The organism is Agarivorans sp. JK6, from assembly GCF_045277145.1.
Taxonomy (GTDB): domain Bacteria; phylum Pseudomonadota; class Gammaproteobacteria; order Enterobacterales; family Celerinatantimonadaceae; genus Agarivorans; species Agarivorans albus.
The window spans coordinates 3690638-3748308 of sequence record NZ_CP113525.1 but is presented as its reverse complement, the minus strand read 5'-3'; the positions used below and the strand labels follow the sequence as shown (position 1 = coordinate 3748308).

52 protein-coding genes (2 of these 52 running past the window's edge) are annotated in these 57671 nt (G+C 44.3%); 26 read left to right on the top strand and 26 right to left on the bottom strand.

The window, feature by feature from the left end; translation table 11 throughout:
- Positions 1–557: the 3' portion of a helix-turn-helix transcriptional regulator gene (locus OV592_RS17285; protein ID WP_406609458.1), read on the top strand. The gene continues 349 nt to the left of window position 1, outside the view; 557 of the gene's 906 nt are visible here — the last part of the coding sequence; the start codon falls outside the window, past its left edge; its stop codon occupies positions 555–557.
- Between the two features lie 62 nt (positions 558–619).
- On the opposite strand, the gene OV592_RS17280 is transcribed toward OV592_RS17285, so the two are convergent.
- Both OV592_RS17280 and OV592_RS17275 read right to left on the bottom strand, forming a co-directional pair.
- Positions 620–1195 (bottom strand): nuclear transport factor 2 family protein, encoded by a 576-nt coding sequence (locus tag OV592_RS17280; RefSeq protein ID WP_406609457.1) that lies wholly within the window; start codon positions 1193–1195, stop codon positions 620–622.
- Positions 1196–1219: 24 nt separating this feature from the next.
- Entirely contained in the window at positions 1220–2164 is a 945-nt protein-coding gene (locus OV592_RS17275; RefSeq protein WP_406609456.1) for an NAD(P)H-dependent oxidoreductase, read from the bottom strand.
- 127 nt (positions 2165–2291) lie between these two features.
- On the opposite strand from OV592_RS17275, the gene OV592_RS17270 reads away from it, so the two are divergent.
- From OV592_RS17270 to arsB, 5 genes are all read left to right on the top strand, one after another.
- Complete coding sequence (locus tag OV592_RS17270) at positions 2292–3197, top strand: LysR substrate-binding domain-containing protein (RefSeq protein ID WP_406609455.1); 906 nt, start codon at positions 2292–2294, stop codon at positions 3195–3197.
- A 555-nt stretch (positions 3198–3752) separates the two neighbouring features.
- Positions 3753–5387: a dihydroxyacetone kinase subunit DhaK gene (locus tag OV592_RS17265; RefSeq protein WP_406609454.1), complete on the top strand. Its 1635-nt coding sequence runs from the start codon at positions 3753–3755 to the stop codon at positions 5385–5387.
- Positions 5388–5397: 10 nt separating this feature from the next.
- Positions 5398–6474 (top strand): glycerol dehydrogenase, encoded by a 1077-nt coding sequence (locus OV592_RS17260; protein WP_406609453.1) that lies wholly within the window; start codon positions 5398–5400, stop codon positions 6472–6474.
- Positions 6475–6601: 127 nt separating this feature from the next.
- A complete protein-coding gene (locus tag OV592_RS17255) occupies positions 6602–6928 on the top strand; it encodes a metalloregulator ArsR/SmtB family transcription factor (RefSeq protein ID WP_016400497.1) in 327 nt (108 codons plus the stop codon).
- 53 nt (positions 6929–6981) lie between these two features.
- A complete protein-coding gene (gene arsB, locus OV592_RS17250; protein ID WP_406609452.1) occupies positions 6982–7998 on the top strand; it encodes an ACR3 family arsenite efflux transporter in 1017 nt (338 codons plus the stop codon).
- A 24-nt stretch (positions 7999–8022) separates the two neighbouring features.
- Here arsB and OV592_RS17245 read toward each other — a convergent pair whose 3' ends face one another.
- Positions 8023–8934 (bottom strand): LysR substrate-binding domain-containing protein, encoded by a 912-nt coding sequence (locus OV592_RS17245; protein WP_406609451.1) that lies wholly within the window; start codon positions 8932–8934, stop codon positions 8023–8025.
- Between the two features lie 148 nt (positions 8935–9082).
- Between OV592_RS17245 and ygiD the strand changes: the two genes are divergently transcribed.
- The 3 genes from ygiD (at position 9083) to OV592_RS17230 (ending at position 11851) form a co-directional block, all read left to right on the top strand.
- Positions 9083–9904 carry a 4,5-DOPA dioxygenase extradiol gene (gene ygiD, locus OV592_RS17240; RefSeq protein WP_406609450.1) on the top strand — a complete coding sequence of 274 codons (822 nt, stop codon included), beginning with the start codon at positions 9083–9085 and terminating at the stop codon, positions 9902–9904.
- 13 nt (positions 9905–9917) lie between these two features.
- Complete coding sequence (locus tag OV592_RS17235) at positions 9918–10889, top strand: glutathione S-transferase family protein (RefSeq protein ID WP_406609449.1); 972 nt, start codon at positions 9918–9920, stop codon at positions 10887–10889.
- Positions 10890–11245: 356 nt separating this feature from the next.
- On the top strand, positions 11246–11851 hold the full coding sequence (locus OV592_RS17230) for a PEP-CTERM sorting domain-containing protein (protein ID WP_406609448.1): 606 nt from the start codon (positions 11246–11248) through the stop codon (positions 11849–11851).
- A 103-nt stretch (positions 11852–11954) separates the two neighbouring features.
- On the opposite strand, the gene yghU is transcribed toward OV592_RS17230, so the two are convergent.
- The gene (yghU, locus tag OV592_RS17225; RefSeq protein WP_406609447.1) at positions 11955–12812 is read right to left on the bottom strand and encodes a glutathione-dependent disulfide-bond oxidoreductase; all 858 of its coding nucleotides are present in this window, start codon (positions 12810–12812) and stop codon (positions 11955–11957) included.
- 205 nt (positions 12813–13017) lie between these two features.
- Positions 13018–14205 carry an MFS transporter gene (locus OV592_RS17220; protein ID WP_406609446.1) on the bottom strand — a complete coding sequence of 396 codons (1188 nt, stop codon included), beginning with the start codon at positions 14203–14205 and terminating at the stop codon, positions 13018–13020.
- A gap of 422 nt (positions 14206–14627) precedes the next feature.
- On the opposite strand from OV592_RS17220, the gene OV592_RS17215 reads away from it, so the two are divergent.
- Positions 14628–15728 (top strand): DUF3179 domain-containing (seleno)protein, encoded by a 1101-nt coding sequence (locus tag OV592_RS17215; protein WP_406609445.1) that lies wholly within the window; start codon positions 14628–14630, stop codon positions 15726–15728.
- A gap of 174 nt (positions 15729–15902) precedes the next feature.
- Here the strand turns inward: OV592_RS17215 and OV592_RS17210 are convergent, their stop codons facing one another.
- Positions 15903–16343: a winged helix-turn-helix transcriptional regulator gene (locus OV592_RS17210; protein ID WP_406609444.1), complete on the bottom strand. Its 441-nt coding sequence runs from the start codon at positions 16341–16343 to the stop codon at positions 15903–15905.
- 83 nt (positions 16344–16426) lie between these two features.
- Between OV592_RS17210 and OV592_RS17205 the strand changes: the two genes are divergently transcribed.
- Positions 16427–16825, top strand: coding sequence for a hypothetical protein (locus OV592_RS17205; RefSeq protein WP_406609443.1), 399 nt, complete (start codon positions 16427–16429; stop codon positions 16823–16825).
- Positions 16822–17847 carry an MBL fold metallo-hydrolase gene (locus OV592_RS17200; RefSeq protein ID WP_406609442.1) on the top strand — a complete coding sequence of 342 codons (1026 nt, stop codon included), beginning with the start codon at positions 16822–16824 and terminating at the stop codon, positions 17845–17847. The genes OV592_RS17205 and OV592_RS17200 overlap by 4 nt, the downstream gene beginning before the upstream one ends.
- 116 nt (positions 17848–17963) lie before the next feature.
- Here OV592_RS17200 and OV592_RS17195 read toward each other — a convergent pair whose 3' ends face one another.
- Positions 17964–18524, bottom strand: coding sequence for a disulfide bond formation protein B (locus tag OV592_RS17195; RefSeq protein WP_406609441.1), 561 nt, complete (start codon positions 18522–18524; stop codon positions 17964–17966).
- A 371-nt stretch (positions 18525–18895) separates the two neighbouring features.
- On the opposite strand from OV592_RS17195, the gene OV592_RS17190 reads away from it, so the two are divergent.
- On the top strand, positions 18896–20884 hold the full coding sequence (locus tag OV592_RS17190) for an alpha-amylase family glycosyl hydrolase (protein WP_406609440.1): 1989 nt from the start codon (positions 18896–18898) through the stop codon (positions 20882–20884).
- 84 nt (positions 20885–20968) lie between these two features.
- On the opposite strand, the gene nadN is transcribed toward OV592_RS17190, so the two are convergent.
- A complete protein-coding gene (gene nadN / locus OV592_RS17185) occupies positions 20969–22813 on the bottom strand; it encodes an NAD nucleotidase (protein WP_406609439.1) in 1845 nt (614 codons plus the stop codon).
- A 92-nt stretch (positions 22814–22905) separates the two neighbouring features.
- A complete protein-coding gene (locus OV592_RS17180) occupies positions 22906–24207 on the bottom strand; it encodes a DASH family cryptochrome (RefSeq protein ID WP_406609438.1) in 1302 nt (433 codons plus the stop codon).
- A gap of 113 nt (positions 24208–24320) precedes the next feature.
- On the opposite strand from OV592_RS17180, the gene OV592_RS17175 reads away from it, so the two are divergent.
- The 3 genes from OV592_RS17175 to OV592_RS17165 all read left to right on the top strand — a co-directional run bounded on the left by OV592_RS17175 (position 24321) and on the right by OV592_RS17165 (position 26634).
- A complete protein-coding gene (locus OV592_RS17175) occupies positions 24321–24782 on the top strand; it encodes an NUDIX pyrophosphatase (RefSeq protein ID WP_406609437.1) in 462 nt (153 codons plus the stop codon).
- A gap of 265 nt (positions 24783–25047) precedes the next feature.
- A complete protein-coding gene (locus OV592_RS17170; protein WP_406609436.1) occupies positions 25048–25659 on the top strand; it encodes a CAP domain-containing protein in 612 nt (203 codons plus the stop codon).
- A gap of 342 nt (positions 25660–26001) precedes the next feature.
- Positions 26002–26634 carry a CAP domain-containing protein gene (locus OV592_RS17165; RefSeq protein WP_406609435.1) on the top strand — a complete coding sequence of 211 codons (633 nt, stop codon included), beginning with the start codon at positions 26002–26004 and terminating at the stop codon, positions 26632–26634.
- A 77-nt stretch (positions 26635–26711) separates the two neighbouring features.
- Here the strand turns inward: OV592_RS17165 and OV592_RS17160 are convergent, their stop codons facing one another.
- Both OV592_RS17160 and OV592_RS17155 read right to left on the bottom strand, forming a co-directional pair.
- Positions 26712–29261: a metallophosphoesterase gene (locus OV592_RS17160; RefSeq protein WP_406609434.1), complete on the bottom strand. Its 2550-nt coding sequence runs from the start codon at positions 29259–29261 to the stop codon at positions 26712–26714.
- Positions 29262–29464: 203 nt separating this feature from the next.
- Positions 29465–29989 (bottom strand): MerR family transcriptional regulator, encoded by a 525-nt coding sequence (locus tag OV592_RS17155; protein WP_406609433.1) that lies wholly within the window; start codon positions 29987–29989, stop codon positions 29465–29467.
- 75 nt (positions 29990–30064) lie between these two features.
- On the opposite strand from OV592_RS17155, the gene OV592_RS17150 reads away from it, so the two are divergent.
- The 3 genes from OV592_RS17150 to OV592_RS17140 all read left to right on the top strand — a co-directional run bounded on the left by OV592_RS17150 (position 30065) and on the right by OV592_RS17140 (position 32431).
- A complete protein-coding gene (locus OV592_RS17150; protein ID WP_406609432.1) occupies positions 30065–30967 on the top strand; it encodes a DMT family transporter in 903 nt (300 codons plus the stop codon).
- An 88-nt stretch (positions 30968–31055) separates the two neighbouring features.
- On the top strand, positions 31056–31727 hold the full coding sequence (locus OV592_RS17145) for a haloacid dehalogenase type II (RefSeq protein ID WP_406609431.1): 672 nt from the start codon (positions 31056–31058) through the stop codon (positions 31725–31727).
- Between the two features lie 104 nt (positions 31728–31831).
- Complete coding sequence (locus OV592_RS17140) at positions 31832–32431, top strand: sugar O-acetyltransferase (protein WP_406609430.1); 600 nt, start codon at positions 31832–31834, stop codon at positions 32429–32431.
- A 197-nt stretch (positions 32432–32628) separates the two neighbouring features.
- Here the strand turns inward: OV592_RS17140 and OV592_RS17135 are convergent, their stop codons facing one another.
- From OV592_RS17135 to OV592_RS17125, 3 genes are all read right to left on the bottom strand, one after another.
- Positions 32629–34131 carry a lytic polysaccharide monooxygenase gene (locus OV592_RS17135; protein ID WP_406609429.1) on the bottom strand — a complete coding sequence of 501 codons (1503 nt, stop codon included), beginning with the start codon at positions 34129–34131 and terminating at the stop codon, positions 32629–32631.
- Between the two features lie 407 nt (positions 34132–34538).
- Positions 34539–35321, bottom strand: a complete 783-nt coding sequence (locus OV592_RS17130; RefSeq protein WP_406609428.1) for a substrate-binding periplasmic protein — start codon at positions 35319–35321, stop codon at positions 34539–34541.
- 42 nt (positions 35322–35363) lie between these two features.
- Positions 35364–36578, bottom strand: coding sequence for an MFS transporter (locus OV592_RS17125; protein WP_406609427.1), 1215 nt, complete (start codon positions 36576–36578; stop codon positions 35364–35366).
- 119 nt (positions 36579–36697) lie between these two features.
- Between OV592_RS17125 and OV592_RS17120 the strand changes: the two genes are divergently transcribed.
- Entirely contained in the window at positions 36698–37609 is a 912-nt protein-coding gene (locus OV592_RS17120) for a LysR family transcriptional regulator (protein WP_406609426.1), read from the top strand.
- Between the two features lie 15 nt (positions 37610–37624).
- On the opposite strand, the gene OV592_RS17115 is transcribed toward OV592_RS17120, so the two are convergent.
- Positions 37625–37930, bottom strand: a complete 306-nt coding sequence (locus tag OV592_RS17115) for an ArsR/SmtB family transcription factor (protein ID WP_406609425.1) — start codon at positions 37928–37930, stop codon at positions 37625–37627.
- 105 nt (positions 37931–38035) lie between these two features.
- Here OV592_RS17115 and OV592_RS17110 point away from each other — a divergent pair, with 105 nt between their 5' ends.
- Positions 38036–38956, top strand: a complete 921-nt coding sequence (locus tag OV592_RS17110; RefSeq protein ID WP_406609424.1) for a permease — start codon at positions 38036–38038, stop codon at positions 38954–38956.
- A gap of 15 nt (positions 38957–38971) precedes the next feature.
- On the opposite strand, the gene OV592_RS17105 is transcribed toward OV592_RS17110, so the two are convergent.
- From OV592_RS17105 to OV592_RS17075, 7 genes are all read right to left on the bottom strand, one after another.
- Positions 38972–39118 (bottom strand): hypothetical protein, encoded by a 147-nt coding sequence (locus OV592_RS17105; RefSeq protein ID WP_406609423.1) that lies wholly within the window; start codon positions 39116–39118, stop codon positions 38972–38974.
- A gap of 16 nt (positions 39119–39134) precedes the next feature.
- Positions 39135–40454 carry a ferric reductase-like transmembrane domain-containing protein gene (locus OV592_RS17100; protein ID WP_406609422.1) on the bottom strand — a complete coding sequence of 440 codons (1320 nt, stop codon included), beginning with the start codon at positions 40452–40454 and terminating at the stop codon, positions 39135–39137.
- 642 nt (positions 40455–41096) lie between these two features.
- Positions 41097–42095 (bottom strand): zinc-binding alcohol dehydrogenase family protein, encoded by a 999-nt coding sequence (locus OV592_RS17095; protein WP_406609421.1) that lies wholly within the window; start codon positions 42093–42095, stop codon positions 41097–41099.
- Positions 42096–42226: 131 nt separating this feature from the next.
- Positions 42227–43438: an outer membrane beta-barrel protein gene (locus tag OV592_RS17090; protein ID WP_406609420.1), complete on the bottom strand. Its 1212-nt coding sequence runs from the start codon at positions 43436–43438 to the stop codon at positions 42227–42229.
- 25 nt (positions 43439–43463) lie between these two features.
- Positions 43464–45782, bottom strand: a complete 2319-nt coding sequence (locus OV592_RS17085; RefSeq protein WP_406609419.1) for an EAL domain-containing protein — start codon at positions 45780–45782, stop codon at positions 43464–43466.
- 15 nt (positions 45783–45797) lie between these two features.
- On the bottom strand, positions 45798–46457 hold the full coding sequence (locus tag OV592_RS17080; RefSeq protein WP_406609418.1) for a hypothetical protein: 660 nt from the start codon (positions 46455–46457) through the stop codon (positions 45798–45800).
- A gap of 226 nt (positions 46458–46683) precedes the next feature.
- The gene (locus OV592_RS17075; RefSeq protein ID WP_406609417.1) at positions 46684–47091 is read right to left on the bottom strand and encodes a hypothetical protein; all 408 of its coding nucleotides are present in this window, start codon (positions 47089–47091) and stop codon (positions 46684–46686) included.
- 196 nt (positions 47092–47287) lie between these two features.
- Between OV592_RS17075 and OV592_RS17070 the strand changes: the two genes are divergently transcribed.
- The 3 genes from OV592_RS17070 to OV592_RS17060 all read left to right on the top strand — a co-directional run bounded on the left by OV592_RS17070 (position 47288) and on the right by OV592_RS17060 (position 51201).
- Positions 47288–49291, top strand: a complete 2004-nt coding sequence (locus tag OV592_RS17070) for a metallophosphoesterase family protein (protein ID WP_406609416.1) — start codon at positions 47288–47290, stop codon at positions 49289–49291.
- Between the two features lie 68 nt (positions 49292–49359).
- Positions 49360–50412, top strand: coding sequence for a ParB/Srx family N-terminal domain-containing protein (locus OV592_RS17065; protein ID WP_406609415.1), 1053 nt, complete (start codon positions 49360–49362; stop codon positions 50410–50412).
- 252 nt (positions 50413–50664) lie between these two features.
- Complete coding sequence (locus OV592_RS17060) at positions 50665–51201, top strand: hypothetical protein (RefSeq protein WP_406609414.1); 537 nt, start codon at positions 50665–50667, stop codon at positions 51199–51201.
- Positions 51202–51243: 42 nt separating this feature from the next.
- On the opposite strand, the gene OV592_RS17055 is transcribed toward OV592_RS17060, so the two are convergent.
- Positions 51244–51417 (bottom strand): hypothetical protein, encoded by a 174-nt coding sequence (locus tag OV592_RS17055; RefSeq protein ID WP_016400452.1) that lies wholly within the window; start codon positions 51415–51417, stop codon positions 51244–51246.
- A gap of 169 nt (positions 51418–51586) precedes the next feature.
- On the opposite strand from OV592_RS17055, the gene OV592_RS17050 reads away from it, so the two are divergent.
- Positions 51587–51805 carry a TIGR02450 family Trp-rich protein gene (locus OV592_RS17050; protein WP_406609413.1) on the top strand — a complete coding sequence of 73 codons (219 nt, stop codon included), beginning with the start codon at positions 51587–51589 and terminating at the stop codon, positions 51803–51805.
- A 39-nt stretch (positions 51806–51844) separates the two neighbouring features.
- On the opposite strand, the gene OV592_RS17045 is transcribed toward OV592_RS17050, so the two are convergent.
- From OV592_RS17045 to OV592_RS17035, 3 genes are all read right to left on the bottom strand, one after another.
- Positions 51845–52123 (bottom strand): peptidylprolyl isomerase, encoded by a 279-nt coding sequence (locus OV592_RS17045; RefSeq protein ID WP_016400450.1) that lies wholly within the window; start codon positions 52121–52123, stop codon positions 51845–51847.
- A gap of 447 nt (positions 52124–52570) precedes the next feature.
- Positions 52571–53230 (bottom strand): NAD(P)H-dependent oxidoreductase, encoded by a 660-nt coding sequence (locus OV592_RS17040; RefSeq protein WP_406609412.1) that lies wholly within the window; start codon positions 53228–53230, stop codon positions 52571–52573.
- Between the two features lie 260 nt (positions 53231–53490).
- The gene (locus tag OV592_RS17035) at positions 53491–56814 is read right to left on the bottom strand and encodes an alpha-amylase family glycosyl hydrolase (RefSeq protein ID WP_406609411.1); all 3324 of its coding nucleotides are present in this window, start codon (positions 56812–56814) and stop codon (positions 53491–53493) included.
- A 525-nt stretch (positions 56815–57339) separates the two neighbouring features.
- Here OV592_RS17035 and OV592_RS17030 point away from each other — a divergent pair.
- Positions 57340–57671: the 5' portion of a methyl-accepting chemotaxis protein gene (locus OV592_RS17030; RefSeq protein ID WP_406609410.1), read on the top strand. Its footprint extends 1201 nt past the window's final position; 332 of the gene's 1533 nt are visible here — the first part of the coding sequence; the start codon lies at positions 57340–57342; its stop codon lies beyond the right edge, outside the window.

Here is a 57671-nt window from a genome sequence, read left to right as displayed (position 1 = left end):
CTAATTGCCCACTTAATTTAAATGGCAAGCAACTACAGTTTTTGAACAATTACAATGTGCTAGATGAGTCGATTAAATTAATCATTGAGCTGTTCTTGTTGGAAGCTCAAGCAAAGGGGCGCAATGGTAGTGCATATATAAAACACCTTATTTCCCTGCTGGCGACAAGTTATGTGAAAAACTATTCTAATTATAACGACCTAATGAATAGTCAGTTGACGGCATCAAAGTTTGAACAATTACAGGTCGAGAAAATTGATCGTTATATAGTGGAAAATATTGGCACTAATATTACGGTAGATGAGCTGGCCGAGTTGTTGAACTGTAGCAAGTTCTATTTTCTTCGTGAATTTAAGAAGCTGGTGGGTATAACACCCTATCAATACTTGATGAGCAAACGTTTAGAACAAGCAAAGTTAATGCTGAGTAGTGGTCACGACAATATCGCGACAGTGGGGCTGGAGCTAGGCTTTAATGACCAATCCCATTTCACTAAAGCCTTTAAAAATCAGTTTTCTATGACGCCTGGCCAGTTTCTCAAGCAGCAACACAGTTAGCGTAAACTTGCTGGTGAAGAAAGCTTAAATGGAGCTGGTTCAAGATAGATAGCTTGAACCCGTCACTGTTTATTTGAGGCTGCAAACTTATTGAAGAAGCGATCTGATTGGTAGACATCGCCTGAGAAGTTTTGCACCCGTTTAATTTTACCGTTCTCAATTTGGTAAAGCAGGATCCAGTTTAGGTCTATATTGTCGTTGGCTGTTGAGCTCCAGCCTCGGTGAGCGTCAATCACATAGGTATCGTTGGCAGCTAAAATCATCACTTCTGCGGCGAACCCAGCTTTGCCAAGCTGTTGGAAGAATGACATAAATGCCTCAATGCCTCGTTTTGTTCCCGCCAATGCATGATGGCCAGGAATGTGCCATTCAACATCTTCGGCGACAAACTTTTTCAAGCCTTCTGTATCACCTTGTCCATAGGCTTTAAAGAAACCTTGCACCACTTTTAGTGCTTCACTATTTTCTGAGCTTTTTGCAACAGGATTGGCGGGCTTTGGCCATAAATTGGGATTGTTAATTGCCTCTGCATCTACTACTGTCTGCGGCTCTACGGTTGATATATTGGCAGCATGGACATTGCTAAAGGACCCAATAAAACTGGCTAATAACAATGCCTTAATTAAATGCTTATTCATGAGTGTTCTCCTTGATGTGTTGGCTTATACCGCAGCGACATGATAGCTGTGGATGGCAAAATTGCCCTTTGAGTTAAGTGAGACCGTCCAGCGTTCGTTGAACAATTGATTTATATGTTCACCGCTTACTAGCTCACCTTGAGCGCGAACTCTTATTTCTGCTTGATATTGCTGTTTAGTTGTAGCAATGAAATTAACTTGTTCAATTAAATGTAATACGCCCGGTTTAAAGGTTTTAAGGAGGGTGTTATACCAATCGTTAAAGCCCGCTATTCCTTGATAGCTGCCTATTGGGTCGCTTAGTTCAAAGTCATTTGCAAGATGTTGCAGGAAATAGCTGTTGTCTTGAGGGAGTTGATCAAATTGCGCAAACCATTGTTTAACAAACTGCTCGAACTTTACTTCTAATGAATTGCTTAATTGCTCAATTTTGCTGATCAGGCGTTCACCATGTTGATTAGCACGTTGTTCAACCTCTTCCTGAGTATTGTAAACCCCCGGAATGTATACCATGCGATGAGTATAGATTGGCGCGAGATAATTCATTCCCGCTAGATAGCAGGTTTGTTGCAAAGGGTAGGCTAGCTGCTCGATAGTGAAGTGGTTGTAGCCAAGTGGATCATATGACTCTTCAGGTCCGCCCACGGTAAAAGATAACAAAAAGTGTTTGTTCTTTAGTTTATCCCCTTCTGGGCCGTAGGCGAAATTGAACGAAAATACATCATCAATCCATTTCTTAAGTAGGGCAGGTACCGAGTACCAGTAGTAAGGGTATTGCAAGATGATAATATCTGCGTCCAGTAAGGCTGCTTGCTCTGCTGCTACATCAATATTGTAGTCGGGGTATAGGCTATCTAAGCGGCGTACATCAAGGTTTTCAATACTTGTGCTTAGTTTTTTTAAGATGGTTTTGTTGGTCCACGATTCTTCTAAATTGGGGTGACCAGAAATGACAACAACTTTGCTCATGTTCGCTCCAGATTGAGTACTTGATAGGCAGTGAATAGAGTTATTGTAAAATTCTTATTGCTAAGTAGTAGGTGAGCATTCGCTCTTAAACTGTTAGTGTTTACCTAACAATTGTTTGCTGGAATTAATGATGAAGGGAGCAAGCTACAATCAGCTGGTTATTTTTCATAGCATCGCCAACGAAGGCAGTATTCGTGGTGCTGCCAGAAAGTTAGAGATGGCTGCGCCGTCGGTGAGTCAGTCTTTAAAGCTTTTAGAGAGCAAGCTGGGGGTGCCTTTGTTTAGCCGTTCTACTCGGCAAGTTAGTTTGACCGAAGCTGGCAAATTTTTACTAGAGAATACAGCAGACGCCATAGCTAGTTTGGATTATGCCCTTGAGGGCGTTCATGATCTGTCTCATGCACCCTCAGGTAAGGTGAGCATTACCGTTCCACGCTTTGTTTATCAATGTATTTTACGGCCCAATTTAGCAGCATTTTGCCAACGTTATCCAGACATAGAGCTGGAAATATCTGTGTCGGATACTTCGATTAATATCATTAAAGAAGGCATCGATGTAGGGATACGTTTTGGTAGCTTAATTGAGGAGGGGGTAGTGGCTCGCCAATTAACTGCAGCAGTACCAGAAGCGCTATTTGCCTCGCCTGCCTACTTAAGCAAATATGGCTTGCCTTCTAGCCCTCAAGATCTTGATAAACATAAATTAATCAAGTATCGCTTTGGAGCATCTAATCGCTTGGCCACACTTAAGCTAAAGCAGGATGGCGCGAGTATTGAGGTTGAAATGCCAACCGCCTTAATTGTGAATGATACCGATATATGTGTAGATGCCGCGATAGCCGGCTTAGGCATTGGTCGCTTCTTAGCCCCATTAGTTGCGAAACATTTTAGCAGTGGTGATTTGGTTCCTATACTTAAACCCTATTGGCATGATGTGCCTGCACTGTATATCTATTTTTCGCAGAATAGCCAAAAGGCCAAGAGGATCCGGGTATTGGTAGACTTCCTGTTAGAAAACGCCTCGCTGGATTAGCTTGTATTCGCCTCATACGATAAGCTCAAACTTTCCAATAGCCAGCTAAGATGGCCGTTAAAGCTGTACTTGCTTCAGCTGCTTGTTCACTTTGAAAGTTCAGGCCTTTAATACCAAGTTTGGAATGTAATTTTTGTTCGATCTCTCATTTTTGTAAACGTTTACACTTGTTCTCTTGATTTATTTTTTATAGAGGAACACATTAACAGCAGAAATGTTGCACTGCCAATTGGTTGGTTTTTAAACCCCAAATGTAGCTGTTATAGAGTTGTCACTGTTATTAACGCACTGCTTAGCAGTTGTGGCGTTTTAGCTGCGGCTTCTTTATTACTTGCTCCACTATGCCTTAAAAGCTAAATACAGTGTTTTCTTGTTTTTATATGTAAACGTTTCCATTTTGTGTTCATGGCTATACAAAGTCAACGAGGTGGGTTTTGCTACGCATGCTTTGTTGCACAGTGTAAGCACAATAGGAAACGCGAATTAAACAACAAGGCACTAGCAAATGCATTAAAGAAGTTAGTAACTAGCAGTAAATAACGGAGGTTTTTTTACATGGCCGATTTAGTGATTAATGACAGAGAATCGTGGGTAAATGACTCGATTGATGGAACCTTATATACCCAACAACACAATAACCTTAGCCGTTTAGATTTTGGCAATGACATTAAAGTTATTGCCCGATCAGATTGGCGTAAAGACAAAGTGGCAATTATATGTGGCGGTGGCTCGGGCCACGAACCTGCTCATGCCGGTTTTGTTGGCAAGGGCATGTTAACCGCAGCGGTGTGTGGTGATTTGTTTGCCGCCCCAAGTGTAGACGCAGTGCTTAACGCAATATTGCATGTTACCGGCGACGCTGGCTGCTTGGTGATTATTAAGAATTATACTGGCGATCGACTTAACTTTGGGCTTGCTTGCGAGAAAGCCAAAGAAATGGGCCGCAATGTAGAGATGGTAATTGTAAGTGATGACATCTCCATTCCGGATAACCCTAAACCTCGTGGTATTGCTGGCACTTTATTTGTGCATAAAGTTGCCGGTTATGTCGCCGAGCAAGGCGAAGATCTAGCCGCCGTAACCAAAGCCGCACAACACACCATTGATGCAACGGCAAGCATTGGCATTGCCTTACAAAGTTGCACCTTACCCAGTGACAACAGCGAAGAGCGTATTGCAAAAGGTAAAGCTGAGTTAGGTTTGGGGATTCATGGTGAAGCAGGCATAGAAACCATTGACCTAAGCCAGTGTAAAGAACTGGTGCGCATTATGTCGGATAAGCTATTAACCGCTTGCCCTAGCGATAGCCACGCTGTGCTTATTAACAACTTAGGCGGCCTATCACCTATTGAGATGAACGTAGTAGCAAAAGATGTTGTTGAGTCTGCGCTGGGTGAAAATGCCGAATATTTTATTGGCCCCGCACCGCTGATGACCGCCATCGATATGAAAGGCTTCTCTATCTCAATGTTAAAGCTCGACGAGCTTAAACGTGCCGCCTTGTTTGCTGATAGCCAAACAAGTGCATGGCCTGGCGTTAGCGCTAAGCAGCCTTTAGCGTTCACTCCCTGTGAGTCACTGTCTTCGACCGTTAAATTTGACGCTTCGCAAAATGAAGAAGTGGCCAGCGCTTTACGCACCGTGTGTAACACCATTATCGATAGCGAAAGTGCACTAAACCATCTCGATGCCATTGTGGGCGATGGAGATACCGGTTCAACCTTTGCCTCTGGCGCACGTAAGGTGCTTGCCGAATTAGACGCTAATCAATTGCCTTTAAACGAGCCTGCGCTGCTGATGACCGTGATTGGCCAACAGTTAACTACGGTAATGGGCGGCTCATCGGGTGTATTGCTGTCTATTTTCTTTACCGCTGCTGGTCGAGAGTTAGCTGTCAGTGATGATTTAGTAGCTGCCCTGCAAGCTGGCTTAGCCAGAATGATGCATTACGGCGGCGCTGCAGTAGGCGATAGAACCATGATCGATGCTTTATTCCCGGCTTTTGAAGCTTGGAAGAAAGATGGTTTTGCTGCTGGAGTACTGGCGGCAAAAGCAGGGGCAGAGAGCACGCTAACGATGACTAAAGCAAACGCTGGGCGCTCGTCTTATTTAAACAGCGACACCTTAAATGGGGTAAAAGACCCTGGTGCATTCGCTGTTGAAAAAGTATTTGAATCATTATCGAAGTAGGGAGATGAACATGGACAAGATTATTATTTCACCCAGCAAATACATTCAGGGCGAAGGAGCATTAGCTAACATTGGTGAGTATGTTGCTACTTATGGTATGCAGCCATTAGTGATTGCCGATGATTTTGTAATGGGCTTAACCAAAGGCACTGTTGAAGCGAGTTTTAACGAACAGCTTGTTGAATTTGATACTTTTAATGGCGAGTGTTCACGAGAAGAAATTAACCGTTTAATCGACAAAACTGATTCGGTAAAAGCGGATGTGATAATTGGTATTGGTGGCGGCAAAACGCTAGATACCGCCAAGGCTGTTGCTTATTATTGCAAGTTGCCAGTGGTGATAGTGCCAACCATTGCTTCTACCGACGCACCTACCAGTGCTTTAGCGGTTATTTACACCCCAGAAGGTGAGTTTAGCGAGTACTTACTATTTCCTTCTAATCCCAATATGGTGATTATGGACACCGCTATTATTGCCGCTGCACCAGTGCGCTTAATTGTTGCCGGCATGGGTGATGCCTTGTCTACTTGGTTTGAAGCGCGCGCCAATATGACCTCGGGTAAAACAACCATGGCAGGCGGCGCGCCAACTCGCGCTGCACAGGCTTTGGCTAAGTTATGTTTTGAGACTTTAATGGCCGATGGCCTGAAAGCCAAAGTGGCCGTAGAGAACAAAGTAAGCACTAAAGCCGTCGAAAACATTATTGAAGCTAATACCTATTTAAGTGGCATTGGCTTTGAAAGCTCAGGCTTAGCTGCAGCGCACGCTATTCATAATGGATTAACCAAGCTTGAAGAGTGTCACCATTTACTACACGGCGAAAAGGTTGCTTTTGGTACGCTCACTCAATTGGTGTTGGAGAATGCACCTTTAGAGGAAATTAATCAGGTGATCGCGTTCTGTAAATCAATTGGTTTGCCTACTAACCTGCACGATATGGGAGTTAAAGAGATTGATCGCGACAAGTTGCTTTGCGTAGCCGAAGCATCGTGCGCAGAGGGCGAAACCATTCACAACATGCCGTTCCCTGTTACCGCTCAATCGGTACTGTCGGCAATATTAACTGCCCATCAACTAGGTAGTTAACTTTAACTACTTAAGCACAACTTTAGTTGTTTTCACCGAGCTACTAGGCTCGGTTTTTTTGTTTTAACGTTGACAAAAAAATAAACATATGCAAAATTATACATATGTAAATAAATGCATGTGAATGATGAATCCTCAATTATTTTATAAATGCCTCGCTGATGATGTTCGCCTAAAAGCCTTGATGATTATTGCCGAGGCTGGTGAGGCCTGTGTATGCGATTTGATGCAAGCCTTGCAGCTCGACCAACCAAAGACTTCTCGACATTTAGCGCAGTTACGCAAATGCCAAGTATTGCTCGATCAGCGGCGCGGCAAATGGGTGTATTACCAATTACACCCTGAATTACCAAGCTGGGCCGAACGGGTGTTACGCGAGACTCAAGCCAATAACAAAGACTACTACCAAGCAGAGTTAGCGCGCTTTGAAGCGAATAAACAACAGCTTTGTTAGTGAATTAATCACAGAACCCACCCACACAGCTAGCTGGGGAAGAAGGTAACAAAATGGGATTATTTGAACGATATTTAACAGTATGGGTAGGTTTAGCCATTGTTGTTGGCATTGCTGCGGGCAGCCTTGTGCCTGAGGTATTTGCGGTAGTAGCTGGCCTTGAGTTTGCACATGTTAATTTGGTGATTGCCTTACTTATTTGGCTAATGATTTACCCAATGATGGTGCAAATTGATTTCTCATCGATTAAAGATGTGGGTAAAAAACCAAAAGGTTTGCTACTTACCATTGTGATTAATTGGCTGATTAAACCCTTTAGCATGGCGCTGCTAGGCTGGTTGTTTTTTAAAGGTATATTTGCCGATTGGGTAGACCCAAGCACCGCGACAGAATATATCGCTGGCATGATCTTGCTTGGCGTAGCACCGTGTACCGCGATGGTATTTGTATGGAGCCAGCTGACCAAAGGCGACGCTAATTATACCTTAGTGCAGGTTTCGATTAACGACGTAATTATGATCTTTGCCTTTGCGCCAATAGCCGGCTTTTTGCTTGGGGTGAGTGATATCACGGTGCCTTGGAATACCTTGTTAATATCGGTGGTATTGTACGTATTAGTGCCACTTATAGCAGGGGCAATTACCCGTAAAAAGCTAGATAAAAAGAATGACCATTCAAGGCTAAATCAGTTTTTAGCTACCATGAAGCCTTGGTCGATTATTGGTTTGCTGGCTACCGTAGTGCTGTTGTTTGGCTTTCAATCGGAAACAATATTAGCCAAGCCTGAAGCCATTGTTCTTATCGCTATTCCTTTGCTTATTCAAACCTATGGCATTTTTGCTCTGGCTTATTGGTTAGCCAAACGCATGCGTTTGCCACATAACATTGCTGCTCCAGCTTGCATGATTGGTACCTCTAACTTTTTTGAGTTAGCAGTAGCGGTTGCCATATCACTATTTGGTTTGCACTCTGGAGCTGCGCTAGCCACCGTAGTTGGTGTATTGGTTGAAGTGCCGGTAATGCTCTCTTTGGTATGGTTTGCCAATCGCACTCGTCATTGGTTTAGTTAATCTAAAATCGTTACTCTCTCTGCGCTAAGCCGCGGGGAGGGTGACAATATCGTTGTTCTGCACATCTTCAAGTGCAAAATCTATCAGTGCTCTTACCTTACGAGGCAGCACATTACCTTCTAAGTAAACGGCATACAGAGGATGCATTGGCAGTTGATAGTCTTCCAGCAGCCGCACCAGTTTTCCTTCACTCAACTGTTTATGTAAAACGAAGTTTGGACACAGTGCCACACCGCAGCCCTCTGCTGCCCAATCTCGAGCAATATTGGCACTATTTACCATCAGGTTTCTAGAAGGGTGAAAGGCATATTCTTGGCCATTTTGCTGAAAGACCCAACGATTGGCGTTGCGCCTATTGGTGTCGATGATGCAAGTGTGAGTATCTAAATCATCGGGGCTAAGCGGAGTGCCTTTAAGTGTTAAGTAGCCGGGTGAGGCCACCAAATGGCTGGTAAATTCAAATAGCTTGCGTGCTTTTAAAGTAGAAACGTCGGGAGTGCCAACGCGAAAAGCGAGGTCGAAACCATCGCTTGCTAGATCGGCATGCTGATCGCTTAAGCGCAAGTCGATGCTTAGCTCAGGATGGATAGCGGCGAAACGACTCACTAAACCTTGTATGTAGATTTCGCCCAGAGTCACTGGCGCAGCGATGCGCAACGTACCATGTAAGCTTGTTGCTTCCTCATTAATGCTCGCCAGCAAATCATCAAGTTCGTCCAACAGGGCTGGGGCCCGATTGAGTAACTGCTGACCAGAAGGTGTAAGCCCCACTTTTCTTGTAGTGCGTTGCAACAGGCGAGCGCCAAGCTTGGTTTCTAATTCCGCGACGTATTTTGAGGTGAGCCGGTTGGATACGCCTAAGCGTTTTGCCGCTTCGGTAAATGAACCGGTTTGCGCCGTAGCAACAAATGCCTTTAAGCCGTCAATCAAGTCCATGCTAATTACCTATTAAGAACAAATTGGAGATAGTTATTCTATATCTTCTCCATTGTGAGGTGAATCTCTTAGGCTGATAATTGCTGCATTACCGTTTAATGCTTCGCTCAAGCCAAATGGCACTGGGCCGAAGGAAGAAAGAGGCGAGATGGCGATTCAGCAAGGCTTAAATATTCTTGGCGATAAAGCGACAACGCCACCCATGCCGGTGGTGTTTATTGGCCATGGCAATCCGATGAATGCCCTAGAGGAGAATTGCTTTACTCAAAGTTGGTTGCAGCTTGGGCAAGCTTTAACTAGGCCGCAGGCAATATTGATGATTTCCGCTCACTGGATGACACCCGGAGTAAGCCTAGTAGATAGTTCCGCCAAGCCTAAAACCATTCACGATTTTTACGGCTTTCCAGAGGCTTTATTTGCCCAGCGCTATCCAGCCAGTGGTAACCCCTTGTTGGCGCAGCAGCTCACTGAGCTGTTAAGTGATCATCAACTTCAAACCGATAGCAGTTGGGGGCTTGATCATGGCGCTTGGTCGGTATTGAAATGGATGTATCCAGCAGCAGATGTTCCAGTATTTCAGCTCTCTATCGACGTGTCACAAAACTTGAGCTGGCACTTCGCCCTAGGTCGCAGCTTGTCAGAGTTGCGTCGTCAAGGCGTGATGATTATTGGCTCGGGCAATGTTGTACATAATCTAGCGGCGCTAAGGCACACCTCCCAACCTTATGACTGGGCAGAAGAGTTTGATGCGTTTTTTGCTAAACGCTTAGCGCAACGAAATTTTTCTGACTTAGTCAACCCAGCAGTCATGGGCGGTTTAATGCGCATGGCTAACCCAAGTTTAGAGCACTATATACCGGCTATTGTGGTTGCCGGCGCAGCTAACAATAACGATTACCTAAGCATGGTAAGCGAAGGTTTTGATCTTGGCGCATTATCCATGCGCTCATTTGTTTTTCATCAAGTTTAAACAGGAGTCACTTATGTTAGTAAATGGAGTATGGACGGAAGACTGGCAGCCTTTACAAAAAGTGGATGAACAAGGGCGTTTTGTAAGGCAAACTTCCGGATTCCGCCATTGGATCACCGCCGACGGCAGCCCTGGTCCAACTGGCGAGGGTGGCTTCAAAGCGGAAGCTGGACGTTACAGATTATACGTGGCCTTAATTTGCCCTTGGGCATCGCGCACGCTGATTGCACGTAAGCTAAAAGGCTTAGAAGCGCTAATCCCTGTTACGGTGCTTAACCCTAGTTTAACCCCGCAAGGTTGGCGTTTTGGAGGCTACCAAGGTGCAGATCAAGACCCGTTGTTCTCTGCGAATTACCTACACCAAATTTATACTCAGGCTGATCCTAACTTTACCGGAAGAGCTACCGTGCCAGTGCTCTGGGATATGCAGAAAAATGTAATAGTGAATAACGAAAGCGCCGACATTCTGCGCATGTTCGATAGCGCCTTTGAAGAGTTAGTACCCTCTAAAATTCGGCTTTATCCAGAGCAACATAGTGAAGAGATTGATGCCCTAAATACGCGAATTTATCACCAGTTTAATAACGGCGTTTATAAAGCTGGCTTTACTCAGTCGCAAGCTGCTTACGAAGAGGCGGTAAACGGGGTATTTGAAGTATTAGAGGAACTGGAGCGGAGGCTAGTAAAGCAACAATATTTAATCGGGGACACGCTTACCGAAACCGACATTCGCACCTTTGTAACGTTAATACGTTTCGATGTCGCCTATTACGGCCTCTTTAAAACTAATCGCAAACAAATAGCTGATTACCCTTTGTTGTCAGCTTACATGCCACGAATATTAGCCATTCCTGGTGTGGCTGAGACGGTGAGTATCGACCATATTACTCGCGGATATTATTCGATTAAGGCTTTAAATCCTTCTGGTGTGCGGCCAATAGGGCCTGCGCATATTGATGCCCTAAAGGCTGAAGTGCTTAGTTGAATATGACAAGCTAGATTTTGTTGTTAAATAGGCTATTTTGCAGCAAGTTTACCTGAGTGCACTGGGCTTTAATACTTTAGGTAAATAGCGAAAACTTGTAGTTAGTAAGCTGTTGCAAACAAATAGCCTGCTTTAGGGGCTTAGGCCTAAATACTTTAGTTAAGCTTATGAACTTAAAGTGATTTTATTTGATGGAACTGTCAGTTTATTTTACATCTTAGAACTGAATACAATTTTCGCAATAAAATATTTTTATAAATATCAATTGGTTACTAGACTGGTCTAATTTGTGCTTATGGAAGCCGGAGTGACAATTTAGTCAACTAACTTCCACTTTCAAAACTTAAGGACAGACTTTGAAAAAGTTAATTAGTTTAGTCAGCGTGCTTTTATTTAGCGCTGCAGCACAAGCCACCCCAATTTCAAGCGGATTGATCATTGAGGGGACCACCTTTTCTAGCAACAATGCTTTTCAGTTTTTTAACGATTCTACAGAGGGTGAGAAAATCACCTCTATTACTTGGGACTTAAGCCCAATTGGTGCTTTCTTTGACTCAACCGATACGAGCCCTGGTTTGAGCAGCAGTCCAATTACTTTAGGCGCCTCTTCTTCAGTAGGTCATATTTTCCCTACCAACAATGCCTTGAATGGCTCGAGCATTTTAACCATCTCGTTTACTGATTTTGACGCGGGTGAGTTTTTTACCTTTGGTGTAGATACTGATTTCTTGAATGCTCCTGATGCAGTTGGCTTGAATGGCGATCAGTTTTTTGGTGCGACTGCCTTGGCTATTTTCTCTGACGGTAGCCAGCGTTTTGGTACATATGCGCCAACCAATGTTGTTGGCTTCGGCTCAGAAGTATCAATTGTTGAACCTGCAACAGTTCCAGAGCCTGCTTCAATATTGATGCTAGGTTTGGCTTTATGCGGATTGGGTGTTTCTCGTAAGCGTAAAGCCTAATCGGCAATGCGAGTGCTCTTGCATGGGCGCTAGATTATTAAGCCAGTTTTATCTCGGTAACAGAAAAAGCACCCTTGGGTGCTTTTTTATTGGGTAGTTGGGCTTAAGGCTTTTTACTTAATACCGCATCAATATCTGCGGCGTTGTGGCGCTCGGCTAATTGCTCCCATTCTTCACCCCATACCCGATTAACAATACGGCCACGTTGCACAGCAGGGCGTTGCTCTACCTCTTTAGCCCAGCGCATTACGTTGGTGTAGCTTGCTGCGTCTAAAAACTCTGCCGCTTCATAAACCGTGTTAAGCACAACGTTGCCATACCAAGGCCATGTAGCAATATCAGCGATGCTATATTCGCTGCCACCTAAATACTGATTATTGGCGAGGCGTTTATCCAATACGTCGAGCTGGCGTTTGGTTTCCATGGTGAAGCGATTAATTGGGTATTCGTATTTTTCTGGCGCGTACGCATAAAAATGTCCAAAGCCGCCACCTAAATACGGAGCAGAACCTTGTAACCAAAATAGCCAGTTCATGGTTTCGGTACGAGTGGCTAGGTCTTTAGGCAGCAGGTGGCCAAACTTTTCGGCCAAGTAGAGCAAAATAGCGCCCGACTCAAATACCCGAATAGGCGTGTCACCAGAATGGTCGCTTAAAGCCGGAATTTTGGAATTAGGATTAATATCCACAAAGCCAGAGGAAAATTGGTCGCCTTCACCAATGTTAATTAAGTAGGCGTCGTACTCTGCCTCTTTAACGCCTAGTGCCAGTAATTCTTCCAGCATAATCGTTACTTTTTGTCCATTTGGCGTAGCTAGCGAATGCAACTGCAAAGGGTTGGCGCCCACAGCAAGGGCTTTCTCATGCCGTGCGCCTGAATCGGGCCGATTAATGCTTGCCCACTGACCACCACTTTCGCTGTCCATAGTCCAAACTTTTGGTGGTATGAATTCTGTAGTCATTACTGCTCCTTAACTGATTTTTTTGCTAACAGCATTAATATGCTGGCAAGTACTGGCGTTAAAAGATCTAGGTTAACTATAAGAACCGTTAACTGATAAAACAATTCTATTGGAAGCGGATATTGTTTAATCACATTACCTTGAGACGGGAAAACGAACAAGTTTATGCTATGTCACTTAGTTCATTAAGGACATAGCAAATGCTTTAATTTGAGCGCGGTTTTAGGCCTAAGGTAAGCACTGCAATGGCTAAAGTAATTAGCATGCTAATAGCGCAAAAATCTACAACCGCTACAAAGCCGTCGCTGTCGATGAGCTCGCCAGCTATAAGTGCTCCAGTACCAAAACCAAAAGACATGGCAAACAATAAAACACCTTGGGTTAGTGCCGGAGAAAATGGACTTAGCTGTTCAGCTATGGCGGGAATCACCATGTCAAACCATGAGATTGCTTGCATCAGCAATACAATCAACAGAACAGGTATTGCGCTAGGTATCTGTGTTCCCACAGCCAGCCATAAACCAATAGCAGTAATCGCATAGCAACAGAGTCCGGTTATCCACACTACGTAAGGCCCACTTTTTTCAGCCCAACGTCCAGCAGGTTCTAGTAAGGCGATGGTGAGAACTGCTGAGGCTGCTAAACCAAAAGCTGAGTGGCCTAAATCTACAGAAAATACCTGCTTAATAATCAGCGGGCCGGTTTCCATTAAATTGGTAGAGGTAAGCATCGAGAGAAAAATCGTGGCTAAAAAAGCGCAAAAGGCTGCCTTTTCTCGATGGGAAAAAGCGGGCTTACTGCTTAGTTCATCAGCTTGTTCGTGCTCTTGATTGTCTAAAATCACCTTAGGTGGTGGAGCTATAAATACAGTGACTATAGAAATGCTAACTAAAGCCATCATCAAGATGAGTTGTTGTTCGCTGGTCCAATTCAAGAGGCTCACTAAACCTAGTAATGTACCTGCGATAACAATGCCCAAAAACTGAAACTGAAATAAGCGGCTTAAGCCCCTGCTATGCTGATTGGCAGGCAGAGAATTGATCACAAAAGTGGGGTTTAACACCAGCTGAGACACGGTGCCTATGCCAATACTTAATCCAACCAGTAAATACATGTAGCTTTGGGTTGTCGCAAAGTAGAGCAGTATTAGCGACAGTAGATGAGAAAACAGCGCTACTTTTTGTAGCTGTCGATGAATAGAATATTTGTCGGCCAGCCAGCCAATAAGTGGCGCGCTAATGCCAAAAATGCCAATGAGCGACATGACCGAGCCCATTAACGTGCCGCTGCCTGTCCGCTCAATAATCAATGGTGTAACTAATAGCGCTAAGCCTACCCATTGCACAACCCCATTGGACATTTGTGCAATATACCAGGGTTTAAATTCTTTCATTTGTACCTCCTGAGTTATTCAAAAACTATCGCCTGTGCGTTCAACCCTTGAAGGTGCTCAAGAGTGAAAAAGTGGGGCGAATAGTTGGATTTAACTCAGAGTAAAAATTTTGACAGCGTTGGCACAGTGTCTTACTCGTTGTTACTCAGTAGCGGAGTAAGTTACTGGGTTTATTGTTCCATTCTTCGAAATAATGCTTCCCGCTGCTGCTACTTACTCTTGTTTAACTCTCTCGATAAGCTTTGTTGCATGAATTAGCAGGGTGCTAATTGCGCGGGCTCTCAGATTAGTAGGGAGTCCAGAATTTAGCCAATCTCAAGCAAGTTAAGCCTTCGGCGATAAGTAAACGTGGTGGGGCTGTAGCAAAGCAAATTAGTGGGCTTGTGATATTGGCATTTGATTCCTAACTAAAGGTAATACACATGAATAGAACAACCTTAAAAGCACTTTTTTATAGCTTGGCCTTGTTGATTGTTATTGTCAGTGTCGGCTCTGCAGTGGGGGTAACCGAACCGGGGCAAAAGTTTGGCACCGACAGGGCTGTAGTAATTTGGCTGTTAGAGCATCGAGTACTAGTGGCGGTAATCAATATACTCATGATGATTGGTTTAGTTGTGCTTAATCGTAGAGCCCAAATTTGGCCTCGTTCAATTATGGCGGTGTGTTCAGGCCTAGTTGCGCTGGGTATTTGGTGCAGTAACTACGCTACTCAAACGGTGTTTCCATCAAAGCAGCATAATGCTGAATATTACGACGTAAGTTACGCCGATACCGTGTTACCTGATGACCAAGTAATGTATGTGGTGCAAGTTGGTGATGATGTTCGCATGTTCCCACGTGAGCACTTACAAATTCCCCATATTGCAGGTTGGAACGTAGACGGCACCGACTACACTATGACCTTTTGTGGCTTGTCGAACTTGCCGGTAGTGATTGAAGCAGACTATGGTTTGGGCGAGTCTGACTTAAACGTATCGATTCAAACACATAACAATCTGATTTTTAAAGACACCAAAAACGATGTTTTTCTTCAACAAATTACTATGGAATCGGAGTTTACAGACCACAAACCAAAACAAGTTCCAAATACTTTAATGTCGTGGGCTGCAGCACGTGAGTTATACCCTAATGGCCAGGTGTTTATTTACCACTATGACCGTTTACTAGACAAAATGATCAATACCGCTTTTCAAGATGCTTTAGATGTTCAATTTGATAAAACGAGAGAAGATGAAGCGGCATTTCCTACACTGCGCCTAGACGATAAACGCTACAACCAAAAAGAGCTGATTTATGGTTACGATGGTGGAGACTTCCAGTTTGCTTTTAGCATTGATGACGCGCGTACTTTTGCTGGTGAAACCTTCGAAGTGAACGGCCAAACCCTAAGCATTAAATACAATAGCGAACATGACTTTGCCTACTTAGTTGATGGAAATGGAGAACAGTTACCTACTCATAACGGCTTATTCTGGATGGTGTGGTCGCACTGGTTCCCTGATACCGTTACTTTAAACGGTTAGCCGATGCCCTGAACTATAACCAAAAAAAGCCCGCTAATAGCGGGCTTTTTAATTAGCTTATAAGTTGTTATTTGTGTTTTAGACGTTGGGGGGGGGTGGAACTCGTTTATGCCCCAAAGTGAGTTTCACAAGAACAGAATTGCTCAAACATCTTGCTGGTTATTCACCGCATACTCACTTAGGTATTGGTAAAATTTCATTAACACCTAACACTCTATTATTTTGACTTTGCAGTTCAATCTTCTTAATCGGTTGCTTGCTTTCACTATCACATAAATTGAAAGAACTTCGGTATTCTTCTTCAATCCAATCTTCTGACCACTGATACATAGCCACCAACACAGGAAGTAGTGACGCTCCTTTTTCACTCAAGGCATACTCGTGTCGACTTCCCGTTTTGCCAGCTTCGATCTTCTCTAAAACACCATGCATGACTAAATCGTGAAGCCTATTTCTTAGGATGTTTTTTGCAATACCTAAGTTACTTTCAAATTCAGAGAATCGCTTTGCCCCTCTGAAACAATCACGAAGGATAAGAAACGACCAAGTATCACCTACTGTCGCAAGGCATTGCGCAATTGAGCAATTCAATTGGGTAAAGTTTTTTCTAGTCATGCTGATGATAATAAAAAATATGGTTGCTTAAAGCAACTTTGTGTTTTAGTCTCTTTAGGAAACCAAATTGAGGAGGGTTAAAAATGACTATGATTAGATTACTGAGCAAAACCTGGCTGTTGCTCCTTTCATTATTTATGTTTTACCTGTCTTATCGTTGGATTTTCGATATCAATGCTCATTTAGCGATGTTGGGGATCACCGTTGAAGGCGTACATGGTATCAACACCTTAAAATCGATAATGGGGTCGGGACTGTTGATGTTCGCGTTAACGCCACTTCTAGCGCTTTATCACGATGAACGATGGCTTGCACCTTTGGGTTTGTTTATGACGCTACTATTGCTTGTAAGACTAATCAGCCTTTTTGTTGATGGTTTTCATTTGAAAATGGGCTTCTATGCTCTACTCGAGGCACTTGTGGTGGCTTCTGTATTGGCTCTTTACAAGTTCAACACCGAACGTTCAAGTGGGTCAAAATGATGAAAATATTTACGAAACTATGCCAGTTACTATTTATTTCAACGTTTATGCTTTCATCAATGTACAGCAACGCAAATGAGTCAAAACTCTCGTTGGAGGTTTTTATCTCTGAGCCAAGTGAGATAAATGTCACCAGTGCACTCATTAAAGGCTCTAGTGAGATGATGGTTGTGAGTGCTCAAGGAACTAAATCAGCGGCTAATCGATTAGCAGATCAGATCGAGAAAACAGGTCTGACTTTGAAGTACATTTTTCTTACCCACCCACATCTGGATCACTCGCAAGGGGCTAGCGTTTTGACGAAAAGGTTTCCAGAAGCGCAATTTATCGCTACGCCAGAGGTTGCAGCACTTCAGAGACACCGTATTGAATTAGATGATGACTTAGCAAGCTCAAGACATGGTGACAATGCGGCCATCCCATCAGTGCCGGCTATTGATTACTCGGAAACGTTTCTTCTTATAGATGGTTTCGAAATCGAAATATGGAAAGACATTATAGGAGATGCAGGGATAGGTAATCCTTACGAACCTCATGTGGCTCTGTATATCCCATCTCTCAATGCTTTGTTACCCAGTGATGTCGTTTATTTCCAAGGACATGTAATGATGGGAGGGTCAACACCTGAAAGTCGCCATTTGTGGATGGCTCAACTTCGAGAGTGGCAAAGATTAAATCTAGATATTGTTGTTCCTGGGCATATGCCAAAGGATAAAAAAGAAGAGTGGAGTGCAGATGGAGCATTAACGCACACCTTGGAATATATCGAAAGATATGATGCTGCACTCAGTGAATCCAATTCACCCAAAGAAGTCATCAATACTATGATTTCTTATTACCCTGAAATGGGGCATCGGTCTGCACTTTATTTATCTGCTTACATCGATTTTGGTCAAATGCATATGCTGACGTTTAACCCAACAGTTGAACGAGTAGCTAACTGGATACCGGAAAGCCTTCTCCAATGGGTCAACCAAAAGATCTTTGAGTATAAAAAGAAGCAATACTCGTTAGATAACTAGTTAGTTGCGCTGGAACAAAATTGAACCGTTTGCGACATCAATTTAATTGAAAGCAATGGAGCAAATTCTACTTCGTTAGGGGGATGCTCCATTGGGCAGCTACATTCAAGAGTGTCCTACTGTTTAAATATCTGCCACATTGCATTCGTATACAGCAAAGTAGCGCCAATAAATACAATAGGTAGGCCAATCAGGCTTAACTCAGTGAATGTCAACCAGTCAAAAAGGTAAGCCGGGGTTCCACAAAGCGCATTCGCCTCAAAAAGAGCCGGTAACAAGGTATCGAGAGGTAACCAAGCTGGGAATGGTGAGCTTAAACTGCAAGTACTGAAGAGTAAACGTCCACTTTCTATTAAATAATTATCATATGAATGGTAAAACGCCAATCCCAATCCAGCCGTAGCTAAAAAATAAACTACACAAAGTCGAGTTAACTCCACAGGTCTAGATAGTTTTCCTTCATTGCTAGTCACGATTGCAACCACTGCCGAAAGTGCGACTAAAAGAAGATACGCTCTCACCATGACACAGTTGGCACATGGTTCATCTCCAAGGCCGTATTGTACGTATAAGCCAAATCCTTCCATAAACAAAAAGATTCCAAAGATAAAGTAACCAAAGCTCGGTTGATTTAACCAGTCTTTCAGTTTTGAATTCATGTTTTGTTTATTGTTCATACAACATTGTTCTCTAAAGAGTTTTTCAATTCTTTTTTAAGGAAAATAACCTTTTTCATTGCCTCAAGCAACCCGACACTTGAGTTTCTTTAGAGAACCAATTTTGGGAATGAATCCCATAATGTTGACGTTATAATTCGCCCGATGCGCCAAACTCACTTTTGTCCAAAAGTTTGTTAGGACTCAGTAAGGAGCCAAGCCGCAGAGCCTTTAGGTGCTTGGGCCTAAGCTGGGACTTCAATAAGAGCCTCATTTTATGGGTACTGGCAGGTTGAGTTTCTGCTTCACCATCCTGAACCTTGCCTAAGTATTGCTGCTGGCTTTGCTCAAAATAAAGCGTTTGCTCACCCAAACTATCCGAAGATGAAGCTATGCTAATTGTTTTTACGGTGGGGGAATGGCTGGTGTTACGTTTGTTTTTTATCTTGTTCGGTTTGCTGTGGAATCAGGGCTTATATTCTGCTGAAGTGCAAAACTGGTATCGCTCGGCCAGTTTTTATCATATCTGGCTTAAGTCTTTTTCCGCCTCTCATCAACAGCATGAGGTTGGTGACATTCAGGGCATTATTCAGCGCTTCGATTACTTAAATGATGGGCAGGCCAATGCGGGGAAGGATCTGGAAGTAGATGCCATTTTGCTTTCGCCTTTTTACCTTAGTGCACGTAGCTCCGAAGACCCCTTAGATAATATTCATGGTTATGACGTGGTGGACTATTACCAAGTTAATCCAGTGTTTGGTGATAAGGCTGATCTTAAGCAATTGATAGACTTGGCCCATAGCCGCGGGGTAAAAGTGCTGTTTGATTTTGTCCCGGCTTACACCTCGATAAAACATCCTTGGTTTATTAACTCTGCTAATGGCGGCGACAAGCGCGATTGGTATGTGTGGGACAAGCAGCCCTCTTCTCAGTGGCAAGCCGCATGGGGGGGAGGCAGTTGGCAAGATGTTTGGAAAGCCCATGGCAATAGCTATTTTTATAGTTATTTTCAAAGCAGCGAGATTGCCGATTTAAACTTGCATAACCCTCAAGTGCGCCAAGCTCTGGAGGAAGTATTAAAATACTGGTTCGATTTCGGTTTTGATGGTGCCAGAATAGACGGCGCTCCCTATTTAATTGAAGACGGCCCAGGCAAACAGGCTGACCGGCCTGAAACCTTCCAAATATTGCGCGAGTATCGAGCCATTGCCGACAGCTATGAGCAAGGTAAAGTGCTAATCGCCGAAACGTGGCGACCTTCTGAAATTGTGTCGAAGTACTTTGGTAATGGCCACAATCAAATTCATATGGGCTTTGATTTTGACTTTGCTTGGCAAATTCCAGGTGCGATTAAACGCGGCAATGCTCAAGGCTTGCGCAACTTGCATCAGCAGCAAATCCAAGATTATCCGTCTGGTTACCAAACGGCGGCATTTTTAAGTAACCACGACAGTTACCTTTCTAGACCAATGACAGTATATGTGGGCAATGCGAATCAAGCGTTGCAAGCTGCGACTTTACAGTTACTGAGTAGCGCTACGCCGTTCATTTTTTATGGTAATGAACTAGGTATGTTGGGAGAACATCAACCCGATGCTCAGCTGCGTGGTTTGTTTAACTGGCAAGATGTAGAGCGGCAGTTAGCCTTGCCAAACTCATTGTTAAATCAATATCGACACCTACTAAAGATACGCCGCGAGCACTCCTATATTAGTGAGGCTTCGTTGCACTTTGTAGATACCCATAGCGACAAGGTGTTTGCCTATGCCTTAGCAACCCAGCAGCAGGCGCTGGTGGTGCTTATTAATACCAATAAAGCCCCCAGTCGAGCGCAGCTTAATATGGCGCAAGTAAGCGCTTTAAGTACTCATCAAGATTATCGCTTATCGCCTGTTTTGGGAGAGCCAGTGCAAAAACGTCGAGAGGCTTTGGCTGGTGCGGCTAGCTATCAACTGGAACAACTACCAGCAGAGAGTGTAACGGTGCTGTATCTAGGAGAGCAGCAAGCAAGCTTAGTGGCAAGCTATCCAGATAAGGTTGTTGCGCCTACCAAGGCGCTAGTGCCAAGCGCCATTGCCTTAAACAGTTTGTATTTGCGTGGGGATATGAATGGCTGGGATGGCAGTTTACCAATGGCTTTAAGTGAAAACGGCCTGTGGCAAGTTAAGTTAAAGCTGCAAAAAGGCCGTTACCAATATAAGTTTGAAGTGAATGGCCAGCCTTTGTGGGGGCGCAACTGGGGAGATAATAGCCGTAACGGTATTGGCGATATTGACGGCGAAAATATCCGTTTAAGGGCGGCTAGTGGTGGCTGTTATTTATTTAGTTTTAACCCGCAAAATCGTCAACATCAGGTGCAAGCCACAAAAACCTGCGATTAGACTTTGACTTGTGGCGAAGTTAGGCAGCTAAAGTATCAAAAAGCCCGCTAAGTAGCGGGCTTATACATTTAGTTTGGCTAAGCCTTAGTTTTGCAGGTTGCCGTCGGTATCGTAGAACATTTGGGTGCTGTAGCTTTCTAGCGGCAGCTTGTCGATGGTTCCATTACGCTCTACGTAATCAACAAATGATTGCGCGTAGTCTAAGAAGCTATCTTCAAACTTACTCTCATCGGCAGAGATGTCGGCAAAGCTAAAGTATCCATCACGGCCGCCAGCAATGTAGTTGTTGGTTACCACTGTGAAGCTGTCATTATCGGCTAAGGCTATCCAATCGGTGGTGCCTTTGGCTTTTACTTCTACGTCGTATAAACGAGAGCCAGCAGCTTGTGACATATCCACCTTATAACGTAAACCAGCAGCGTAAGGGTAAGCGCCAGTAGAGCCTTCTGGATCTAGCGAGTAATCTACAGCTTCGTTAAGTACCGTTTTGATTTCTGCCCCTGTCATTTCCAAGTAAACCAAGGTATTTGCGAAAGGCAGTAAGGTGTAGGCATCGCCAATGGTGTAATCGCCTTGTGGTACGTCGTTACGCACGCCGCCGGCATTTTGAATGGCTACGTCGCCACGTATGGCTTGCTCCAAAAAGGCTTGAGCTACAAGGTTTGAAATATCTGAACCATTAGCGCTGGTGGCCGATACATCACACAAGGTGCTACGGCCTTGGCCCGGAATGCGCTCAAAGCATAGGTTTTGTGCCACGTCGCCTACTACTGATTGTTTTAGCACGTCCACTTCTTCGGCATAAACAGCTAGTAAATCTGTAGCATTAGCGTCGGCTGTAACAATCGATAAGTTAGGGTTGGCGGCTACCGCGTCGGTAACTGCAGTGCGAGTTGCACCGGTAAGCTCAACGCGGTCACCGTTAGTGTCTTTACGCTTAAAGCTGTCTGCTAGCAATAGGTGAGGAGTACCAGCACAGCTTTCTAGCTTGCCGTTACCATCGAAGGTAACAGCTAAATCACCCACTACCGCTGAGTATTGCCAAGCTTGGGCAACACACACTGGGTCGCCGTCTAAGTTGCTTACCATGGTTGGGTAATCACCTGCACTGTTTAGGCCTAGATCTTCAAAGTCGCCTAATAGGGTGTGTGAGTCGCCACCAATGATCACATCTACATCGGTAAGTTTTGCGGCTAGCTCTAGGTCGTTTTTGTACTGATAGTGAGTTAACAAAATGATGTTGTTAACACCTTTTTCTTTTAGCTCGTCGATGTACATTTGCGCTGAGCTGGTTTCATCATGAAACTGAGTGGTGGCATCAGGGCTTGAAGAGTTTTTAGTTTTAGTGGCAATGTCGATGCCGATTATACCCACCTTGGCATCGCCAAATGACTTAATCATGTATGGCTGGAAGTAATCCCAACGGGTAGTTGGTGCAAGTGGCGATACGCCAACTTCAGGCTCTACGTTGGCAGCCAATACTTGGGTTTGGCAAGTTGGGCTATATAAAAACTCTAAGAAGGTTTTTAAGCCAGCATCGCCGCCATCAAATTCGTGATTACCTAAAGCGAAAGCGTCAAAACACACTTCGTTCATTAAGGCTGCATCGGCTTCGCCTTTAAATAGGGTGTAGTAAAGATCACCGGTAATTGCGTCACCCGCGTGCAGTTTTAATACATTGTCTTTACTTGCAGCTAGTTCATTAATTTTCGCTACAACTTTTGGAAAACCGCCTACCGAAACTCGAGTTGCTTCGCCCACTAGGTTTAAGTCTATACCGCTATCAGCTTGTAAATGAGAGTGGTGATCGTTGATATGCAGTACGTTAATGCTAAGTGGCTGAGGGCTTGGAGTACTGTCGTCGTCATTACAGGCAACTAAAGCAACACTAAGGGGAAGAAGGGCTAACCATTCCTTGCGAAAATTCATCTTTACTAACTCCGTTTAGATAGAAAACTCTAAACACTAGAGAGTTTAGATGAACCATAGATGAACTATTTTTGTTAGTTTTATGTCGGTGGCTAAACTGGCCAGTCAATCATGTTGGTATGGTCGCTTGGTATGCTGCCCAGCTCACCCTGCCAACGTTTAATAAATTGCTTATTTGGGTCAAACATTTTGCTTTGTTTATCGATGTCGAAGTGGCGACCACCGCGTGGGTCTGCGCCTATTCCTGCAATGTATTGCCAGTTCCCCCAGTTACTAGCTACATCGTAATCAATCAAGCGTTGTTCAAAGTAGGCCGCGCCATAGCGCCAGTCTACTTGCAGTTCGTTTACTAGGCAGCTAGCGACAATTTGCCGGCCTCGGTTCGACATCCATCCACTGCTGTTTAGTTGATGTATTAGCGCATTCACCAAAGGGTAGGCCGTATTGCCCTCGCACCATTGTTTAAAGCGCTGGGCGTAAAAACTGGTATGTAAGGTTTTACCGTTAACCCCAGTAAAACTAAACAGCTTGCTGCCATGCGCGCGGGCATACCAATAAAAGTACTCGCGCCAAAGCAGTTCAAAGTAAATCCAATAGCTGGATTCATTAGCGCCGTGCTTTGCTTCGTAATTACCTAAAGCCTGTAAAACTTGCCTAGGGCTAACAGCGCCATGGGCGAGAAACGGCGAAAAGCCAGTTGAGAACAGCTCGCCGCTTAGGGAGTTACGGGTTTGTTTGTAGTGGCTTGCAGCAGTGGTTGAAAAGTAATGCTCAAGATGATTACAAGCTGCTTGCTCACCTGCTTGAAAATCGCTTGAATGATGTTCTTGCAGTTTAATTAGCGGTGCAGGGCTTAAGTTACTTGGCACTTTAGGTAGCAGATGTAAGGTGGCTAAGGGCTCTGCTATCGCAAGCTCTTCTACTTGCTTACGAAAGGGTGTGAAGCTTGTTGGTAAGTTGCTTAAATCAAAAGGTAATTGCTGTTGCTCAAATAAGCTGTTGCTGCTGGCGGAGTGAAAGCGGATTTGCGGATAGGCAAGCTGCAGGGCGAGCCATTGTTTGGCTTCGTCACTGCCTGGGTGCACACTTCTGCCAATATCGGTGATGCGATAGTGTTGAATGTAAAGGGCGACTTGCTGCTCGAAACGACCATGTTCGACAAACAGCTGTTGGCCAAGTCGATTTAAGCTAAAATTGAGTTCACTTAAGGTCTGGTTTAAGTAGGCCTGTTTGGCCAAGCTTACCTTGGTTTGGCTGAAGTGCTGCACAAAGGGGCTAGTGGCTTGGTTTATGTAAACGCAAATGAGTTGGTCAACTTGCCGCGCAAGTTGTTTAAGTGCAGGGTTGTCTTGCACTCTACAGTCGTTATCGAAAATAAACAGCCCTAGTCGCATTTTTGCTTCCCAAAATTAGTGGCGAATAAAATAGTTTACGTATCTGCTTGTTATTCAGTTTAATCTGGCGAGTGTTTGGCTGCTTAGTTTTTCTTTTACTACAGGAAATTACCATGATCCCTTTGAATACTTCGATAGTGGCTGGCGTGGCTTTGTCGCAATTCGACGGTGAAACCAAAATGTTGCTTATGAAGCGAACCAAGGGCAATTATTGGTGCCATGTAGCGGGGCATATTGAAGGGGACGAAACAGCCTGGCAGGCGATAATTCGAGAGTTTAATGAAGAAACCCAAATTGAGGTGAAACAGCTATATAACGGCCAAATTCTTGAGCAGTTTTTTGAAGCTAATGTCAACGTGATGCAAATTATTCCGGTATTTGTGGTGTTTTGCCTGGCTGAGCAGGCGGTTGTGTTGAACCATGAGCATAGTGAGTTTCGCTGGTGTAGCTTGCAAGAAGCCTGTGACTTAGTGCCTTTTCCTAATCAGCGAGAAGTGTATCAACAGGTTTGGCAGAATTTTGTTTTAAACAAACCCCACCCTTTGTTTGAGGTAGATATAAGCCCACTTAGTTAGCGAATAAACCTGGTGCGGCAAGTGCTGTTAATGATAATTTTTTGATTAATTATCTCTGCAGATGTTAGTCTAAGTGTATGTTATTTATGAATTTGTACTATCTATTTGGCATGCAATTAGCGCACTTGTAAGTTGTTATGAAGATACTACAAATTTAGTGGTTTTCCGTTCAAATGAGCGTAAAGCATGGTTTTAATTAAGCTTTAGCGAATTGAGCTGTTCAGTTTTTTGGCGATGTTCGCTTCCTCATCTTATAGGTTTGTAGATGTATTTCTCTAAAGTATTACCTTTGTCTTGGTTGTTGTTACTTGCACTTAGTGGCTGCGGAGGCTCAAGCGATTCGCCAGAACCTCAGTCGGATGATGAGGTGACTCCGGTCAACCCAGTTGAGCCAACAGAACCAACAGAACCGGAGCCCAATGAGCCGGTTGATCCAGACCCTAGTGAACCGGTAGATAATTCATTACAGGCCAGTATGCTGCGCTTAGTTAATGAAGCTCGCGGTGAAGGCCGTAATTGTGGCAGTACATTTTACCCAGCCGTTGCGCGCTTAAGCTCAAACCTGTCTTTGCAACTGGCTGCTGAAGAACACTCTAACAACATGGCTAACTATGACTTCTTTTCTCACACAGGCTTAGATGGCTCAAGCTCCGCTACTCGAGCTAGTGCTCAGGGTTACAGCTGGTCTTATGTGGGAGAAAACATTGCCGCTGGGCAACGCTCGGTAGAAGCCGCAATGAGCGGTTGGCTTCAAAGCAGTGGCCATTGTGCCAATATTATGAATGCTAACTACACTGAGTTAGGCGCTGCAAAGGCCGAAAATGCCAGCAGCAGTTATGGCATTTATTGGACTCAAGTTTTTGGCAAGTCTAGTTAAGGGAGCGTATTAAGCCACTATAGTCGCTGTTTAGATATAGCGCATTATGTTTGGATTTTCGTAATTGACTGTGAATATAATCTTTAAAATTAGGTACTTACGCCTTTATTGATTGTTTTGTTATAAACTTAATCGAGATCATGTTTTTTCATTTGTGGTTATGTAATATTTTTCCTCCTCGTGGCTTGCCTAGTAAGCAATTCCTCGATTAAAACCAATAAGTTAGTGAGCTTTTGTTGCTAAGTTAACTGATTGCTCTGTGCCAAGGGTTTCGCCATTGCATGGCCGTGAATTAGTGCCTTAGCTTTCAAATTCACTATCCACGACGATATAAGGAAATATATGTCATTCTTCAAATTTCTATTGTTATTACTTGGTCTTGGTGGACCTGCCGATCCTGTTGAGCCGACAGATCCAACTCCTGGTGAGCCAACCAATCCGGTTGACCCTAGCGATCCGGTAGACCCAGTCGACCCGGTTGATCCAGTAGACCCTGTGTTGCCAACCGACCCTACTGCTCCAGTAGATCCGGTAGACCCTGAGGATCCAGTAGAAGACACCCTACAAGCTAGGATGCTTAAAGCAGTGAATGAAGCTCGAAGTGTGGGGCGCAAGTGCGGTAGCACTTATTATCCTGCCGTAGAGCCCTTGAGCTCTAACTTAAGCTTACAATTGGCAGCTGAAGAGCATTCTAACAATATGGCAAACTACAACTTCTTCTCTCATAACGGATTAGATGGTTCTAGCCCTGCTAGTCGCGCTCAAGCGCAGGGTTACAGTTGGTCTTACGTAGGTGAGAACATTGCAGCCGGTAATCGTACCTTAGAAGATGCTATGGCTAGCTGGTTAAAAAGCAGTGGTCACTGTTCAAATATCATGAGCGCTAGTTACACAGAGCTGGGTGCTGCCATGAGTGAAAACAGCAGCAGTACTTATGGTCAATACTGGACACAAGTATTTGGCGCGCAATACTAAAACAAGAAAAGTGCTAAATGGTTAATGGCTAATTGTAATAAACCCAGAGCAGATGCTCTGGGTTTTTTATAACCGGTTTACAGCTTGTTGATTTGATACTTGCGGGTATTATCAGTTAGCGTGATTTGATAAAGCCCTGCGCCTTGAGTGAGCTTGATGCTGCTACTTTCGTTGCTGTGGGTTTCGCCATCGTTATTGCTGTCGCCATACCACTTATCATTTGCGAAGAACTTAAAGCGTGGATTACTTTCGCCTTCTTCAATGTTTACCAGTATTTGCCATGTATGGTCGGCCACTAAGCTCATAGCGCTGGTGCCCCAGTTATTGGCCGTACCGCGATAATCCACATTGTTAAAGTCTTTACTAAAACCAGGTTGGGGATCGCTAACGGTCACGATTAAAAGATCTGTTGATTGATTACCCTGTGTATCGGTAATGCTTAGGGTTACCGCAAAGCTACCGGGTTCATCGTAGGTTTTAGTAGCCTTTTTCCCTGATAACCCATTCGACCACTGGTAACTTACAATACTGCCTGCAAAGGCTTGTGAGTTGCTGGCATCAAAGGTGACAGTGTCGCCTACATTAACCTGCATATCTTCACCAGCTTTAGCTTGCAGAGCGGGCTTAGTGTAGCTGTGAGAATCAAGTAATTGCTTGCTTCTGTCATCGCCTGAACGATAACCTGATGGTTGAGTTTTATCGCCTACTCCGCCCATGCCATAGGTTTTTAGCTCAAAGTGGTTAGCATTAACATTAATAATGCTAAAGCCAATTTCGTAGGCGGTACCATTGTGGTTGTGCGGGTAAAATGCCAGCTGATGCATCTCGCTACTGGTGGTATTTCGAGGCCATTGCCCAGCAGGTGCGGCAATCATATAACCTACACCTTTATCAGCTGCTCGGCCGTAACCTGTTTTATTAAAATCTAAACTGTTTTGAGTGGCGTGAACGGGCTTTAAGCGCTGGTATTCATGAACGTGACCAGTGATTGACCAGTCTAATTTTTGATTAAAGTAGTTAGTATAAGGGCGTACAAATTGCACTTCGCTTTTACCACCCGCTGGGTTGATTGGTGGAACATGCCAATAGGCAAAACTCCATGGACAAGCTTGAGCCTTGTTAACTTCTTGCTCTAACCAGCTTGCTTGTGCAGCCGCATGGTTGGCATTGTCTCGCTCTGGATGACGGCCATAAAACACCGGGATCTCGGAGTTAACGCTCATAAAGCAGGCGTTACCATACTGGTAGCTATAGTAATCGGGGTTGCTCATATCAGGCGATAAGTAGAAGTACTTTCTAAATGAGCGGGTATCTTCGGCGTTGCTCCAAAACTCCTGTGAGTCACTTACATTGCGGTTACCTGGCGTATCGTGATTCCCCATGGCGGGTAAAATAGGTTTGGAGGCAAATAGTGCTTGGCCTTTGTCAAAAAATACCTTCCACCAATAAAATCGTTGGCCATTGTTACTTACATCATCTTTTACCATATCGCCAACGGTGATGATAAAGTCGAAGTCATCCATATGCTCATTGCTAATGGCTTGAGCAATGTCGTGCCAGCGCTGCTCCCCTTGTTCATCTTGCATATCGCCTATCACTAAGAAGCGACTGTAGTTCATAGAGGTGTTGGCGGTGGTGAAACTGTATTGTTGTGAAAACTGAGCATTTGGCCCAAGCACTTTGTACTGATATTCAGTATTGGGTGAAAGTTGGCTAAGCGTAATATGGTGCACTTTGCCCATGTCATCGGCGAGTGGCGCCACTTGGTCTTCTTGTTGGACTAACCATTGGCTGCTGCCAGTGGGTCGATAGTGTACCGCTGCAACAAAGTTATTATCTTGCTGGTTAAGTTCATAATTAACCACCATATGGCTGGACGGATCTAACATTGTGGCGGTGTTGTAATTTCCGCTAAGGCTAGGGTTTAGTAAGCTAAGGTAGGGGCCAATATAAGGTCGAAAAGGTTTATTCTGACAAGTATTAAGATCTTGATACCACTGGTGTTCGCTATAACAACCCGGCTGATTACGACTAAATTCATCGTTTTTATTTAGAATGAAATTGAGCTTTAGGCCCCTATCTAATTCAGCTTGGTATTGGCTTGGCAAATCCCAATAGTAATAGCCGCTGTCGGGATCTATGGCTAAGCTTGCTTGGTTATTCCAAGTATATCCTTGTAACTCTGAAATGGCGCTGCCGTTTGATATCCACACCCAGATGCTAGGAGGGTTATGGTAGTCTTGAGGGGCAAAGTACCAGCGAAAATCGCTGTTGTCTTGGTGGCTGCCAGTGTCGCAGGTAGACACGCTTTGCACACTAATCGCGTAGTTTTGGCTGTTAAAGTTGATTTGGTAACTACCTGCTGTGTTAATCGGATAGTCTTGTGAGGGATAGCTCTCGCTCCAATCACCGTAACGGTCAATTTTGAACCGCGGATTGTTTGCCGTAAAACTCTGACAGGTTTGATATTGCTGGCTGGTGACTTGAGTTAATGGCGTATTTTGCCAGTTGTTGGGGGTTCCTCTAAATTGCCAAGTATTGGCGCTTAGGCTGGAGCAAATTAGTGCGCTGCTTAAGTAGAACACAGCTCGGTATAAACGAGCCTTCCGCTGACTTGCTGTTTTCATTTTCTCATTCCTTTGGTTGTTATTGAAAACTCTATGGTTTTCTAATTCCACCTCAAGGCTAACATGCTTATTTATTAGTCGATTTAAGGTTTTGAGAAATATGTGGCTTTGCTCATTAAATGAGCAGCAAGTAAAGCATTAGGTAAGGCAAGTTATAAAACGCTTACCCGAAGGAAGTGGGCTGGCGGTAACTTGATTAACGCTTACTTACTGCGGATCTTGGCTATTTCCTTATTACCTATACCTAGCAGTTCTAAAAAACGTTGGTGTTGCTGTGGTTGTAATTGCTCAAACTGGCGATGCCAGTCGCTCATGTCTTGTTCACTTAAGCCGGCGGCTTGCATCACTGCCACCCAATCATCTTTACTCACCTCATTCTGCTTTAAACGCTTGGCTTTATCCAATAGCAACAGAACTGCTTTTTGTTGCACGCGTAACTTTTGAACCTGCAATTCTAATTGTTGGAAGTGCTCACCTAATAAGCCATTTAGAATTTGATGTTCAACGAGGCTCTCTTCGTTATTTAACTGCTGAGCTATTTGTTTTATCGGCATGCCAAAGGCTCGTAGTGCGATAATTTTTTCCAGCCGAGCTTGCTCTGGTTGACCATACCAACGATAGCCATTGCTGGAACGGTAAGCGGGGTTTAGCAGCTGCTGCCGCTCGTAATAAAGCAGGGTAGTTCTTGATAAGCCGTACTTTTTGGCTAGCGCACTAATGTTTAGCATGTCTTTCTCAATAGCTTGACCCGTCTATAAGTATAGCCTTTACAATGCGCACCTTACATCGATAAGCGAGTTAGCATGTTAGAAAATATTCTGTTTGGTCAAGGCTTTCACATTCTAAGTAACAAGCATAAAGGCATTGCTTTAGCGCTAGTTTCTACGGCGCTATTTGTTGTAGTGGGCGCGTTAGTGCGGGTATTGAGTGAACGTATTCATGTGTTCGAAATTTTGTTGTTTAGACAGCTAGTATTTCTGGTGATACTTAGTCCAGCCATTTTTACTCACTGGCAAAGCCTTATTAGGCCGCAATACTTTGCGTGGCATTCGGCACGAATTGTCGGGGCATTTGTTGCTTTAAGTTTGAGCTTTCTGGTAGTGGCTAATATCCCCTTAGCCGACGCCACTGCATTGGGTTTTACACAGGTAATATTTGTGGCGCTAATTTCTAGATTGCTGCTGGGCGAGCAGGTTAACTGGCAGCGGGTTGTGGTTATCGTCGTGGGCTTTGTAGGCGTAATGCTGGTTATTCAACCTAGCTTTACAAGCAGCTCTTTAAACTACATTGTGCTTGGTTTGCTCTCAGCATTGGGAGCTGCTATCGCAGTAATTTGTGTTAAGAAGTTAACGGGGAAAGATTCCACCACTAATATATTGGCCTATCAGGCGGTATTTGTTGGCGTATTGGCAGCCATTGGTGCTTGGTTTAATTGGCTTACTCCTTCTTTGTACGAGTTAATGCTGTTATTGGCGGTAGGTATTTTGTCATCAATTGCACAGTGGTTTGGCATAACCGCCTATAAGTATGGAGAAGCCAATGTGGTATCCAATATCGAGTATGTAAAAATGATTTATGCTATTTGCCTAGGATATTTTTGTTTTGGCGAAGTTCCTAATCAATTGGCTGTGCTTGGCGCTGGGATATTGATGTTAAGTCCGCTGTTGCCGAGACTATTAAACAGGCTCATTGGAAAGCCTAGATAAGCGCAAAGCAATTGGCGATTTTTGTTGATGGCTTCAAAACACTAGGGCTTTGTTTTGTTATTCTGCAGTTTTGAGGGGAGTGAGTTTTATGGCAACAACACTGGCTTTTGATGTTTATGGCACCCTTATCGACACCCAAGGTGTTCTAAATAAACTACGCGAATACATGGGCGAGCAGGCAGTGCCTTTTTCACAAGCTTGGCGAGATAAGCAATTAGAGTACTCGTTTCGCCGAGGCTTAATGCAAAACTACCAAAACTTTGCCTTGTGTACCGCGCAAGCTTTGGACTATTGCTGCCAAGTGTTTCGGGTGCCACTCTCTGAGCAACAAAAGCAGAGCTTGTTAGCTATTTACAAAGTATTGCCCGCTCATTCTGATGCAAAACAAGCTTTAGCAGGCTTACAACAAGCGGGTTTTAGGCTTTATGCTTTTTCTAACGGTCAGCAAGCTGCAGTTGAACTGTTACTAGAAACTGCTGAGATCCGGCCATTTTTTAGTGCAGTGGTGAGTGTTGATGAGGTAAAAAGTTTCAAACCTGATCCAGCGGTTTACCAGCATTTTCTCAATAAAACTCAAAGCCAAGCTAAGAACACTTGGTTGATTTCTTCTAATCCCTTTGATGTTACTGGTGCGGTTTCTTCAGGTTGGCAGGCTGCATGGGTACAACGGTCGCCAGCTGTGGTGTTTGACCCCTGGGAGCTAGCACCCACCGTTACTATCACCTCCTTATTAGACTTAGCGGAGGCCTTGCCGGGTTAAGCAGGCTGTTTTATTTTGAACTCGCGCTAAGTTTACGGCCTTGCATATTGCTACAGTGCTGCTCGTAGACAGGTATTCATTTCAAGCTGAAAGGTAGTTGTAATATGGCGCAAGTAGATAAAAAACATTCGCAACAAATTTACTATTTTGATGATGCTACTTTTGCAGAGCAAACCCAATGCCAAGAAGTGATTTACGACTACAACCACAGTCGGCCTTCCGAAATAGAACGACGTGCTAAGTTACTTAAACAGATTTTTGCTGAAGTGGGCGAAGATTGCATGATAGAGCCGCCATTGCAGGCCAACTGGGGTAAACATACCCATCTTGGCAACAAGGTATACGCCAATTTTAACCTCACCTTAGTAGACGATACGCATATCTACATTGGTGACTACACCATGATTGGCCCGAATGTCACCTTGGCAACAGCCGGTCACCCAATAAACCCTAAACCACGCCAGCAAGCAGCTCAGTTTAATGTGCCTATTACTATTGGGCGTAATGTATGGATAGGCGCAAACTCGGTGGTATTGCCGGGGATTTCGATTGGAGAAAATAGCGTTATAGGGGCGGGCAGTGTGGTGACCAAAGACATTCCCGCTAACGTGGTGGCAGTGGGTAACTCTTGTAAAGTATTGCGTGAGATTAGTGAGCGCGATAAGCAGTTTTATTACAAAAACTTAGCTTTTGAAGATGAATAATAACCCTTTCTTACTTGGTGCCCCGAGTTTGATTGTTTAAGGCTTGAATGCAGGTCGCAAGTTGTTCAACGGCTAAATTTGCCAGAATGCCATGGTTTGCTGGGTTTCTATAGTTGCGAAGTAAAGTCGCTAAGTTAAGTTACTGGGCTAAGTTAATCAGCAGTAACCTTATGGCTACTGCTGATTAGTGCCTAATATTATTGGCAGATATCTCCCATTAATACAGGTACCTCTGAGCTTCCATTGCTACTGCCTTGGAAACCAAAGCTCATTGTCTGGCCAGGTTCTACTTTGGCATTCCAAGCTGCGTTGCTTACTGTGTAAGGACCTTCGCCAGAAAGCACACCATTCCATAGTTGGGTAATGCTACTGCCATCGCTATAGGCCCAAGTTACTTGCCAACCGTTAATCGCTTGCTCACCAGTGTTGATGATGCGAACTTCTGCGTTAAAGCCCGATCCCCATTGGTCAACAATTACGTACTCACAACCTGCTTGGCTTGGCGGTAGTGCAGTAATTACCAGCTCTTGGTTACTGCTGGTTTCTAACAAGCCATCTGACACCGTGAGCACAACCGCGTAGCTACCGGCCCCTTCATAGTCGTGATTAGCAGTAACGCCAGTGGCTGTATAACCATCACCAAAGTCCCATTGATAACTAAGGGTATCGTTTTCTGCATCGCTAGAGCCGCTAGCGTCGAAGCTGGCAGCTAAGCCTTGGCTGCTTGCATCAAAGCTGGCTATAGGCGCGGTGTTGGCGGTGGACTTAACATCAATGCTCACTAGCGCTGGGGTGGATTCTAGTGCTTCGTTGTCGGTTACGCTAAAGCTAAAGTTGTCGGTGCCAACAAAATCCGCTGTTGGGGTGTAGCTTAAAACGGGGGGCGTACCGCTTAAAGTACCATTGATTGGCTGACTAAGTATTTGATAGCTCGTAATTTCTCCACCGGTATCGCTGCCACTTAAGGTTATGCTAACGGGCGTATCCTGGGGAGTGGAAATTTGTTGCGGAGTGGCTATTGGCGTTCCCAAGGTATCTTCGGAGTAAGCTAAATCAATACAGCCATGGAAGCGCTCATAGGTCCAAGAGTTGCGGCCCCATTCGCCATAGATCACTTGGTGACCACTGCGTTCAGGCAGGGTACAGGTGGTGGTAAAGGTCACCGCCTCTTTATTCGCCACTACCGCTGGATTGGCATTAGGTTGGCTATCATCATAGGGCAAAACACAAAAGGGTTCTGCCTCAAAATCATCCCACGTTAAAACTTTGCTTGGGTCGAATACAAAGCCAGGTTTAGTTATCCAGTAATGAAATTCACGGGTATCAGAGAAGTGATTTCCCCATTGAATGTTCCACGTTATGTCTAAAGGACCTGCTTGAACAGCTTGCCCTGGCCAGCTTGTGGCTACATCCCATGGAGTTGCTGCACCCTGCCATGTTTCGCTGTCAAAACCACATACATTGTTGGGCAGTGGTGAAACCACTGCGCGGCCTTCGGTATGAGTGAGCACACTCATAAACTTGTAGCCACCTTGTGGGTCATTTTCAAAAGCGTCAATACAATGAGCGCTGCTAGCTTGATCAGGTTTTTCTGTTAAGCCACACAGCGCATTTCGTGATGGAGGATCTACGATTAAACCATGCGCAAATGCTTGGCTGGTTCCTAGTAGACATAATGAAAATATTAGCTTGTTAGTCATGTTATTCCCTTTTGTTGTGAGTGGAATGAACACCAGCTTGAAGCCAGCGCGCAACCTACCGTTATCAAGGCTGTTTGTTATAGTTTTCAACCTTGGTAAGGCTCAAATAACTACGACTACTCACTTCCGTAATGATTATTGAGTTAATTAAGGAACGTAGTTGAGCTTATTGCGCGATTCCAGAAATCTGCTGAAGCAAGACTTTAGTGAGTTTCATTGGTAATTGATTATGTTGTCACTAATCACATTTTGTTGGTAAAAGAATCAATAAAAGAGGCGTAAGACTGGAATATTTGCTGCTGGTATTGGTTTGAGTGCTGGGATAAATCACATTTAGCAAATAAATTTTGAATGATATTTAAGCAGGTATAAAAGGTGACAGCTTATACCGTATTGGGTATTCATTATTATTTAAGCATTAGAATACCGTTGTTGAGTTGGGCATTTATATTGTGTTCTTGTTTGATTTTTTGGCGCCACTTTGTGGCTATTTCCTGCAGTTCTCCTTCCGCTTGCATGTCCTTAAAAGCCTGCTGCCATTGCTCTGCGTTGTTAAACTGCTTAGACATCGCAATATACACAGCTTGCTGTTTGAGCTCTTTAAGTAAAATAAAGCTACTGGGGTCTATGCCAAGTTCACTGGCAACAATCTGTAAACCAGCACTCTCATAAGCAATAGTGCTAATTCGTTTTCTCGCTAACAATTGGATGTTTAGCTTATGGCTACTGTTTACCGATAAGTTGTTTAAGCCTTGCTGGGCAAGCCATTCGTGGCGAATATCACCGTTAGCCACGCCAATAGTTGGGTAATCGGCTAGCTTTTCATAGGTGTTTGGATTGCTTTTTAAGCCATACAAGCCCCATGTTTTAATTAGAATCGGTCCAATCCAATTGAGCTTTTGATCGCGCTCAGTGTTACGGCTGAAGGAAAACAGCATGGTGTTGTGGTTATGGTAAGCGGTTTTTAATGCGCGTGCTTCAGGTAGCAGCTCTAGCTCGGCTTCAATGTTTAAGCGTGCAGCTAGAGCTAGAACGATATCAACAACATAACCCTGAATGTTCCCTTGTTCATCAATATAACTAGCCGGTGGTTCATTTACGGTGATAAAGCGAGGCGCTAGGCTGTCTGCTAGCACCTGACTAAAGGGTAAGCTAAGGAAAAATAGTGTGAGTAACAGCCGTTTATTCATGATTTCAATGTAAGTGTAGCGTTTACTGATTGTAGTCCAAACTCATACGATAAATACTCGGCTATGCGAAGTCTGAGCTTTTTGCATGTTTGCCCAAAGGCTCAATCCGACCAAAGTGATACTAAATATCGCTACACCTAGCCACCCGAATTGACCGAACACGCGAACACCAAGCAATGAGCCAAACGCACCGCCGAGGTAATAACCCAACATATAGATGCCGTTTATGCGGCTTTGGGCTGCGGGGTCAATTGAAAATACTCTTACCTGATTAGACACTTGAGCGCTAAATACACCGAAATCAATTAAGATGATGCCAACGATTAAGCCCGCTAGCGAGTCCCCCCATATTGCTGAGACGGTAAAACCTGTGGCAATAAGTAACAAGGCTGCACTTATCATATTGCGAGAGCCAAACTTACTCACGTAGACACCCGATAGTTTAGCCCCACTCACTCCTGCCAAAGCGATAATGCCAAACAAGCCTGCTTGTTGAGCGTTGTAGTTGAACGGGGCTTCGCTAACATGCAGTGCCAGGGTTGCCCAAAGCGCATTAAAGGCGGCAAACCACAATGCGCCTGTTAATGCTGAGTAGCGCAAGTTGGCATGTTTTTTAGCTAGACTAAACATACTGCCAACCAGCTTAAGATAGGGCATCTTTCCGCTGGGGGTATTGTTAGGTAAGTATTTATAAAGCAATAAACCAAACACCAAGGCGATAGTGGCCGACATCGCAAATACGGCCCGCCATCCAAAGTTTTCCCCCACCATCCCACTTAGGGTTCTCGAGAGTAAAATGCCCACTGTAAGCCCAGTCATCATGGTGCCAATGATTTGGCCTTTTTGTTCTGGCGAAGACATTGATGCAGCAAACGGAATTAACTGTTGGGTAATGTTGGCGCTCAGGCCTATAACGAAAACCGCGCCCAGTAGCATCAGCAAATTTTGCGCTGAAAATGCCAGCACTGAAGCGGCGATTAAAAACAGCGACAAGATGGCGATTAAGCGTTTGCGCGACATGTTGTCTCCTAAAGGAGAGATCAGCAGCAATGCCGCGGCATAACCAAATTGAGTGGCGGCTGGGATTGCCCCTAAAGCCTCACTACCTAAATTTAGTTCCTGTCCAATTTGTGGCAACAGCGGTTGGTTATAGTAAAGGTTGGCGGCGGTTGCCGATACGGCGCTAGACATCAGCAGCAACAAGCCTTTGCTCATTGATGGGCTGTTTGCTGAAGGTTGGGATAGATTAGTCATCATTTTCCTACTTCGAGTTGTGGAAGCAATCTGCTTATTGAATAACGCCACTTTACGCGCTTGGCTTTGATAGCAGAAATGCTAATATTTGATGTCAGTAATAGAAATTTGGTATAGGTGGAATGGAACTTAAAACCTTAAGAAGCTTTGTTGCAGTTGCCACTTTGCAAAATTTTTCTGCTGCAGCTCGAGAGCTACATACCGTACAGCCCGCGATTAGCCGGCATATAGCCATGCTAGAAGAAGAGCTAGGCGTGAGCTTATTTGTCCGTAATTCACGGGAAGTGCGGATTACCGCTGCGGGCCAGCAGCTACTAAGCGACGCGCAAGATATCTTGCAGCGCGCGCATCTGGCTAAATCCCAAGCGCAACGAAGTGCTAAAGGAGAAATTGGTGAGTTGCGTGTAGGTTATCTAGGCTCTGCCTGTTTGAGTTTTATGGCTAGCTTGGTGCGAGCCTACAAACAGCGGTATCCGGGGGTGAGAGTGAGCCTTTATGAAATGACCGCGGCTCAGCAAGTAGCGGCCTTTCAGCAGCAGAAAATTGATGTTGGTTTTTCTCGGCCCTTGCCTACCAGCTTAAACCAACAGTTTGTTAGCCAGGATATTTATCAAGATAGGCTTGTTGTTTTGCTGCCAGAAGATCACCGGTTAGCAAAGTTTGCGTCGCTTAAATTGAAGCAACTTGCAGTCGAGCCGTTCGTTCTGTTCAAGCGAAGTGAAGCAGAGGGGTTGTTTGATGGGATTATTAGTTTGTGTCAGCAGGCAAAGTTTTCGCCAAATATCGTGAGCCAGCCCAATCATATGCAAACATTGCTAACTGAGGTTGCATCAGGTTTAGGGGTGTCCCTGGTGCCTTATTGCATTGCAAAACTATACAGTGAGCATTGCCGTTTTGTGGCTATTGCTGACAAAACCGTGCCGATATATTTGCAACTGCATTACTCTGCTATTGTTTGCAATGCCACGGTCAGCGCGTTTGTTGAATTAGCCCAAGACTCATTAACTAGCATTCAAGCCTCAATAAATGAGTAAGTGTAGGTATTCACTTTAGCAAGGCTTGGTGTCTTGTTCGTCGGTGCAGCATTCGTCTTGTAAAAAGCTAATTACCGTTTGTAGACATTCAAACTCTGCCACGCAATAAAGTGTTCGTCCTTCCCTGCGCTGGCTAAGCAAGCCTGCAGATACCAAGCTGGATATGTGATGCGACAAGGTTGAGCCTGGAATGGCCAACTTTTCTTGTAATCCGCCTACTGCGATACCGCTGTAGCCCGCCCTTACAACACTACGGTAAATGCTTAGGCGAGTAGGGTGGCCCAGTTCTTTTAGGGCTTTAGCGATGCTTTCAGTATTCATAAAGGGCTCTCTGTAAAAGTATATTTCGATATTACTGGAAATATCTTGTTTTTTCCAATGCTTAAGTATATATTTCGAATAATCTAGAAATTTGGAATTAATTTGATGTTTAACATAAATAGTGAAATGGCTTGGCAGGCCTTAAATATGTTTGGCTTTCTAGCGGTAGAGTTAACCTTGTTGTTTTTAGCTATTAGCTACTTGGTTGGGGTATTGCAGCTGTATATACCACCACAAAAAATCCAACGTATTTTGAGTGCTAAAAATGGTTCGGGTTATATCGTGGCGGGCTTTTTGGGGGCAATAACACCGTTTTGCTCTTGCTCAACCATTCCTTTTTTAAAGGGCTTATTACGCGCTAGAGCGGGATTTGGCACCATGATGGTATTCCTGTTTGCCAGCCCATTGCTTAACCCGATAATTATTGGTTTGTTTGCGGTAACTTTTGGCTGGAAAGTGAGTGTGTTTTACTTTGCCATTGCCATGGGGGTATCGGTAGTCGCTGGGTATTTGTTAGAGAAGCTAGGGTTTGAAAAGTACGTAAAAGCAGAGTCTTATCTTGAGCCAGAAACCAAAAAATGTGGTTCTTCTTGTTCAGGCAAGCCCGCAGTAGAGCGCAACAAGTGGTTGAAAATTTGGGACAGTACTTGGCTGGATTTTAAAAAGGTATTGCCTTACTTAATTGGCGGTATTGCAGTTGGCTCGTTGATTTACGGCTTTATGCCAAGTGAGTTGATTGCCCAATTTGCGAGCAAAGATAACCCATTAGCGGTGCCTGTAGCGGCTGTTATTGGTATTCCTTTGTACATTCGTGCTGAAGCGGTAATTCCTTTAAGTGCCGCTTTGGCGGCAAAAGGCATGAGTTTAGGGGCGGTAATGGCACTGATTATAGGCAGCGCTGGGGCAAGTTTGACCGAAGTGATATTGCTTAAATCCATCTTTAAAAATCAGATGATTGCAGCGTTTCTACTGGTGATTATTGGTATGGCCATTGGCGCAGGATATCTATACAGCTTTTGGTTTTAAAGCAAATTAGCAAAGCTAGGGTTTGGGCTTTTTGGCCAAAACCCTAAGTACTTTAGGGCTTACTCCTAGTTTGTCTTTAATCGGTCGGCTAAAGTTGGCTTGGTGTTTATAACCCAGTTGATGGGCTACTTCGGCCATGCTTAGCGAGCTTTCTGTAATCACGCCCTAAATTGTTGCCTTAGCGCAGTTCAAACAGTTCGCTGTGAAAATGCTTAAGTGGGTAGCCGAAGTGAGCCAGTTGTTGTTGTAAGTTACTAGAGAATGCAACGGGTCCACAAAACCAAATCTTACGTTGCATTAAGTCTTCAACTTCGTTTACCAATTGCTCAGCGCTTAATAAAGCTTGGCGGCTGTTGTCGATAATTCTTAACTCCACCTGACTGCTCGAAGAGAGTTGCTGTAGCTCTTCAATTAACTTGGGTTCCAAGGTTTCACTGCAGTAATACAGGGTTGCCTTAGGGGGATTTTTCATGGTTTGACGTTGTTGTAAAATGGCGGTGAAAGCCGCTATACCGATGCCTCCGGCAATCCACAATTGCGGTGCCGAATCATTAAAGTCAAAGTTACCGTAGGGGCCTTCTACTTTTAGCTCTTGGCCGATGTTAAGGCGGTTTTTTAGGTTGGCGGTAAAATCGCCTAGCTCTTTTATCAGGAAGCGCACGTGACCAGTGCCGGTATTAGTTGATGCAATGGTAAAGGGGTGTGGTTCTTCGCCCGGAAAACCAATAAACGCAAATTGCCCACTATTGTGACCATGCCAGTTGGGCACGCTTAGGCGTAAATCGACAACTTTATCTTGGGGTAGAAATCTAAAGTTAGCCACTGTGGCGGTGTGCTGCTTAGTTTTACCAATACGGCCAAACAAACTATATATCGCAGCAACACTGCCCACCCAAATTAACGCCAGACAGGCATACGTTATGGGGTAAGGCCAATAGCTATGTTTAATTAAAATCACTGAGTGAAAGGCAATGGCTAAAAATGCTAGCGACATGAGTTTGTGCGAGTAACGAAACCCTTTGTACCTAATCACCCCCACTAAAGCGACAATTGCTAGCACTACAAAGCTGTAAAAGGCTACTTCGCCTACTTGTTCAGCCAGTCCGCGTAAAGGACGCACCAGCGCATATAGCGAATCGGAATTATTGGGACCAGTGCCTCTAACGGGTTTGTCTAGTATCCCCGCTCTTACCAGTTGCTTAGGAATAATCGCCAGTAGCCAATGCACCGCTGCTACTAATACCGAGGCGATGCCGAGGTGTTTGTGCAAACGGTAGGATTTGTCTAAGCCCTTGGTCAGCAATTCGATAAAGGGTAAGCGTAAGGCCAAAAGCATAGTAATACTCATTAAGCCCACGGCTAAAATACCGCTGTACTGAATGAGCGCCGAGCGCCATTGAAAGAAGTTATCTGAAGAAAACAGGTTGGGTTCTGCTTGTAGCCATAATCCGGTAATGGCGGCTAAGAGCAGCATTATAGTTGCAGTTGTTTTACGCATGATTCGGCCTTACTCATCCTTTGGTAACAAGTATAAAAAAGCCAGTCTTTAGTTAGGTAAAGCTAGGGTAAAGAAGTGTAAATCTTATATTCTCTCTTAGCCTTTCTTTATTGATTTTTTTGTTATTATAGGTTGTTTAAGATATTTATTATTACTAGAGGTAATTGAGTGAATACCGTTTATTGTATGTATTGTGACGAAGAGTTAGATCAAGATGTCCCGTTGCAACCTACTTTGAAAGAAGCAATTGCCTTTTTTAAGAGTTTTAAATGGGAAAATATGAATGAAGACTCCGCAATGAAGATCTTGTCTCTGCGAATCATTGGGGGTGAAGAAAGTTCTTTAATTATCTCGCAGCTTGAAAAGGATTCTTGGGAAGTAAGCGCTCACAGCAAGCGTCGCAGGGCTTATTGTGGACCTTTTTTTAAACGTGAATCCCAAGAGTTGTTCTTTGATATAAGCAAGCAAGAGGTTGAGCGCTTAATTACCGCTCTTTACCAGTTAAGCATTCCCGAATTTTCAGCGCTCTTAACTGAAAATAACCAAAGTTTGTTGGTTGAGTCTAGACCAATCATTCACAGCTCAAGCTCGGAGATGTTAAATTCCGAGCTTGGTTACTGTCTTATAGAGCACTTCTGCCAACTAAAACCCTTCCAACACAATTTTCCCCTTAGCCTTTTGCGATTCAATAAAGGCGTGGGCTTGTTTTAGGTTGTCGGCATTTATTTGGCCAAAGTGTTCACCTAAGGTACTTTTTATCTTCCCTTGATCAATGAGCGTAGCCACTTCGCTGAGTAATTCATGCTGTTTAATCATGTCCTCGGTTTGGAACATTGAGCGGGTGTACATAAACTCCCAATGTAGCGAGATACTTTTTAGCTTGAGCTGTTTTACATCTAACTCAGCTGGGTCATCAATTAAACCAAACTTTCCTTGTGGCTTAATAACTTTAACAATCTCGGCCATATGTTCGTCGGTATTGTTTAAGCTCACTACGTAGTCGATGTTGTTTTGCTCGGCTAACTCTTCACTCAAAGGGTTGCGGTGATTAATAATTTGGTCGGCCCCCAATTCTTTTAACCAAGCTTGGGTTTCGGGACGAGAGGCGGTGGCAATAACCTTAAGCTTGGTGAGCTGTTTTACCAGTTGAATCATGATTGAGCCTACGCCGCCAGCGGCACCAATGATTAAAATAGACTTTGGCTCAGTTTTACTCACTTGCAAGCGGTCGAATAGCATTTCCCAAGCGGTTAGTGCCGTGAGAGGCAAGGCGGCCGCATTTGCTGCTGGAATGCTATTTGGCGCTAAGCTAACTATGCGCTCATCCACCAGTTGGTATTCTGCATTGCTGCCTGTGCGAGTTAAATCACCGGCATACCAGACTTTGTCACCTACCTTGAAAAGCTGGGCTTGGTCGCCAACTTGCTCCACGGTGCCTACTGCATCCCAACCGATGACTTTCCATTGACCTTGCTCGGCGGAGACATTGGCGCGAATTTTGGTATCAACAGGGTTTACAGAGATGGCTTCAACTTTTATTAATAAGTCTTTAGCACTGGCGTTAGGCTTTGGCAGTTCAATATCTTGCAGTGATAAGTCTTCACTAATTGCTAGCGCTTGTTGGTAGGCTACAGCTTTCATTGGTGGCTCCATTAGGGCAAAAATCCAGATAACTCAGTGTAGTAGAGTTTAGCTATAGGAAAAACACATCTGCGATTAAATCACTCTCAATTTATTTTTGATAATCAGTGAGAAGTGCGTAGTTGGTCTGGCTAAATAGCACTAAAGAAATAACGGGCAGCTAATTGGAATAGTTGTTCGTTGGTGCCTGCTTCTAGCCCGTGCAAGGCGCGCTGTGGCCGTTGGCTGTTTAGCCATTGGTATTCACCGCCTATAAACCAGTTTTTGTTTAACTTATATTGGTAGGCGAAGGTAAGGCCTTTACCGCGCTCGTTATTGTCATCCAAGGGGGTGTTGTCGCGGTCGATGTTTTCAAAGGCTTCTACCCGCAGGCTCACTCGGTGCTTCTTTTTAAAGTTGTGGGTGAGCATGGCAAAACCATTGGCAAAGTCCATCTTCACAGCATCTTGGCGATCGAGCGATTGCATCAAGGTTGAGCCGTTCATGTATTGCCACAATAGCTGCCACTGCTTGTTAATTCGCCATTTTCCACCTAAGTGAGCAAAGCGGGTTCGCCACGCGTAGTCGCCACCATCAATTAAGTAAGGTTTAGCCAGATTATCGTAGTATCCCACTCTAAACAGGGCATGGCGTCTGATGCTCCAGTCCAAGTTAGTATGAAAGCCGGGGCGATGGTCTATTTCTTTAAATGGGTTCGAACGGCGGGTTTGATCGGCTAATGCGGGTTGCAATGGTTCGGGGAATGGGCGAGTTTCCCCCCATAAGGTTTGTCTCGAGCTACTGGTCCAGCCGTGCCAAGCTAATAAGGCTCCAGCTGGGTCGTTGGCCAAAAACAGCATGCCGCTTAGTGACAAATTGTGTTGGGAGTTAGAGAATTTACCTAAGCGCTCTAGTTTGGCTTCGATGCCGGTGGTGCGAATTTCTTCCCCAACCCAAGTATTAAGCGTGGAGGCGTTTAAGGTGTATGGCGTTGCCCAGGCGGTGGCGGTGTTTTCTAAGGAAATACTCGGATACATAATGCCCGCTCGGCCCGACCAGCGAAGGCCACTCTCTGAGGGTAGACCTTTATAACTAAAAAAAGCCTCAGTAAAGCCTAGCGCACTATCTTCTTGATCGAGCCAGCCATTTAAAACCAGTTTGCCAGAGAAGCCGTTATCCCAGTGAGCGCTTAAATCTAAGCCTGCTTGAGCAACAGAAAGTTGGTTTCCATCAGAGTAGCCAAATTTGCCGTAGCCACCTTTTACATAGCTGTCACTACTATCTACATGGCTAGCGCGTAAATCGAGGATCCCTCTGGCGCTATATTCCGCAGACTTGGTCGTGTTTAGCGTAGCTGTTAGCATCAAACAGATGCTGAAAATAATTCCCTTATTCGGCAAACTCGATGCTCTCCTGAGCGAGTAATTCATACAATTCTTTAGCGGGTTTTGGGCGACTAATAAAGTAGCCTTGAGCTAAATTACACTTGGCTTTTTCCAGCCAACGCAAGCTCTCGATATCTTCTATACCCTCTGCTACTACACTTAAGCCCATGTTGTGCGCTAGCTCAATGGTCGACTTCACAATAATGGCATCGTCGGCATCAATGGCGAGCTTTTGTACAAAAGATTTATCAATTTTGAGCTCATGCACCGGTAGGCGTTTTAATTGAGCAAGGGACGAGTAACCGGTGCCGTAGTCATCAATAGACAATTTAAAGCCACGTTTTTTAAAGCGAGCCAGCAAGGCGATCGCTGTTTCTGGGTCGTCAACTAACGCGCTCTCTGTGACTTCTAAGGTGAAGGATTCCGCTGCTAGTTGTTTGTTTTCGATATTCTGGCAAATGAAGCTATAAAAGCTATCGTCTTTTAGGTTTTCGCCAGAGATATTGATCGCTATGTTGACGTCGACACCTTTAACTTTCCAAGCCAAGCTTTGCGATAAGGCTTCTAGAAAGACCCAGCGAGTGAGAGGGTTAATTTGCCCAGTATGTTCGGCAATTTCGATAAATGCATCGGGTGGAACCATGCCTAACTCTGGGTGTTGCCAACGTACTAAAGCCTCTACATGGGTGATTCTGTTAGCGGCAAAGCTAAACTTTGGCTGGTAGTGCAGCGTGAGCTGGTTATTCTGAATGGCCTTTTTAAGATCGTTAATTAAGCTTAAACGTTCAACGGTATTGGTATCGGCACTTGGGTCGTAGATGTAACAATGGCTGCGCGCTTCTCGACAGTGATTTAAGGCCGCATCTGCCTTTTGTAGTAACTCTTGCGGGTTTTGGCCATGCTCTGGAAATAAGGCTACACCCACATGCGTTTGCAGCTGTAGATGCATATCTTGAAAATTACAGCCTTCGTGCATTTGCATACTAATAAGCTGCAAATGTTGTTGTACGTTGTCTCGGGTTACATTTGGCAGTAATACAATAAATTCGTCGGCACCGATGTGGCACAGGTAGTGTTCACTTTTTAGTGCGCTTAGGCGTTTGCCCGCTTCTTTAATCAGCTGGTCGCCAGCTTGGTGGCCTAAGGTATCGTTCACTTGTTTTAGGCGACAAATGTTTAAGTGGAACATAGCAAAGGACTGTTTGCTGTCTGCTGTAAGTTGAGTAAGTTTATTGGCCAGCCAGTTGCGATTGGGTAACTCGGTAAGAGGATCGTGGTTTAAGCGATGGTTAATGGCCTGTTCACGACTGAGCACCTGTTCTTGCATGTTATTAAATTCGCTGGCTAGTTGGCCAAGCTCGGTTCTGTCGTTTATCGATACCGGTGTTTGATAATCACCAGCGGCTAGCCGCTTAGCTTGTTTCACCAGCAGTTTAATTGGCCGGGTAATGTCATCAGCAATCAGGTAAGCCGCTATCATCGAACAGAACAGCGTGAGTGCCGTTAGCAGTAAAATTTGCACCCAACTTTGTTGAATCACCGCCACTAGGTTATCTCTGGAGCTGTGCAGCACTACATAAAATGCGCTTTCACCTGCCACGCTAAACTGTTGGTGCAGAGCAATCACATCACTGTTGGTTTGGCTTAGTAAGGCTTTAGCGCTAGCCACATTGGCATTGGGATTACTTGAGCCCAACAAAGACCATGTTTGCTGTTGCTCTAGGATAAAATCGGTTTGCAAACCGGTTTGGCTTAAAAAGCTTTCTGCCAAGGGCTTGCCAATTTCGTAACCAAAACCGACCCAGCCAATAATCGCTGGACCACTTTTTATCGCTGAAAGGTGTAGTTGGTAAAGTTGGTTGCCAATAGCGTAGTAGGGAGGCAGTTGGTCTTGTTGTAAGGCTGGCATAAAAGCAAAAGTTTGGCCTTGTTGTTCACCTCTTACTACTTTGGTTTTTTGATTTCCTTGTTGGCTATTTACCAGTTGCAGTTCAATCATGCCCGAAGGTGTAACAACCATGGCTAAATCTGCATTGATGCGCTTACCATGATTGTGCAGGGCAATCGCTACGCTGCGTTTGTCTTCACCAAATACACTTTTTAATCCGTAATCGTTGGTGACCGTTTCGGCAAAGCTGCTTAAGTAAAATCCTCGGCGATTAAACTCACTTTGAAATAGAGCGTTAGCTTTGCTTAGCTGCGAGTCGATGGCTAATTTTTCTTTCAGCCTTAAGGAGTCATAGGTAGACCAAAATGAGATCGCTTGAAGCAGTAACAATAGCGATACTATCAGCAGTAGTATTTTGGTCTTTATGCTTTTCATCGGCGCTCCTGCCAATTAGTACTCTGAGAGAAAATCAAAATCATCCGGATTTTGCTGTTCTAGTTCTTCATCTTCTAAAGCGTTGGGCAAGCTAAGTGCTAGCTTACCATCGTTATTAATGTTTAGCTTTTGGCTAAGTTGCTGGTTAGCTGTTTTAAGCTCTGGATGCCAAACCACCAGTTGGTAATCTCCCGCTGGCACGTCAGTAAATTTAACCATTCCTTGGTCATCGGTTTTGTTAAACAAAGGTGTATCAACCAATAATAAATATGCGCCCATCCAATCATGAATATTACAGCCCATAGGTACCACGCCGCTGTGGTCGAAGTCATGTTTGCTGTGGGTCTCTCCTGACTTGATTTGAAATGAAAACTTATTATCACCGGCAGCCGAATAGATGTGATGAGTAATGTTGTCGTCATTATTAAAATCGACTTGGCTGCCACGTTGCGCAACGCTGATATAGGGAACAAAGGCTTTATCTCGTTGGCCAATAATTACTGTTTGTTGGTTTATCTGCTTGAGTTGATGGCCTTGTGGCTCGAGATAAACCACCACATTGGCAGCGGGGCTGCCATCGGGCTGGCTGAGACTTAGCTGATAGCTAAAATTTGAATTGGCAAGGCTCGAAAAGCTGAGAACTATTAGAGTTAGGCTGGTGACTATGTTTCTCATCGGCATCCTTTCGCCACACTACTGGTGGCTGATGAAATCTGTTGGTGGTTTGGTTCTAGTATCTAGACCTTAGCACTTAGTCAAATATTACAGCCTATTTGGCTTGGGCATAACTGAGTTATTTAAGTGTAAGCACTTGGCAGTTAATTGAGGAGCAGAAATTGCGTTAAATGCGGCATAGCTAGAAAAGCCTAAAGCAAATGAATACCTTAGGCAGGTTGTTAGCTTAATCGTTGTTGCTTAATACATGTAAGGCTGCGGCCCGGCGAGTTTCATGTTCATTCATAAAGTAGCAGCGGTGGGTATAAGCAGAGGTTAGGGCTTTATGCTTATCTAGGTCTGGATAACGTTGGTCGTAACGCTCACTAAAGTTTAAGTATTGACGATGGTTTAACTGCCTTACAGAGTTGGCTAGCTCGCTAGGTACCTGATATTCAGCGATGAGTGCTTGGTAATCTTGTTGGTGTACCGCTACCCGCGCATGGTTTTTTAAGTGTTTTGCGGCTGCCATGCATGCTGCCGCTTCGTTAAGTTCAAACATCATTTCTGCTGCTTGAGGTGGTAGCTCTTTGGCTTGGACGGTAAGTGCTAGGCCCGCGCTAACAGCGACTAAAAGTAATTGGCGAAAGGTCATGTAATTAGCCTTGAACAAGAGGTTTTAATAAGAATAAGGCAGCGTTATAGAGGTCAATTATTAAATAAATATTACGACTAGCACTTAATTTTAGTAATTGCTTTAATTAATAAAAATGAAATCTTAGTGTCATATTTTGAATTCAGTATCTTCCGCCAAATCAAAAAGATAACTGGCGATATGGAGACATTATCTAATGCCAAATTCAACTAAATCAGTGTTTCGCGCTGCTTTGTGCGCTGCGGCAGTGAGCGCACTACTTAGTGCTTGTAACAGTGATAGTAATAATGACCAAGATACTTCAAGCCCAATTGTACCGGCATCGCTGTCTATTGGTCTGTTACCTGATACCCAAGGAAATGGTTGGGAAGTAGCGCAACACCCCATGGAAGCAGTGTTGGCTAAGCACCAAGCACATGGCGTTGATTTGGTTATTCCGGTAGGTGATTTAACCAATCACGGTTCAACCAAAGAATGGGCAGAGTGGCGAGAGGTTGCTGAGAAGTACCGTGAAGCGGGCATGGAGTTTTTGCCAGTAATGGGCAACCACGAAACCAGCTGGGCTTACACGGTAGAATGGATTGAAAACATGCGTCACTACATTCCTGAAGACGCAGTTCACATGCCTAGTGCCGAGTGGCTTAACTATTACATTATTCGTGAAAACGTATTGGTGATTGGCCTTGCTTATTACAACCTACCGATTGCCTTTGGTTGGATTAAAGATGTAGTTGCAGAACATGAAGGTAAGTTTGAACATGTGGTAATTGCCAGCCACGATGGTTTGATTGGCGCTAAGTATGGGCAAACTCGTGAGCAAATTGTACAGGGCACTAAAGATGACAATCGCCTGTTTGATATTCATAAAGAGATCCGAGAGTTATTTGCCGAAAAAGATGTAATTTGGGTGCAAGGACACGAGCACATGTATCAGCGCTCGCAAGTGCATGCGCGGGTATTAGGTTCTAATGATCCAGGTGGGCGCAATGCCGAACCGTTGGCATCTACCCCTAGTGGTGGTAATTACCGCATGCCATCTTATACCCAAATTGTTAGTGGCAATGCTTCTTACAAGGGTTATGAATACCGTTATGGCGAACGCGAGCTGATTCAAGATGTGATTCAACACAAAATGGATAGCATGAGCAATGGCTCGGAGCATTACGATGCCAACGCCGCCATGTTACATTTTGATGGTTCTAGAGTCGATTACCGCGCTTATTCGGCGCCTCATACCATTAAGGCCAACAGTGATGGCCCTAAAGAATTGCTTGAGCCTAATTGGACCTTAATGGACAGCTTTAGCCGCAGCTCCAACCGTTGTGAATCATTGATCTATCCAAACTCGATACCCGATGATCAACGCCCGATTCTTAACCATATTGTTGAATACAAAACTGCTTCCTGTGTGGCTGATGACCAAAGTACGGCCAAGCTGTTAGGCGGCACAAATAATACCTTTAACCGGGTAGACACCACCGAACGAACCATGGGGTATACGGCAGGCTTTAACCGTGCCGAAAGCATGAACGACATGATGCGTTTAAGCTACCAGTTCTTATTTACCAAACATTCTTCTTGGGATGTAAATTTAAATGGTAATAACCGAGTAGTGCCTAATTACGATTCAATTCAACCTGATGAGTCTGGCGCAGAAACTGGCCATGTAGTGCTACCTGCCACCACCATCGACATGAAAAAGCACCTCACCTTGAGTTGGATGCCGAAAGAGGCCGCTACGGTTTCTGACGTGTTGCTAGTGAGTGGTACCCAAGTGCATGGTGGGGTTTATCAAAATGCCTATGGCGGTGAAGTTGATATTCGCAGCATAGCTGGCCAGCCTGGCTCGCAACCCGATGGAACGGCTAAGCAACCGGTGGTCGATTTACCAAGTTATGCAACTCAAGCTTGGGATGTAGAACAGATCATTGCTGATCCATATGGCATTGAGTTCACAACCGAGAATTTGGCACAGGCAGAGAACTTGAACCTCGCTTGGAAAGCCGACGGTGAATGGCAAGCGGTAGCGGCATCTGAGTGTGTGCTTGATTTGCCATGGGATGAAGACTACTTAACTAACCCGCCTGCACGTATTACCAGCTGTAGTGATCAACCCTTAGTTGGCTACGACAGCCAATATGGTGGACGCTGGTGGATGATAGCGCAGCAAGATGTAGAGCTAGCCTTAATCAATAAATAAGCATTAGTTACGGGGCGCCAATCGCGTGGCCCCGTGGCTTAACTCAACAGTTTTAATGAGGAAGTGTAGTGATTTTTAAAGCTTTAAAAAGAGTTAAAATCTCGGCTCTGGGGCTGTGTATTTCAGCTGGCCTAATAGGGTTTTCTGCCCAAGCAGAAAATATTGATTACTTAAGCGCGATAAACAGTGACCTTAATGCTAGCCCTTTAACCTTTGCCAAAGGTGAACTTCGTTGGGCAAAGGTTGGAGATTTACGCCCAACCCAAGCTTTGATTGGTTATGACCAAGTAAATTATAAACTTGGCCGCTACCAAGCCGAGCCCAAAAAGATGTATGAAGAAATTTGTGAGTCTTACGGTGCTGGTGAAAAAAAGGTTAAGTGGAGTGAGCAGTCGTCCCCACTTGTGCCAACTAGCTTTGAATGCCCGCAAGCGATTGGCAGCTATAGCAGTGAGATGAAAACCGCCATTGTAGGACCCGATGGTCACTTATACCTAACTGACGGCCACCATACCTTCTCGACTTTTATCGATATGGAGAATGGTGGGGCACAAATGCCGGTGCTGATTAAAGTTCAAGACAATTGGTCAGCGAGCGAAAGTGATTCCATCGAGCAAGCTATGTCGAAGTTTTGGCAGCGCTTGGCACAAACTAACAATAGCTGGCAATTTACCGCCAGTGGCGAAGCCATTTCTTATTTAAACATGCCGACTACACTCGGGCAGGATTCTTTATCCAACCAAGCTTTTAGAGCCTTAGTTTATTTCGCGCGTGATATTAGTTGGGTGAAAAAGCAGGCCGAAGCGATTAACTTTTTAGAGTTTCATTGGGGTTATGAGCTAGCTAAAAGCATCTCTGTAGATGAACAACGCTTAGTTGAGCAGGCTTATTATTTAAGCAAAATAGAAGAAGTTGCCAAGCAAATGCTAGCGTATGCTCCCGAGCAAGCTATTGCCAGCAGCGGCAGAACCGCTAAACAGCTAGGGCAAAAGGCGGCCTGGGACAATAACAGTGATAAAACTCTACAGCAGCTGGTTTGCGGCTCGAAAAAAGGCCGCTTAGGTAAGTTAGGTTTTGCCTTAAGTTATAAGCAACCGGGTGTAAGCTTGGAGTGCAATTAAGCTTTAACAAGGTGAGCTAAGTCCTTAGTTCCTCATAGGTCCAAGCAAAGGCATAATTAATGCTATTAACAAAAATCCAGCAACGCCCATGTTGCTGGATTTTTTAGTTTTATCATATGGTTTGATTTGTCAATAGCTGGTTCACAAACTCAATATTATTTTGTATGCATATGTTTTTTATATGATTTAATGCGCCTGCAAGTTTGCTAATAAAAATCCAATAAAGGATTAGTTGTACAGCTAAGGGAAGAGATGAAAAAAATAAGTTTTTTGGCTTTATTGTCTTGCGTAGCAATAAATCCTCTACAAGCAGAAGAACAAAGCGCAGTAGAGCAACAGCATTACCTTTGGTTAGAGCCCGGGTTTTCATTAGGACGACCTGGCAGTAGTGTGGCTGCAGATCTTTACTATAGTCATTCTAATTACACTATTTCTTTAGGAGTGTTGGGCGGTAATGATGAAGGCTGTCAATTAATATGTGAACGAAAAGATGGTGGAGAAAATTACAGTTCTACTCGATTAATGATTGGTAAGTTTTTTTATCCAGGCAAGTATGAGTTTTTAGTCGAAACGGGACTAGCTAAACTCTCAGTGTCTACCGACCATTACGATGGTGAAAATTGGAAAACCTTAGAAAGTGATAGCTATGGCATTCCTGTTCGAATTTCCAAGTACTTTAACAGTAGGTATATTGGATTTGCACTAACCGCCGAGACTGTGGTTACCCCGGATAATTGGATCGCTTCCTTTGGTTTTAGAGTTCCATTTGGCAAATTACGCCATTGGTAAGTAAATAATAAAGGTAGAGCAATGCTCTACCTTAGATGTGTTTTATTCAGGCTTGCGCTTACCTGTCATAAATTCTTCTAGAATTTCTGGGGTCAATTCACCGGCTTCTTCTAGGCGCTTTAGCTCCGCTACAATAAGCTTTTGCTCTTCCATTGATGGAACTGGAAGTTCAGGCTCTTTTTCGATGCCTTCTGGAATGTTTAAATTATCTAACATGGTGGCTCTCACGATAAAACTTAGTTGGACTAAGTATATCAGCAAATGAGGCTTTAGTTGCAGTGCTTGAAAACTGAAAAGTCACCCCTTGATGATCTAAATCATCACCTGCCTAGTAAGCATTAATATTGGATTGGAGCCGGAGATGTAAGGAATGGTGGGACCGAGTATGAAAAATCAAATAAATCCGAAACGCTTACTGAATAGTAAATGGACTAAACAAGCGGTAGTGAACAAGCAAAAACACTTTATTGTGACAGAGCTAGAGTTTGATGACTTACAAACGGTGCCGCGCTGCGTGATTCAAGCGGTTTACAACCAGCAAGATTTTGAGATTAATTGGCGAGAGTTAAAAGATCGCAGCCATTGGCAGCAAGGTTGGAAGTAATAAGTTAGGCACTAACTTACAGCGCCTAACTAACATGCACTAGCTACGGCTAGTGACTTCTAGCAAGTGATAACCAAACTGAGTTTTCACAGGGCCATGCACAGTATTTAGCGCTTCATTAAATACCACTGTATCAAACTCTGGCACCATATCGCCTTTATTAAACTCACCTAACTCGCCGCCATTTGCGCCAGATGGGCAGTTAGAATGCTGCTTGGCGATATCGGTAAATGCGGCTCCGCCTTCAATTTGTGCTTTTAGATCTAAACATTGTTGCTCGGTATCTACCAGTATGTGGCGTGCGCTTGCTCTTGGCATGAGATGTCCTCTAAATGTGTCGCTGTTAATGGCTAAACAGTATTTACTGTAAATACTGTTTAGCTTGAGAGGGCAAATGTAGTGCTAATACTCGGTGGCTGTCAAATCTGGGAGTCGATAAAAGAGTTAGTGTTAATGTTAATAAGTAGCGAGTTAGCTACTCGCCATTTATTAGGGTCTGTTGATCTTTGCTGATGGTTTTTGCAGTAATTTATTAGCCGTTTAGGCAAGGCAGTGAGTGTGCAGTTAAGTGGGCTTAATGATCACTCGCTAACACTGAGTAAATGGCTAAGAAATGCTGCCCGAAAGGTTCGGATAAGCGAACTTTACTCTTTGTTAAGCACTTCTTGCTTAGCCCACTAGGCTTCTAAGTGCTCGCCGCGATTAAAGCCCGCTTATCTCGAACAAAATTTCAACACCAAAGATCAACAGACCCTAGTCATGGTTTTAAAGCACTGTTATTACATCTTGTACCGGCAGGCGTGCCTTTGGTAAACCGTAGTTGTAGTCTTCCCCGTCTAGGTGATAGCCCAGAGCTAAGGCAAAGTGGCAAACATGACCATCAAGCTCTTGCTCGAATATCTCGCCAATTAGCGCCGAGTCCACGCCTTCCATTGGGGTTGAAGCAATGCCTAAACGCGCCAATACGTGCAAGGTGTTGCCTAATGCAATATAGGTTTGCGCCTTGGTCCAATTGCCGTTAAAACCCGTTTCGTCAGTGTTGGCTTCGGCAAAGCTGAATCCTCCATTAAGCATGGCGTCGTACATGTCGGCGGGTAAGTGACCAGAGCTTACTTCAACATCTACTACTTTACGGTAATCATCTTTGGTGAAGTTGGGGTTGTGAGCAAACAAAATGATATGAGATGCTTCTTTTGCATGTGGTTGATTAAACTGATGCATGTTGGCAAAACTATCGTGGAAGCGCTGCTTAGCAGTGTCGCTTTCAATAACAATAAATTTCCAAGGCTGCGAGTTAATTGAAGAAGCCGATAAACGAATGGCTTCTTTTATCACCGTCATGTCTTCGGCTGAAATACGCTTTGATGCATCATATTTTTTAGCGGTGTAGCGGCTATTTAGATCGTTAATAATTGGGTGAGACATGGGGTAGTCCTCGCTAAGGTTGTTTAGATAGGCGCATCTTACGAGGATCTGTTTTGAAGAAACAGTGGCGAACTGTCCAATTATTATGGTCATTTTTGTCCATAATAATGTTGAGTTGATAAAGCAGTTAAGTTTTTTCTGGAAGCGTATTGAGTGCTTTTAGGGGGCTAGCTTTGATTGATGAACATAGTATATCCGGCCGCAGAAACAAAAAGGCCGCTCAATTGCTTGAGCGGCAAAGGATATAAAAGGCTATTGGATTACATTGCTTCGATTAAGATCAGCCCTTCGCTGCCCGCATCAAAGCTAACAGCGCCATTGCTTACAGTGGCAATAGAGCCAGTGTAAGCGTTGCGCACGCTGCTGCCGTTGTCGAAGTAGCCAGCAACATTCACAGATACTGTGCCTGAGCCATCTACCACTACAACAACATTGTTGCTTTCACCCGATACAGGGTTAGTCCAAGTACGTGCAAAAGCTTTGCCGTTAGACTGGCTAACAGCAATGTGTTGGCCGGCGCCTACTGCTGGGTTGTCACGACGGAATTGACCCACTTTTTGCCAGTGTTGGTGAACGCTGTTACCCGCTTTGTTCCAATCAATACTTGAACGGCTGCCTTGGTCGGCATCTGAACCACCATCGCCATTTACGCGGCCAAGTTCATCACCGTAGAACACTTGCACACCACCTGGTAGTAGCAACAAGGCGGTACCCGCACGTTTTTGACGGTTATCGTCGCCGTTGTAGAACACCGCGCCAGTATCGTGGCTCGAGATGTAGCTTAGTGAGTTCCAATCGCTAGAGCTGTTAACTTGACTAGCGTAGTTAGCAAACTCACTAAGCATGGTGTCGGTGCTAGAAATCATGCCATTAACTGTGTTTTTGAAACTAAAGTTAATCACAGAATCAAAGCCACCATCGGTATGGTAGTTAGACTGGTTAAAGCCATGGCCAAATACTTCAGCTGTTGCCCAGAACTCATCGTTCCAATCTGCACCCGGTGCATCTGGGTTGTTAGCACGCCATTCGCTTAATGCAGCTTTTGACTCGCTGATTAAGTAAGCCCAGTGGTCGTTAGTTACGTGTTTAGCGGTATCTACACGGAAACCATCAATACCGTAGTCACGTACATATTGCACTAACCACTCAGTAATCCAATCGCGAACACGCTTGGTACCTTGGGCTTGGTAGTTACTTAGGTAGCCTTGACCGAAGGTAGATTTGTTGGCTAAGAACGGAGGAATACCCACTTGTTGAGTTGACTCGGTTTTAAAGTCTGGCAAGAAAGCTAAACACTTAGTTAAGTCGTCACCGCCACAACCGTCGTAGCCAGGTAAACCAACACGTATCCAATCTTTACCCCACCAGTTCAACCATAGGTTCTCATCGCCATCGTAGTTGATGAAATCATGGTAGCCGAACCAGTTTTGACCATTGCTTGGTGTCCAATTTGGACCAGCAGTATCAGAGCCGTAGTTAAACTCATCCATGTCTTTTAGGGTGTTGTAACCTGCGTGGTTCATTACCACATCCATAACAACACGAATGCCTTGGCTATGTGCTTTGTCTACAAAGGCTTTAAACTCTGCAGGTGTGCCCATGTTGGCATCAAGGTTGGTGTAATCTTGCACGTAGTAACCGTGGTAAGCGTAGTGAGCAAAGTCACCGTCGCTGCCGCCGCCTACAAAGCCATGAGCTTGTTCGTAAGGTGCAGTTAACCAAATGGCGTTAATACCAAGATCGGTGAAGTAGCCTTCATCCAATTTAGCGGTTAAGCCGGCAATATCACCACCATGGAAAGTACCAATGTTTTTGCCTGTGGCATCAACACTTGGGCGACCATAAGAGTTGTTATTGCTTGAGTTACCATCGTTAAAACGGTCGGTAATAACGAAGTAAACGTTGGCGTTGTCCCATGTGAAATCAGATGCTGTAGGCTGCTCAACTTTGGTTATGGTGAAACATTTGTTGGCGTTGCTGTTAGCGTTTTCTGCATATAAACAGAGTTGTAGAGACTCACCAATGGCTAAGTTGCTGCCAACCGAAATGGTTTCGCCATTGCTATACGCAATACCGTTTACCGGATCGCTACCGTCGGTAGTGTACAAACCACCGGTAACGTCATCACCAGTAGCACCTAAGGTAATGCTTACTTCGTTAGTCCAGAAAGTGCTTACTGCAGGATCAATGCTCACATTAGCATCATCATTTACATCACAAGTGTCTGTCCAACTCTGAGTTTCAATGGTGTAACAGCCATCTTTATCGCGGAATAGATCTTCCGTTTGGCTATTGCCTTGATTGCTAAAGATTAGTTTGCTTGAATCGCTGTTCTCAAACTTAAACTCATGCCAGATATCACCGCGTTTCACCATGGCATCACCAGGCCACGCAGTATCGGGCTCAGAACCAGCTGGAAGTGCATCCCAGTGGTGAATAGACGGCGTCCAATCTCCTGGCGCGTTTAGATAAACGGTAAAGCCAGTTTCAGGCGCTGCAATTTTATTGTAGGTATAAGTTTGAATAACCGAACCTTGAGCATTGGCTACAAATACTTGTAACTCAACAGATTCACCCACAGCTAGTTCACCACCAATATTGATGATGTCGCCATTGTTAAAGTTTACACCTTGGGTACCACCAGTAGTGCTTAGTTGGTAGGTGCTATCAGTAACGTTTTCACCTTTATAGCTTAAGGTTACCGCTAGTGTGTCGGTGCTAAAATCGCTGCTGTTAGGGCTTACTGTTAACTCAGGCTTAGTTTCATTAATCACTATGTCAGCGGTAATGGCTTTGCTTGAAGCATCAAAACTGATGTTGTAGTTAGTATTGTCTTCTACTTGGAAATCTTGGTTAGGGTAGTTCTCACCCCAGCTACCGTTATCTGAACAAGCGGCAACTTTAAAGCGTGCTGGGCTTTCTTCTCCTGCAAAGGCTTGAGTCAGTGTGTATAAGCCGCTGGCCGCGTCGCGTACCATTGCTGTTTGGCCCCAACCATTTGGTGTGCCGCGGAAACACCATACCGGCGGCTCTTCGCCTGCAACGGTAATTTCTACACTGGCGGTATTGCTCACTGCACCTTGGTTGTCGGTTACTTGTAAGGTAACGGTGTCGCTTTGAGTAAAGGTAACACTAATCGTTTCAGTGGTTTCACCTGTGCTCCACGAGTAGCTAGCAATGCTTCCATCGCTGTCGCTAGAGCCACTGGCCGAGAAGGTGATGCTAGTGCCAGCATCTACAGTTTGCGCATTTGCTGGTGAGATAACAGCAGTTGGCGCTTGGTTACTATCACAGTTTGCTACCGATACTACGTCGATATTTTTGCTGTCGCTGTAAAAAGTAATCTGGTGGCTACCGGCCGATACGCGGTAGTCTTGGTTAGGGTAGGCTTCTTGCCAATTGCCCCAACGGTCAATTTTAAAACGTGGGTCGTTATTGCCAAAGGTTTGGCAGGTTTGAAATTCTGTACTAGATACCTGTTCCATGGCGGTGGTTTGCCAGCCATTTGGCGTGCCACGGAACTCCCATTCTGCTTGAGCAGAAAGGGAGGCCGTTAACAAACCAAGGAGTACTACCTTGTTCATGTCATTTCCTTATTCGAGTTTATATTGTGATAGCCATAGGCATATCAAGCTGTTAGCCAATGTTAAATGACTCTTATTGGTCATTTGTTGCGCGACCATAACGCCGCTCGAATAAAAAATAGTCTTTAAAGTGAACAAATTGAGGTATTCATCAAGTAAATATCTTGGTTTTGTGATTGAAAAGGATTTCATTTTGGCTGTTTCTTCAATCGATCGCTTATATTCCGCTGATTAATCAGAGTTTTTACTTAAACCAGATAAGCAACCATAAAGTGGTAGTTATACAATATTTTTTAATTTTGTTTGATTGTTAACCGCTTTGTTCGAAGACAGCAGTCTTGTTTGGCTTTAGCGGCTTGTTCGGCAATTTTTCTAAAGATTTTTGTGGTTTTTAAGTTATTGAATGCAAATGTCTAATTGACTTATATGTTACTTAAAGGTGAGTTAATGCTGGCTTTTTAGCGCTAGGATCAAGCAATACAGCTATTATTTATATTATCTATAGTTAACTTTGGTAATAGCGCTATGGCAACACTTAATCAAGAAGTTACTTTTGATAAATCGCTGCAACTGGTCTCAACAACTGACCTTCAAGGTGATATCACTTACGCAAACGAGGCCTTTTGTGAGGTGGCGGGGTACTCACATGAAGAGTTGTTAGGGCAACACCACAATATTGTTCGCCACCCAGATATGCCCAAGGCCGCTTTTGCCGATTTATGGAAGAAGCTTAAAGCGGGTGAAGCGTGGCGAGGCATGGTAAAGAACCGCTGCAAAGACGGTCGCTATTATTGGGTAGATGCTTACGTTACGCCGCTCTATGAGGAAGGCCAGCACATTGGTTACCAATCGGTGAG

What these genes read in the sequence shown, in the direction of transcription:
- OV592_RS17265 (WP_406609454.1), top strand. Translation starts at nt 3,753, where the DNA reads ATGGCCGATTTAGTGATTAATGACAGAGAATCGTGGGTAAATGACTCG.
- OV592_RS17160 (WP_406609434.1), bottom strand. Translation starts at nt 29,261, where the DNA reads ATGAAAACAGCAAGTCAGCGGAAGGCTCGTTTATACCGAGCTGTGTTC.
- OV592_RS17035 (WP_406609411.1), bottom strand. Translation starts at nt 56,814, where the DNA reads ATGAACAAGGTAGTACTCCTTGGTTTGTTAACGGCCTCCCTTTCTGCT.
- OV592_RS17040 (WP_406609412.1), bottom strand. Translation starts at nt 53,230, where the DNA reads ATGTCTCACCCAATTATTAACGATCTAAATAGCCGCTACACCGCTAAA.
- OV592_RS17070 (WP_406609416.1), top strand. Translation starts at nt 47,288, where the DNA reads ATGCCAAATTCAACTAAATCAGTGTTTCGCGCTGCTTTGTGCGCTGCG.
- OV592_RS17280 (WP_406609457.1), bottom strand. Translation starts at nt 1,195, where the DNA reads ATGAATAAGCATTTAATTAAGGCATTGTTATTAGCCAGTTTTATTGGG.
- OV592_RS17220 (WP_406609446.1), bottom strand. Translation starts at nt 14,205, where the DNA reads ATGAAAGAATTTAAACCCTGGTATATTGCACAAATGTCCAATGGGGTT.
- OV592_RS17180 (WP_406609438.1), bottom strand. Translation starts at nt 24,207, where the DNA reads ATGCGACTAGGGCTGTTTATTTTCGATAACGACTGTAGAGTGCAAGAC.
- OV592_RS17125 (WP_406609427.1), bottom strand. Translation starts at nt 36,578, where the DNA reads ATGATGACTAATCTATCCCAACCTTCAGCAAACAGCCCATCAATGAGC.
- OV592_RS17080 (WP_406609418.1), bottom strand. Translation starts at nt 46,457, where the DNA reads ATGAGAAACATAGTCACCAGCCTAACTCTAATAGTTCTCAGCTTTTCG.
- OV592_RS17270 (WP_406609455.1), top strand. Translation starts at nt 2,292, where the DNA reads ATGATGAAGGGAGCAAGCTACAATCAGCTGGTTATTTTTCATAGCATC.
- OV592_RS17190 (WP_406609440.1), top strand. Translation starts at nt 18,896, where the DNA reads ATGCTAATTGTTTTTACGGTGGGGGAATGGCTGGTGTTACGTTTGTTT.
- arsB (WP_406609452.1), top strand. Translation starts at nt 6,982, where the DNA reads ATGGGATTATTTGAACGATATTTAACAGTATGGGTAGGTTTAGCCATT.
- OV592_RS17155 (WP_406609433.1), bottom strand. Translation starts at nt 29,989, where the DNA reads ATGCTAAACATTAGTGCGCTAGCCAAAAAGTACGGCTTATCAAGAACT.
- OV592_RS17095 (WP_406609421.1), bottom strand. Translation starts at nt 42,095, where the DNA reads ATGAAAGCTGTAGCCTACCAACAAGCGCTAGCAATTAGTGAAGACTTA.
- nadN (WP_406609439.1), bottom strand. Translation starts at nt 22,813, where the DNA reads ATGAATTTTCGCAAGGAATGGTTAGCCCTTCTTCCCCTTAGTGTTGCT.
- OV592_RS17145 (WP_406609431.1), top strand. Translation starts at nt 31,056, where the DNA reads ATGGCAACAACACTGGCTTTTGATGTTTATGGCACCCTTATCGACACC.
- OV592_RS17050 (WP_406609413.1), top strand. Translation starts at nt 51,587, where the DNA reads ATGAAAAATCAAATAAATCCGAAACGCTTACTGAATAGTAAATGGACT.
- OV592_RS17150 (WP_406609432.1), top strand. Translation starts at nt 30,065, where the DNA reads ATGTTAGAAAATATTCTGTTTGGTCAAGGCTTTCACATTCTAAGTAAC.
- OV592_RS17135 (WP_406609429.1), bottom strand. Translation starts at nt 34,131, where the DNA reads ATGACTAACAAGCTAATATTTTCATTATGTCTACTAGGAACCAGCCAA.
- OV592_RS17055 (WP_016400452.1), bottom strand. Translation starts at nt 51,417, where the DNA reads ATGTTAGATAATTTAAACATTCCAGAAGGCATCGAAAAAGAGCCTGAA.
- OV592_RS17170 (WP_406609436.1), top strand. Translation starts at nt 25,048, where the DNA reads ATGTATTTCTCTAAAGTATTACCTTTGTCTTGGTTGTTGTTACTTGCA.
- OV592_RS17210 (WP_406609444.1), bottom strand. Translation starts at nt 16,343, where the DNA reads ATGACTAGAAAAAACTTTACCCAATTGAATTGCTCAATTGCGCAATGC.
- OV592_RS17060 (WP_406609414.1), top strand. Translation starts at nt 50,665, where the DNA reads ATGAAAAAAATAAGTTTTTTGGCTTTATTGTCTTGCGTAGCAATAAAT.
- OV592_RS17100 (WP_406609422.1), bottom strand. Translation starts at nt 40,454, where the DNA reads ATGCGTAAAACAACTGCAACTATAATGCTGCTCTTAGCCGCCATTACC.
- ygiD (WP_406609450.1), top strand. Translation starts at nt 9,083, where the DNA reads ATGGCGATTCAGCAAGGCTTAAATATTCTTGGCGATAAAGCGACAACG.
- OV592_RS17090 (WP_406609420.1), bottom strand. Translation starts at nt 43,438, where the DNA reads ATGCTAACAGCTACGCTAAACACGACCAAGTCTGCGGAATATAGCGCC.
- OV592_RS17205 (WP_406609443.1), top strand. Translation starts at nt 16,427, where the DNA reads ATGACTATGATTAGATTACTGAGCAAAACCTGGCTGTTGCTCCTTTCA.
- OV592_RS17195 (WP_406609441.1), bottom strand. Translation starts at nt 18,524, where the DNA reads ATGAACAATAAACAAAACATGAATTCAAAACTGAAAGACTGGTTAAAT.
- OV592_RS17045 (WP_016400450.1), bottom strand. Translation starts at nt 52,123, where the DNA reads ATGCCAAGAGCAAGCGCACGCCACATACTGGTAGATACCGAGCAACAA.
- OV592_RS17255 (WP_016400497.1), top strand. Translation starts at nt 6,602, where the DNA reads ATGAATCCTCAATTATTTTATAAATGCCTCGCTGATGATGTTCGCCTA.
- OV592_RS17075 (WP_406609417.1), bottom strand. Translation starts at nt 47,091, where the DNA reads ATGACCTTTCGCCAATTACTTTTAGTCGCTGTTAGCGCGGGCCTAGCA.
- yghU (WP_406609447.1), bottom strand. Translation starts at nt 12,812, where the DNA reads ATGACTACAGAATTCATACCACCAAAAGTTTGGACTATGGACAGCGAA.
- OV592_RS17120 (WP_406609426.1), top strand. Translation starts at nt 36,698, where the DNA reads ATGGAACTTAAAACCTTAAGAAGCTTTGTTGCAGTTGCCACTTTGCAA.
- OV592_RS17110 (WP_406609424.1), top strand. Translation starts at nt 38,036, where the DNA reads ATGTTTAACATAAATAGTGAAATGGCTTGGCAGGCCTTAAATATGTTT.
- OV592_RS17235 (WP_406609449.1), top strand. Translation starts at nt 9,918, where the DNA reads ATGTTAGTAAATGGAGTATGGACGGAAGACTGGCAGCCTTTACAAAAA.
- OV592_RS17245 (WP_406609451.1), bottom strand. Translation starts at nt 8,934, where the DNA reads ATGGACTTGATTGACGGCTTAAAGGCATTTGTTGCTACGGCGCAAACC.
- OV592_RS17130 (WP_406609428.1), bottom strand. Translation starts at nt 35,321, where the DNA reads ATGAATAAACGGCTGTTACTCACACTATTTTTCCTTAGCTTACCCTTT.
- OV592_RS17275 (WP_406609456.1), bottom strand. Translation starts at nt 2,164, where the DNA reads ATGAGCAAAGTTGTTGTCATTTCTGGTCACCCCAATTTAGAAGAATCG.
- OV592_RS17175 (WP_406609437.1), top strand. Translation starts at nt 24,321, where the DNA reads ATGATCCCTTTGAATACTTCGATAGTGGCTGGCGTGGCTTTGTCGCAA.
- OV592_RS17140 (WP_406609430.1), top strand. Translation starts at nt 31,832, where the DNA reads ATGGCGCAAGTAGATAAAAAACATTCGCAACAAATTTACTATTTTGAT.
- OV592_RS17115 (WP_406609425.1), bottom strand. Translation starts at nt 37,930, where the DNA reads ATGAATACTGAAAGCATCGCTAAAGCCCTAAAAGAACTGGGCCACCCT.
- OV592_RS17165 (WP_406609435.1), top strand. Translation starts at nt 26,002, where the DNA reads ATGTCATTCTTCAAATTTCTATTGTTATTACTTGGTCTTGGTGGACCT.
- OV592_RS17215 (WP_406609445.1), top strand. Translation starts at nt 14,628, where the DNA reads ATGAATAGAACAACCTTAAAAGCACTTTTTTATAGCTTGGCCTTGTTG.
- OV592_RS17085 (WP_406609419.1), bottom strand. Translation starts at nt 45,782, where the DNA reads ATGAAAAGCATAAAGACCAAAATACTACTGCTGATAGTATCGCTATTG.
- OV592_RS17260 (WP_406609453.1), top strand. Translation starts at nt 5,398, where the DNA reads ATGGACAAGATTATTATTTCACCCAGCAAATACATTCAGGGCGAAGGA.
- OV592_RS17200 (WP_406609442.1), top strand. Translation starts at nt 16,822, where the DNA reads ATGATGAAAATATTTACGAAACTATGCCAGTTACTATTTATTTCAACG.